The 57,255-nt window shown below is 51.6% G+C and carries 56 protein-coding genes (1 of these 56 only partly in view); 27 read left to right on the forward strand and 29 right to left on the reverse strand.

The annotated features are described in order from the left end of the window. The 4 genes from ACK5LI_RS03130 to rpsL all read right to left on the reverse strand — a co-directional run. A partial coding sequence (locus tag ACK5LI_RS03130; RefSeq protein ID WP_416946413.1) for a transposase occupies window positions 1–125 on the reverse strand: 125 nt, incomplete at its 3' end. 184 nt (window positions 126–309) lie between these two features. After that, window positions 310–2,388, reverse strand: a complete 2,079-nt coding sequence (gene fusA / locus ACK5LI_RS03135; protein WP_416946178.1) for an elongation factor G — start codon at window positions 2,386–2,388, stop codon at window positions 310–312. A gap of 18 nt (window positions 2,389–2,406) precedes the next feature. Further along, window positions 2,407–2,877 (reverse strand): 30S ribosomal protein S7, encoded by a 471-nt coding sequence (rpsG, locus tag ACK5LI_RS03140; protein ID WP_416946179.1) that lies wholly within the window; start codon window positions 2,875–2,877, stop codon window positions 2,407–2,409. A 15-nt stretch (window positions 2,878–2,892) separates the two neighbouring features. Continuing rightward, window positions 2,893–3,264 (reverse strand): 30S ribosomal protein S12, encoded by a 372-nt coding sequence (rpsL, locus tag ACK5LI_RS03145; RefSeq protein ID WP_416946181.1) that lies wholly within the window; start codon window positions 3,262–3,264, stop codon window positions 2,893–2,895. Window positions 3,265–3,907: 643 nt separating this feature from the next. Between rpsL and sat the strand changes: the two genes are divergently transcribed. Next, window positions 3,908–5,191, forward strand: a complete 1,284-nt coding sequence (gene sat, locus ACK5LI_RS03150; RefSeq protein ID WP_416946182.1) for a sulfate adenylyltransferase — start codon at window positions 3,908–3,910, stop codon at window positions 5,189–5,191. Between the two features lie 109 nt (window positions 5,192–5,300). Here the strand turns inward: sat and ACK5LI_RS03155 are convergent, their stop codons facing one another. After that, the gene (locus tag ACK5LI_RS03155; protein ID WP_416946183.1) at window positions 5,301–5,948 is read right to left on the reverse strand and encodes a M48 family metallopeptidase; all 648 of its coding nucleotides are present in this window, start codon (window positions 5,946–5,948) and stop codon (window positions 5,301–5,303) included. A 183-nt stretch (window positions 5,949–6,131) separates the two neighbouring features. Between ACK5LI_RS03155 and ACK5LI_RS03160 the strand changes: the two genes are divergently transcribed. From ACK5LI_RS03160 to dsrP, 7 genes are all read left to right on the forward strand, one after another. Beyond that, window positions 6,132–7,118: a hypothetical protein gene (locus ACK5LI_RS03160; RefSeq protein WP_416946184.1), complete on the forward strand. Its 987-nt coding sequence runs from the start codon at window positions 6,132–6,134 to the stop codon at window positions 7,116–7,118. Between the two features lie 215 nt (window positions 7,119–7,333). After that, on the forward strand, window positions 7,334–7,864 hold the full coding sequence (locus ACK5LI_RS03165) for an RsbRD N-terminal domain-containing protein (protein ID WP_416946185.1): 531 nt from the start codon (window positions 7,334–7,336) through the stop codon (window positions 7,862–7,864). 30 nt (window positions 7,865–7,894) lie between these two features. Beyond that, window positions 7,895–8,899: a sulfate reduction electron transfer complex DsrMKJOP subunit DsrM gene (gene dsrM, locus ACK5LI_RS03170; RefSeq protein ID WP_416946186.1), complete on the forward strand. Its 1,005-nt coding sequence runs from the start codon at window positions 7,895–7,897 to the stop codon at window positions 8,897–8,899. A 9-nt stretch (window positions 8,900–8,908) separates the two neighbouring features. Beyond that, entirely contained in the window at window positions 8,909–10,519 is a 1,611-nt protein-coding gene (gene dsrK, locus ACK5LI_RS03175; RefSeq protein WP_416946187.1) for a sulfate reduction electron transfer complex DsrMKJOP subunit DsrK, read from the forward strand. A 2-nt stretch (window positions 10,520–10,521) separates the two neighbouring features. Beyond that, complete coding sequence (gene dsrJ, locus ACK5LI_RS03180) at window positions 10,522–10,902, forward strand: sulfate reduction electron transfer complex DsrMKJOP subunit DsrJ (protein WP_416946188.1); 381 nt, start codon at window positions 10,522–10,524, stop codon at window positions 10,900–10,902. After that, window positions 10,902–11,678: a sulfate reduction electron transfer complex DsrMKJOP subunit DsrO gene (dsrO, locus tag ACK5LI_RS03185; RefSeq protein ID WP_416946189.1), complete on the forward strand. Its 777-nt coding sequence runs from the start codon at window positions 10,902–10,904 to the stop codon at window positions 11,676–11,678. The genes dsrJ and dsrO overlap by 1 nt, the downstream gene beginning before the upstream one ends. A gap of 11 nt (window positions 11,679–11,689) precedes the next feature. Further along, on the forward strand, window positions 11,690–12,853 hold the full coding sequence (dsrP, locus tag ACK5LI_RS03190) for a sulfate reduction electron transfer complex DsrMKJOP subunit DsrP (protein ID WP_416946190.1): 1,164 nt from the start codon (window positions 11,690–11,692) through the stop codon (window positions 12,851–12,853). 297 nt (window positions 12,854–13,150) lie between these two features. Here dsrP and hydF read toward each other — a convergent pair whose 3' ends face one another. The 13 genes from hydF to ACK5LI_RS03255 form a co-directional block, all read right to left on the reverse strand. After that, window positions 13,151–14,353: a [FeFe] hydrogenase H-cluster maturation GTPase HydF gene (hydF, locus tag ACK5LI_RS03195; protein ID WP_416946191.1), complete on the reverse strand. Its 1,203-nt coding sequence runs from the start codon at window positions 14,351–14,353 to the stop codon at window positions 13,151–13,153. A 25-nt stretch (window positions 14,354–14,378) separates the two neighbouring features. After that, window positions 14,379–15,377, reverse strand: coding sequence for a [FeFe] hydrogenase H-cluster radical SAM maturase HydE (gene hydE, locus ACK5LI_RS03200; RefSeq protein WP_416946192.1), 999 nt, complete (start codon window positions 15,375–15,377; stop codon window positions 14,379–14,381). Window positions 15,378–15,499: 122 nt separating this feature from the next. Continuing rightward, on the reverse strand, window positions 15,500–16,909 hold the full coding sequence (gene hydG, locus ACK5LI_RS03205; protein WP_416946193.1) for a [FeFe] hydrogenase H-cluster radical SAM maturase HydG: 1,410 nt from the start codon (window positions 16,907–16,909) through the stop codon (window positions 15,500–15,502). Between the two features lie 14 nt (window positions 16,910–16,923). Beyond that, on the reverse strand, window positions 16,924–17,181 hold the full coding sequence (locus tag ACK5LI_RS03210; RefSeq protein ID WP_416946194.1) for a TM1266 family iron-only hydrogenase system putative regulator: 258 nt from the start codon (window positions 17,179–17,181) through the stop codon (window positions 16,924–16,926). 108 nt (window positions 17,182–17,289) lie between these two features. After that, a complete protein-coding gene (locus tag ACK5LI_RS03215) occupies window positions 17,290–17,631 on the reverse strand; it encodes an iron hydrogenase small subunit (RefSeq protein ID WP_416946195.1) in 342 nt (113 codons plus the stop codon). Between the two features lie 9 nt (window positions 17,632–17,640). Beyond that, window positions 17,641–18,960, reverse strand: a complete 1,320-nt coding sequence (locus ACK5LI_RS03220) for a [FeFe] hydrogenase, group A (protein WP_416946196.1) — start codon at window positions 18,958–18,960, stop codon at window positions 17,641–17,643. Window positions 18,961–19,476: 516 nt separating this feature from the next. Beyond that, a complete protein-coding gene (locus ACK5LI_RS03225; protein WP_416946197.1) occupies window positions 19,477–21,129 on the reverse strand; it encodes a hydantoinase/oxoprolinase family protein in 1,653 nt (550 codons plus the stop codon). After that, a complete protein-coding gene (gene pdxA, locus ACK5LI_RS03230) occupies window positions 21,113–22,207 on the reverse strand; it encodes a 4-hydroxythreonine-4-phosphate dehydrogenase PdxA (protein WP_416946198.1) in 1,095 nt (364 codons plus the stop codon). The genes ACK5LI_RS03225 and pdxA overlap by 17 nt, the downstream gene beginning before the upstream one ends. A gap of 96 nt (window positions 22,208–22,303) precedes the next feature. Beyond that, on the reverse strand, window positions 22,304–23,209 hold the full coding sequence (locus tag ACK5LI_RS03235; RefSeq protein WP_416946199.1) for an isoaspartyl peptidase/L-asparaginase family protein: 906 nt from the start codon (window positions 23,207–23,209) through the stop codon (window positions 22,304–22,306). Between the two features lie 212 nt (window positions 23,210–23,421). Then, on the reverse strand, window positions 23,422–25,341 hold the full coding sequence (gene glgB / locus ACK5LI_RS03240; RefSeq protein WP_416946200.1) for a 1,4-alpha-glucan branching protein GlgB: 1,920 nt from the start codon (window positions 25,339–25,341) through the stop codon (window positions 23,422–23,424). 1 nt (window position 25,342) lies between these two features. Beyond that, window positions 25,343–26,806 carry a glycogen synthase GlgA gene (gene glgA, locus ACK5LI_RS03245; RefSeq protein ID WP_416946201.1) on the reverse strand — a complete coding sequence of 488 codons (1,464 nt, stop codon included), beginning with the start codon at window positions 26,804–26,806 and terminating at the stop codon, window positions 25,343–25,345. Between the two features lie 36 nt (window positions 26,807–26,842). Beyond that, window positions 26,843–27,298, reverse strand: a complete 456-nt coding sequence (locus tag ACK5LI_RS03250; protein WP_416946202.1) for an NUDIX domain-containing protein — start codon at window positions 27,296–27,298, stop codon at window positions 26,843–26,845. A 397-nt stretch (window positions 27,299–27,695) separates the two neighbouring features. Next, a complete protein-coding gene (locus ACK5LI_RS03255) occupies window positions 27,696–28,325 on the reverse strand; it encodes an L-threonylcarbamoyladenylate synthase (RefSeq protein WP_416946203.1) in 630 nt (209 codons plus the stop codon). A 153-nt stretch (window positions 28,326–28,478) separates the two neighbouring features. On the opposite strand from ACK5LI_RS03255, the gene ACK5LI_RS03260 reads away from it, so the two are divergent. After that, the gene (locus ACK5LI_RS03260; RefSeq protein WP_416946204.1) at window positions 28,479–28,946 is read left to right on the forward strand and encodes a 23S rRNA (pseudouridine(1915)-N(3))-methyltransferase RlmH; all 468 of its coding nucleotides are present in this window, start codon (window positions 28,479–28,481) and stop codon (window positions 28,944–28,946) included. A gap of 79 nt (window positions 28,947–29,025) precedes the next feature. Next, window positions 29,026–29,244, forward strand: a complete 219-nt coding sequence (locus tag ACK5LI_RS03265; protein WP_416946205.1) for a hypothetical protein — start codon at window positions 29,026–29,028, stop codon at window positions 29,242–29,244. Here the strand turns inward: ACK5LI_RS03265 and ACK5LI_RS03270 are convergent. Next, window positions 29,205–29,915 (reverse strand): 16S rRNA (guanine(527)-N(7))-methyltransferase RsmG, encoded by a 711-nt coding sequence (locus ACK5LI_RS03270; RefSeq protein WP_416946206.1) that lies wholly within the window; start codon window positions 29,913–29,915, stop codon window positions 29,205–29,207. The two genes, ACK5LI_RS03265 and ACK5LI_RS03270, sit on opposite strands and share 40 nt — an antisense overlap. A 213-nt stretch (window positions 29,916–30,128) precedes the next feature. Here ACK5LI_RS03270 and ACK5LI_RS03275 point away from each other — a divergent pair, with 213 nt between their 5' ends. From ACK5LI_RS03275 to ACK5LI_RS03315, 9 genes are all read left to right on the forward strand, one after another. Next, a complete protein-coding gene (locus tag ACK5LI_RS03275) occupies window positions 30,129–31,073 on the forward strand; it encodes an ACP S-malonyltransferase (protein ID WP_416946207.1) in 945 nt (314 codons plus the stop codon). Window positions 31,074–31,246: 173 nt separating this feature from the next. Next, on the forward strand, window positions 31,247–32,899 hold the full coding sequence (gene argS, locus ACK5LI_RS03280) for an arginine--tRNA ligase (RefSeq protein WP_416946208.1): 1,653 nt from the start codon (window positions 31,247–31,249) through the stop codon (window positions 32,897–32,899). Between the two features lie 39 nt (window positions 32,900–32,938). Next, window positions 32,939–33,616 (forward strand): SPOR domain-containing protein, encoded by a 678-nt coding sequence (locus ACK5LI_RS03285; protein ID WP_416946209.1) that lies wholly within the window; start codon window positions 32,939–32,941, stop codon window positions 33,614–33,616. Between the two features lie 88 nt (window positions 33,617–33,704). After that, complete coding sequence (locus tag ACK5LI_RS03290; protein ID WP_416946210.1) at window positions 33,705–34,517, forward strand: MlaE family ABC transporter permease; 813 nt, start codon at window positions 33,705–33,707, stop codon at window positions 34,515–34,517. 12 nt (window positions 34,518–34,529) lie between these two features. Then, a complete protein-coding gene (locus ACK5LI_RS03295) occupies window positions 34,530–35,357 on the forward strand; it encodes an ABC transporter ATP-binding protein (RefSeq protein WP_416946211.1) in 828 nt (275 codons plus the stop codon). A gap of 31 nt (window positions 35,358–35,388) precedes the next feature. Continuing rightward, a complete protein-coding gene (gene mlaD, locus ACK5LI_RS03300; protein WP_416946212.1) occupies window positions 35,389–35,835 on the forward strand; it encodes an outer membrane lipid asymmetry maintenance protein MlaD in 447 nt (148 codons plus the stop codon). Between the two features lies 1 nt (window position 35,836). After that, entirely contained in the window at window positions 35,837–36,487 is a 651-nt protein-coding gene (locus tag ACK5LI_RS03305; protein WP_416946213.1) for an ABC transporter substrate-binding protein, read from the forward strand. A gap of 33 nt (window positions 36,488–36,520) precedes the next feature. Beyond that, on the forward strand, window positions 36,521–37,369 hold the full coding sequence (locus ACK5LI_RS03310; protein ID WP_416946214.1) for a VacJ family lipoprotein: 849 nt from the start codon (window positions 36,521–36,523) through the stop codon (window positions 37,367–37,369). A gap of 84 nt (window positions 37,370–37,453) precedes the next feature. Next, complete coding sequence (locus ACK5LI_RS03315; protein WP_416946215.1) at window positions 37,454–38,578, forward strand: aminotransferase class I/II-fold pyridoxal phosphate-dependent enzyme; 1,125 nt, start codon at window positions 37,454–37,456, stop codon at window positions 38,576–38,578. Between the two features lie 115 nt (window positions 38,579–38,693). Here the strand turns inward: ACK5LI_RS03315 and ACK5LI_RS03320 are convergent, their stop codons facing one another. After that, the gene (locus tag ACK5LI_RS03320) at window positions 38,694–39,011 is read right to left on the reverse strand and encodes a cupin (protein ID WP_416946216.1); all 318 of its coding nucleotides are present in this window, start codon (window positions 39,009–39,011) and stop codon (window positions 38,694–38,696) included. A gap of 262 nt (window positions 39,012–39,273) precedes the next feature. Here ACK5LI_RS03320 and ACK5LI_RS03325 point away from each other — a divergent pair, with 262 nt between their 5' ends. From ACK5LI_RS03325 to ACK5LI_RS03345, 5 genes are all read left to right on the forward strand, one after another. Then, window positions 39,274–39,558: a LysO family transporter gene (locus ACK5LI_RS03325; RefSeq protein WP_416946217.1), complete on the forward strand. Its 285-nt coding sequence runs from the start codon at window positions 39,274–39,276 to the stop codon at window positions 39,556–39,558. Next, entirely contained in the window at window positions 39,548–40,150 is a 603-nt protein-coding gene (locus tag ACK5LI_RS03330) for a lysine exporter LysO family protein (protein ID WP_416946218.1), read from the forward strand. The genes ACK5LI_RS03325 and ACK5LI_RS03330 overlap by 11 nt, the downstream gene beginning before the upstream one ends. 137 nt (window positions 40,151–40,287) lie before the next feature. After that, entirely contained in the window at window positions 40,288–41,028 is a 741-nt protein-coding gene (locus ACK5LI_RS03335; protein WP_416946219.1) for a basic amino acid ABC transporter substrate-binding protein, read from the forward strand. 81 nt (window positions 41,029–41,109) lie between these two features. Further along, entirely contained in the window at window positions 41,110–41,895 is a 786-nt protein-coding gene (locus tag ACK5LI_RS03340) for an amino acid ABC transporter permease (protein WP_416946220.1), read from the forward strand. After that, the gene (locus tag ACK5LI_RS03345; RefSeq protein WP_416946221.1) at window positions 41,882–42,622 is read left to right on the forward strand and encodes an amino acid ABC transporter ATP-binding protein; all 741 of its coding nucleotides are present in this window, start codon (window positions 41,882–41,884) and stop codon (window positions 42,620–42,622) included. Before ACK5LI_RS03340 ends, ACK5LI_RS03345 begins: the two co-directional genes overlap by 14 nt. Window positions 42,623–42,773: 151 nt before the next feature. Here ACK5LI_RS03345 and ACK5LI_RS03350 read toward each other — a convergent pair whose 3' ends face one another. From ACK5LI_RS03350 to ACK5LI_RS03360, 3 genes are read right to left on the reverse strand one after another with little or no spacing between them, the layout of a single operon-like run. Then, window positions 42,774–45,386, reverse strand: coding sequence for an HD domain-containing protein (locus ACK5LI_RS03350; protein WP_416946222.1), 2,613 nt, complete (start codon window positions 45,384–45,386; stop codon window positions 42,774–42,776). Between the two features lie 32 nt (window positions 45,387–45,418). Further along, entirely contained in the window at window positions 45,419–45,757 is a 339-nt protein-coding gene (locus ACK5LI_RS03355) for a P-II family nitrogen regulator (RefSeq protein ID WP_416946223.1), read from the reverse strand. Window positions 45,758–45,772: 15 nt separating this feature from the next. Beyond that, the gene (locus ACK5LI_RS03360; protein WP_416946224.1) at window positions 45,773–46,978 is read right to left on the reverse strand and encodes an ammonium transporter; all 1,206 of its coding nucleotides are present in this window, start codon (window positions 46,976–46,978) and stop codon (window positions 45,773–45,775) included. 311 nt (window positions 46,979–47,289) lie between these two features. On the opposite strand from ACK5LI_RS03360, the gene tpx reads away from it, so the two are divergent. Both tpx and ACK5LI_RS03370 read left to right on the forward strand, forming a co-directional pair. Further along, window positions 47,290–47,805: a thiol peroxidase gene (tpx, locus tag ACK5LI_RS03365; protein WP_416946225.1), complete on the forward strand. Its 516-nt coding sequence runs from the start codon at window positions 47,290–47,292 to the stop codon at window positions 47,803–47,805. Between the two features lie 174 nt (window positions 47,806–47,979). Continuing rightward, on the forward strand, window positions 47,980–48,432 hold the full coding sequence (locus ACK5LI_RS03370) for a hypothetical protein (protein ID WP_416946226.1): 453 nt from the start codon (window positions 47,980–47,982) through the stop codon (window positions 48,430–48,432). 190 nt (window positions 48,433–48,622) lie between these two features. Here ACK5LI_RS03370 and ACK5LI_RS03375 read toward each other — a convergent pair whose 3' ends face one another. After that, window positions 48,623–48,859, reverse strand: coding sequence for a hypothetical protein (locus ACK5LI_RS03375; protein WP_416946227.1), 237 nt, complete (start codon window positions 48,857–48,859; stop codon window positions 48,623–48,625). 157 nt (window positions 48,860–49,016) lie between these two features. Between ACK5LI_RS03375 and ACK5LI_RS03380 the strand changes: the two genes are divergently transcribed. Then, window positions 49,017–51,200, forward strand: a complete 2,184-nt coding sequence (locus tag ACK5LI_RS03380) for a Tex family protein (RefSeq protein WP_416946228.1) — start codon at window positions 49,017–49,019, stop codon at window positions 51,198–51,200. Window positions 51,201–51,538: 338 nt separating this feature from the next. Here the strand turns inward: ACK5LI_RS03380 and ACK5LI_RS03385 are convergent, their stop codons facing one another. From ACK5LI_RS03385 to ruvB, 5 genes are all read right to left on the reverse strand, one after another. Next, window positions 51,539–53,188, reverse strand: coding sequence for an AMP-binding protein (locus ACK5LI_RS03385; RefSeq protein ID WP_416946230.1), 1,650 nt, complete (start codon window positions 53,186–53,188; stop codon window positions 51,539–51,541). Between the two features lie 153 nt (window positions 53,189–53,341). Then, window positions 53,342–53,908 (reverse strand): helix-turn-helix domain-containing protein, encoded by a 567-nt coding sequence (locus ACK5LI_RS03390; RefSeq protein WP_416946232.1) that lies wholly within the window; start codon window positions 53,906–53,908, stop codon window positions 53,342–53,344. Between the two features lie 251 nt (window positions 53,909–54,159). Beyond that, a complete protein-coding gene (gene dnaA, locus ACK5LI_RS03395; protein ID WP_416946235.1) occupies window positions 54,160–55,545 on the reverse strand; it encodes a chromosomal replication initiator protein DnaA in 1,386 nt (461 codons plus the stop codon). Window positions 55,546–55,877: 332 nt separating this feature from the next. Beyond that, window positions 55,878–56,621: an FAD-dependent thymidylate synthase gene (gene thyX / locus ACK5LI_RS03400; protein ID WP_416946237.1), complete on the reverse strand. Its 744-nt coding sequence runs from the start codon at window positions 56,619–56,621 to the stop codon at window positions 55,878–55,880. 67 nt (window positions 56,622–56,688) lie between these two features. Further along, on the reverse strand, window positions 56,689–57,255 hold the 3' portion of the coding sequence (gene ruvB / locus ACK5LI_RS03405) for a Holliday junction branch migration DNA helicase RuvB (RefSeq protein WP_416946239.1). 396 nt of this gene lie beyond the right edge of the window; only the last 567 of its 963 coding nucleotides appear in the window; the start codon falls outside the window, past its right edge; its stop codon occupies window positions 56,689–56,691.

A 57,255-nucleotide genomic window follows, 5' to 3' on the forward strand; every position in this document is an offset into this window, starting at 1 on the left:
CGCAATATCTCACCCACTGCGCGCTTCTTCTCTCCGTAAAAAACTTGCCGCCGATACTTTGGCGCAAACACTACGTGGTATTTGCAGTTCCATTTTGTGTGGGCTAAACTCTTAGTGTCACCCATTGTGGCCTCCTTTTGATTTGCCACCTGCAGTTGCCAGACCGCAGGGATTAGTTAGCAAATCAAAAGGAGTTTTACTAATATCTCTATAGCTTTAAGCTTTACGGAACCCCCCGCCTAGCGGGGGGGGTTCTGCATACAAAAAAAGCGCCCCGAAAAACGGGGCGCTTTATTATCTAGCTACAAGCTATTCGCTTTTGCTCTTGGTGAGCTCTTCTGCAATGTTTGCAGGAACGCGCTCATAGTGGTCGAACTGCATGGTGAAGTTTGCACGACCCTGAGTACGCGAACGCAGGTCGGTTGCATAACCGAACATTTCGCTCAGGGGCACGTGACAACGGACAACCTGTGCGCCTGCGCGGGAGTCCATGCTCTGGATCTTACCGCGGCGGCCATTAAGGTCACCCATTACGTCACCGAGGTATTCCTCGGGAGTAACAACTTCAACGTCCATGACAGGCTCAAGCAACACAGCAGCAGCCTTACGGGCAGCTTCTTTGATTGCCATAGACCCAGCAACGTAGAATGCCTGTTCGGAGGAGTCAACGTCGTGGTAGGAACCGAACACCAGGGCGACTTTTACATCTACCATGGGGAATCCGGCCAGAACACCGCTCTTCAGAGCGTCCTGAATACCTTTGTCGACTGCGGGGATGTATTCCTTGGGAATAACACCGCCGGTGATCTTGTTTTCGAACTCGTAGCCCTTCTCGGGGTTAGGCTGAACTTCGATAACAACATGACCGTACTGACCGCGACCACCAGACTGCTTGGCGTACTTATGGTCAACCTTAGCGTCTTTGCTGATGGTTTCACGGTAAGCAACCTGAGGCTTACCAACGTTAGCATTAACGCTGAACTCACGGGTAAGGCGGTCAACGATAATGTCGAGGTGAAGTTCACCCATACCAGCAATCAGAGTCTGGTTGGTTTCGTCATCACCCTTAACGCGGAAAGACGGGTCTTCTTTCGCCAGTTTGGCAAGAGCTGCGGACAGAGCGTCACGGTCAGCCTTGGTCTTGGGCTCAATGGCAACCTCGATAACAGGCTCGGGGATGTCAAGGGACTCAAGAACAACAGGGCGCCCCATGTCGCAGATGGTATCGCCGGTGGCAACCATCTTCATACCAACAGCAGCAACGATGTCGCCAGCGCCAGCCCACTTGATTTCTTCACGCTTGTTAGCGTGCATCTTCAAGAGACGGCCGATACGTTCTTTCTTGCCGGTGGTTGCGTTATAAATGGTCATACCTGCTTCAATGAAACCGGAATACACGCGGATGAAGCTGAGGTGACCAATGTAGGGGTCGGATGCAAGCTTGAATACCAGCGCTGCCAAAGGCTCTTCGTCTTTGCAGGGGCAGACAATCTTCTCTTCTTCGTTATCAGGGTTGCTACCAACCATCTGCTCGATATCAACCGGAGAAGGCAGGTAATCAACTACTGCGTCAAGAAGGGGCTGAACACCCATGTTACGGAAAGCGGAACCACAAAGAACCGGCACAGCAGTTCTGCTGATGGTGGCCTTACGGATTGCGCTCTTGATTTCGTCATTGGTCAGCTCTTCGCCGCCAAGGTACTTTTCCATCAAGACTTCGTCTTCTTCCGCAATGGCTTCAATCAGTTCGAGACGCATGGTTTCAAACTGATCCTGAAGGTGAGCAGGAACATCGGTAACGTTGAACTCAGCGCCCTTGGAAGCCTTGTCAAAAACAACGGCTTTGCCGGTTACCAGGTCAACAATACCTTCGAACTCATCTTCGGCACCAATGGGAATCTGGAGAGCAAGGGGCTTTGCCTTCAGACGGTCGCGGATCATATCCACGCAACGGGAGAAGTTGGCTCCCATGCGGTCCATCTTGTTAACGAAGCAGATACGCGGAACCTTGTACCGGTCAGCCTGACGCCAAACGGTTTCAGACTGAGGCTCAACACCGGCAACCGCGTCAAAAACAGCTACAGCACCGTCGAGAACGCGCAAAGAGCGTTCTACTTCGATGGTAAAGTCCACGTGACCGGGAGTGTCGATGATGTTGATACGACAATCCTGCCAGAAGCAGGTGGTAGCAGCAGAGGTAATGGTAATACCACGCTCCTGCTCCTGCTCCATCCAGTCCATGGTGGCTTGACCTTCGTGAGTCTCACCAATTTTGTGAGAAACACCGGTATAAAAAAGAATACGTTCGGTAGTCGTGGTTTTACCCGCATCAATGTGGGCCATGATACCAATGTTACGCTGATTCGGAATGGCTACTTTTCTGGACACGTGAGTAATCTCCAGACGTTACCAACGGAAATGAGCAAAAGCCTTGTTAGCTTCAGCCATACGATGGGTGTCGTCCTTCTTCTTCACGGCACCGCCGCGGTTGTTGAAAGCATCAAGCAGTTCGCCGGAAAGACGACCTACCATACCCTTCTCTCCACGAGAGCGGGCATAGTTGATGAGCCAGCGGATAGCCAGAGAAACCTGACGGTCAGAACGCACTTCAATGGGCACCTGATAGGTAGCACCACCAACACGGCGAGACTTAACCTCAACGAAGGGCTTTACGTTATCAACAGCCTTCTCAAAAGCCTTGATCGCATCTTCGCCGGTTTTCTCTTTCAGCACTTCAAGAGATTTATAAAAAATCTTTTCTGCAGCGCCCTTTTTACCGTCAACCATCATACGGTTGATGAAACGGGCAGCGAGCCGGCTGTTGTAAACCGGATCGGGCAGAACTTCACGTCTGGGGATAGGTCCTTTACGAGGCATGAAAAACTCCCTTCGCTACTTCGGACGCTTAGCGCCGTACTTGGAACGACCCTGGCGGCGATCCTGCACACCAGCAGTATCCAGAGTACCACGAACAATATGGTAACGTACACCGGGCAAGTCTTTTACACGACCGCCGCGGATCATAACAACAGAGTGCTCCTGCAGGTTGTGACCTTCACCAGGAATGTAGGCGGTCACTTCAATAGCATTGGTCAGGCGCACACGGGCGACTTTACGCAAAGCCGAGTTAGGCTTCTTAGGCGTAGTGGTATACACGCGGGTGCAAACCCCACGGCGCTGCGGGCAAGCCTGAAGCGCGGGAGTTTTCTTCCGCTTCACAACCTTCTTACGCTCTTTTCTGATGAGCTGGTTGATAGTGGGCATCAGTTTCCTCCGTGGAAATGGATCGATGTCATTCGCTAAAGACGCACGGCAATACGCCACTGCTGACGCTATGTCAACAGCGGACTTCCAATTCAATGCAGCTTCGATCACCCAATGAAGCTTACATATAAATGTATTGCCTGCGCTTTCGCTTGGGGACTTCGACTGAAAAGCCCAGCAGCCTTGCTTTCTCAATCGTTATTCACCCTGCAAGCAAACTTGAACATGAGCACATACGCCAAAAAGAATCGGGGCACAACCTTTTTTGCAACTATGCCCCAAAATAATCAACCACTGGCACTTTGTTACAATTATCACATCTTGTGCAATAGGCATCCTCGCCGCGCAACGTGTTGTATATTTTTCGTCAACTTTTACCATACCTATATAAAACGAAGAATAAAAACATCAAGAGCAGTCATAGCTCTCACCTTTTATCCGCCTTTTTTCCCATCATTTTTTTATTCTCACTTTTGTCGCTTGACATTTTGCTAAAAATTTCACAAGACGTTGTCACGTGCTCACGATAGTGACTCAGCAAACAAGATAGTCACTCTTACGCATGGAAATTTCTGGCACGTACCCGCCTACCGGATACGTACCACTTTTTGAAAAAAACTATAATTTTCGGAGGATGGAAGCTATGTCCAAACTGGTCCCCCCTCATGGCGGTAAAGGCCTTGTCTGCTGCCTGCTCGAAGGAGCTGAAAAGGAAGCTGAACTGAAAAAGGCCGCTGGCCTCAAGCAGATTGAAATCAGCTCCCGCGCAAAGGGCGACCTGATCATGATGGGCACCGGCGGTTTCTCCCCGCTGAGCGGCTTCATGACCAAGGCTGACTGGAAGAGCGTTTGCGAAAAGATGACCCTCGCTGACGGCACCTTCTGGCCCGTTCCCGTTACCCTGGACGTTTCCAAAGAAGAAGCTGCTTCCATGAAGGAAGGCGAAGAAATCGCTCTCGTTCGCGGTGGCGAAGTTTTCGCTACCATGAAAGTAGAAGAGCTCTACGAAATGACCGCTGCTGACAAGAAATGGGAATGCGAACTGGTGTTCAAGGGTGAAGGCCCTGACTCCGAAAAGTTCTGGGACATCGCAGAAGAAGATCACCCCGGCGTGAAGATGGTAATGGCTCAGAAAGAGTTCAACATTGCCGGTCCCGTTAAGGTTCTTTCCGAAGGCGACTTCCCCACTAAGTTTGCCGGCGTTTACAAGCGTCCTGCAGACCTGCGTGCAGAACTTGAAGAGCGCGGCTGGGCTAACGTTGCTGCACTGCAGCTGCGTAACCCCATGCACCGTTCGCACGAATTCCTCGCAAAGATCGCTGTTGAAGTATGTGACGGCGTGGTTATCCACTCCCTCGTAGGCTCCCTGAAGCCCGGCGACATTCCTGCCGAAGTTCGCGTAAAGTGCATCGACACTCTGGTTGAAAAGTACTTCGTGAAGGAAAACGTAATTCAGGCTGGCTACCCTCTTGACATGCGTTACGCCGGTCCCCGTGAAGGTCTGCTGCACGCTACCTTCCGTCAGAACTACGGCATCAGCCGCATGATCATCGGTCGTGACCACGCTGGTGTAGGCGACTTCTACGGTATGTTTGAAGCCCAGACCATCTTCGACAAGATTCCTTACGCTCAGGAAGCTTGCCCCGAGCCCGGCAAGGCTCTGGTTTGCACTCCCTTGAAGATTGACTGGACCTTCTACTGCTTCAAGTGCGACGGCATGGCATCTCTGCGTACCTGCCCCCACGCCAAAGAAGATCGCGTACTGCTTTCCGGCACCAAGCTGCGTAAGGCTCTGTCCGAAGGCGCTGAAGTACCTGATCACTTCGGTCGTGACGAAGTTCTTGAAATCCTGCGCGCCTACTACGAAGGCCTTACCGAAAAGGTTGAAGTTAAAATGCAGCGCGCTGCTTCCGGTTCCCAGATGTAATCTGGCTCCAGGCAGCAATACTGAGATTCGAAGGGGAGACGCTGTGCGTCTCCCCTTTTTTTATCGTTAATATAACAGATCTGAAAGGCGCCCTGCTTACGGCACAGGCTCAGGACATACAGGCCCAGCCAGGCAGGTATCTGTAGGCATCTTTCAATTCGCCCTCTCTGATCAAAGCGTCTGGACAAAGCCCTTGCAGATGCCCCCAGAATTTCGGGGAATGATTCAAGTGGGTAATATGCGCAAGCTCGTGATACATCACGGTTTCACACAGGCGGGATGGTAAAAGCAAAAGACGGGCATTAAGCATAATTGTGCCCTGCACATTGCAACTTCCCCACCTTTTTTGGGGAGTAGCGATACGGACAGCCTGAAGAGGTACATGGTTTGCTTCCGCCAGATTCCGGCACCACGGAGCCAGATATTTGTGCCCAAGCTTGCGTAACCACGAAAGTAAAAGACCCGTAAGCGCCTCTGGCCGACTGGAATTTCCGGCAAGCAACAGAAGGGAGCCATTCACTGCCAGCGAAGGACTTTTCTCTGTTTCCTGAAACTCAAGATTATATGTTAGGCCGACGCCTTGGAGCTGGATAACAGAAGGAAAAAGAGGCTGGGTGCTACAGTGGGCTATTTGCTCACCCACTCTGGAAACCGCTTTGGCTATCCAGCTTAAATTCTGCTGCACAAAGACCGCAGCATACTCTTCCGGAACACCAGACGGCAGAACAACTTCCAGCCCGCTCCCTCTCAACTTCATTGAAACCCGTTTTGCCCTCGGGCTGCGCCTGACAGAGTATGACTGCAAGACAGATGCAAGAATTTTTTCATCAAAGTTGTTCATAACGGGTCTTTACCCTTCACCGAACGCGAAGTACAGTGCCAACGGCATTGCCATGAACAATATGGAGGATTCATGTTCGAAACCAGACGCAGAGCCCACTTGAGCGGCACACTGATCGCGCTCTTAGGACTTGGTCTTTCCCTGTATGGCGGGTTATTTCAGGCAGAGGCGCTATGCATAACAAGCGGCTGCGACTTGTTCCGTGACATCACCATAGCAGGTATCTCGCCATGGTGGATCGGAGCCGCCGCCTTTGCGAGCACAGCTGCTCTTTGCATTATCGGACGCGTTGCCTTAGCGCGCCTGTTATCGTTAATGATGTTGCTTGGCGACCTGTTGCTTTTAGGCATAATGACTTTCACGGTACCATGCCTGCCCTGCCTGATCGTAGCAGCTGTCATTCTCTGGCAATACTGGAATCTCTCAGCATCCACCTCTTGTCCATTATGGGGCCGCACATCACTCGCCCTATTGTGGCTTACTTTATTTTCCCCGAATTTGTTTTCCGCCATCAGCGAAATGAATGGGGGCTGGTCTATCAGTGGTCAACCTGAAGCCAGCCTGCAGGTGTATTTTTCTCCCAGCTGTCCTGCCTGCAAAGAAACTATGTTTGCTATCAGCCAGCACAATCCGCAAGATGTCGCTTTTTACCCCATAGCAGAAGCCGACTCCGACCTTATCCGACTACATACGATGCAGAAAGAACTTGCATCTGGAAGTACAGTCTATGGCGCTTTTCGCACCAGCATCAACACGGCGGTAAACCTCGATACCAAATTGAGCCTCACAGAGCAGGCTCTCCTGAAATGGAAAACGTTGCAAAACAAAGCACGACTTGCCCGCATGGGAGTTACAAAAATTCCTGCACTAATTACGTCCGGTAAGCCACAAAACCTTACATCCGGCAGTTCCAACATAACAGATACGATTATCCAAGGCGGACAATTTGCAGGCTGCAGCGACGAATCTGTAACAGATTGCAACGAAGAACAACAAACACCAACCATCCCAACTTACAACAACTATCCTGAAGAGCCCCTGCTGGAGCAACTTTTCGATGCCCAACCTCTAAAGGACGGCAACTGATCAAGCGCTCAAAACTGTCTTGTTTCATTGACCTTTAGACCAATTCCTACTATGTGAAAAAAATCATTATCTCTATGTGCCGTTTCAGACTCGTCCGCAATACAGAAGTATCACTCTCATACTTTTGAAATTGCTTGGACAAGCGCGGCAAAACCCTTTATAGGGTTTGCGCCGTTAAACCCAAGAGCCAAACGGAACATATCGGGCACAAGCAAATGACATTAAATGATATTCTCATAGAACACAGAGAGTTACTGATCGACAAGTGGACAGCTCAAATACACCAGACCTATCCAATAGATACGGTCGGTTTTTTGCGCAGTCAAAAAGACCAGTTCCATAATCCTGTCGGCGATAGAACGGAAAAAGCAACTGCAGCCCTGTTCGACATGCTTACCGCTGACGGAATAGACCCTGAAGCTGCCGCCCCGTATCTGGATGACATCATCCGTGTTCGGGCCATTCAGAAGTTCACTCCTGAACAGGCAGTAGCCGTAATCTACTTTTTGAAATCCATCGTGCGCGAATCTTTAAAAAAGCAGGTTGAAGAGAACAATCTCTACCCCCAGCTTCTTGCTTTTGAAAGTCAGATCGACACTATGGTTCTCATCTCTTTCGGTATTTTTGCTCATTGCCGCGAAAAACTGCACATGATGCGTGCCGAAGAGTATAAGCGTCGCTACGCACAGCTCATTCGCAGAGCTGAACGTATATTGGATACGCCGGCAGGGGAACCGGACATATAACAACCGATAGCCTAGCAGCGAGGTAACGGAATGATTATTTCACTCTTGGCGGTCATTGCGCTCGGGTGTATCGCCTGGTTGGGGGCCACTTCCGGTCTTCAACAATTATTCGGGGTGATTATCCCACTTGCCGCAGTGCTCGTGTTCATGGCGGGATTCGTCTACAGAATTATGGATTGGGCTAAGTCGCCTGTTCCGTTCCGCATCCCGACAACGAGTGGACAGCAGAAATCTTTACCCTGGATCAAACCCAGCCCCCTGGATAACCCCTCCAGCAACGCAGGAGTGTGGGGCCGTATGATCCTTGAAGTGTTGACGTTCAGATCTCTGTTCAGAAACACTTCGGTCTCTCTGGAGAAAGGCCCCCGTGTGGTCTACAACTCCTCCAAGTGGTTGTGGCTGTTTGCCATTCTTTTCCACTACTGTTTCCTGACCATTTTCATCCGCCACTTCCGTTTCTTCCTTGAGCCGGTGCCCTTTGTCATCGGTGCTCTGGAAATGGTTGACGGAATGATGCAGGTTGGCGTTCCGCGTCTTTTCATGACTGACGTCATAGTAATGGCTGCGCTGCTGTTCCTGCTTGGTCGTCGACTGTTTAACGACAAAGTCCGCTACATTTCGCTTCCCAGCGACTTTTTTGCTCTGTTCCTCCTCCTCGGTCTGGTAGGCACTGGCATCTGCATGCGGTACTTCACAAAGGTCGACATCGCTTCTGTTAAGGTACTCACCATGGGTCTTGTAACATTGAACCCCGTTGTCCCCGAAGGCATCGGCGCAATGTTCTACGTACACATCTTCCTGCTCAGCGTGCTGCTTATGTACTTCCCCTTCAGCAAACTGATGCACATGGGTGGCGTATTCCTGAGTCCCACCAGGAACTTGCCCAACAACAGCCGTGAAGTACGTCATGTCAACCCTTGGAACCCGCCCAAAAAGTACCGCACTTATGAAGAGTACGAGGACGAGTTCAGGGAACCCATGTTCGAAGCGGGCCTCCGTCTCGAGAAGAACCCTGAAGAAGCTTCCAAGGAGTAAGGAGTAGCCATGCCTAAGGTGCCAACCCCTGAAGAATTAGTCAAAATTGACTACAGCATGCCTGCAGGTTCATGGATGGACAGCAAGCCGGAGTTTGTCGACGGCAGCTTCTGTTACCCTGCAAAGCAAGAGATTATGGCAGGGCTGGGAATGCCCAACCCTCACACCTGGAGCCCCGCCGATGAGGACTGGGGCCTGCCGGAAAACTGGGAAGAGATCATCTACAATGCCATGCAGGAGCGCCTTGATAAGTACCGCTCTTTCAAGGTGTTCATGGATATCTGTGTGCGTTGCGGCGCTTGCGCCGATAAGTGTCACTTCTTTATCGGTTCCGGCGATCCAAAAAACATGCCTGTGCTTCGTGCAGAGCTGCTCCGCTCTGTTTACCGTAAGGACTTTACCACTGCCGGTAAAATCCTCGGCAAACTGGCCGGTGCACGCAAGCTCGACAAAGACGTGATCAAGGAGTGGTTCTACTACTTCTACCAGTGCACTGAATGCCGCCGCTGCTCGGTATACTGCCCCTACGGCATTGATACCGCAGAAATCACCATGATGGCGCGTGAGCTTCTGCACGAACTCGGTCTTGGTATCAACTGGATCATGGAGCCGGTTTCCAACTGTAACCGTACCGGTAACCACCTTGGTATCCAGCCCCATGCATTCAAGGAAATCGTTGAATTCCTTTGCGACGATATCGAAGATATCACCGGTATCCGCATTGATCCCCCCTTCAACGAACCCGGCCACGAAGTGCTGTTCATTACCCCTTCCGGCGATGCGTTCGCCGATCCGGGTATCTACACCTTCATGGGCTACCTGATGCTGTTCCATGAAATCGGTCTGGACTACACCTTGTCCACCTACGCATCTGAAGGCGGCAACTTTGGTCTGTTTACTTCTTCTGACATGATGAAGAAGATCAACGCCAAGATGTACGCAGAAGCAGAGCGTCTCGGTTCCAAGTGGATTCTGGGTGGTGAGTGCGGTCACATGTGGCGTGTAGTCAACCAGTACATGGGTACAATGAACGGCCCGACTCCCTCCTGCATGGAGACTCCGGTCAGCCCCATCACCGGTACAGTGTTCAACAACGCAGCAGACACCAAAATGGTGCACATTGCCGAATTCACGGCCGACCTGATCAAACACAACAAACTGCGCCTTGACCCCAGCCGTAACGATCATCTGCGCGTGACCTTCCACGACTCGTGCAACCCTGCACGTGCCATGGGCCTCTTTGAAGAGCCCAGAGAAGTTCTCAAGGCAGTATGTAATAACTACTTCGAGATGCCCGAAGGCACCACCCGCGAGCAGACTTTCTGCTGCGGTGCCGGCTCCGGTCTGAACACTGACGAAATCATGGAACTGCGTATGCGCGGCGCCCTGCCCCGTGGCAACGCCCTGCGCTACGTGCAGGACAAGCATGACGTTAACACGATGGCCTGCATTTGCGCCATTGACCGCGCAACCCTTATTCCTCTTGCCGATTACTGGGCACCTGGCGTTTCCATTTACGGTACGCACGAACTGGTAGCTAACGCACTGGTAATGAAGGGTGAAAAAGAGCGTACCGTTGACCTCAGGCAGGAAGATCTGCCGGGCATGGAGGATGAATAATCATGTATAACAGCAAGTACATCATCCCCGGACTGCTCATCTTTGTAGGTCTGGTAACCTTTCCCTTTTGGGTAAATCTGGTTTCCGCCGACTACTCGCGCCCCGAACTGGCTCTGCCCACAGACCAGAAAGAGTGCATCGAGCCTGTTGATTACATGCGCACTGAGCACATGAACCTGCTCGATACATGGCGCGATAAGGCGCTTCGTGAAGGTAAGCGCACTTACACCGCATCTAACGGCAAAGTATGGGAAGCAAGCCTGCAGAAGACCTGTATGGAATGCCACACCAACAAAGCCGAATTCTGCGATAAGTGCCACGTTACCAACAGTGTTGATCCCTACTGCTGGGATTGTCACGTAGCCCCCAGGGGGAACCAGTAATGTTCGATAGAAGAAGATTCCTCAAGATTGCAGGCCTTTCGGCCATCGGTCTTGGCGCTGGTTCCGCGATTGGTGTTGCAGAGGCTTTGGCCGCTCCTAAAAAAGAGCCCTACAGCCCCACCGAGCACGGTCTCCACGCCGGACACTGGGCCATGGTTATTGATACCCGCAAGTTTGAGACCCCTGAAGACTTTCAGAAGCTGATCAGTGTCTGCCACAAGCAGCACAACGTACCCAGCATTCCGAACAATCAGGAAATCAAATGGCTGTGGACTGAAAAGTTCGAGTACTCCTTCCCTGAGCAAGGTAACCATCACCTTGCCGAGGAAGTGAAAGAACGCGACTTCCTGCTGCTGTGCAACCACTGCGAAAATCCGCCCTGCGTGCGTGTATGCCCCACTGCGGCTACATACAGACGCGCGGACGGTATTGTAGCAATGGATTACCACCGCTGCATCGGCTGTCGTTTCTGCATGGCAGGCTGCCCCTACGGTGCCCGTAGCTTTAACTACGGTAACCCCAGAGAATTCCTGAACGGCGTACCGAACCCTGACTTCCCCACCCGCATGCGCGGTGTAGTGGAAAAGTGCAACTTCTGCGTTGAGCGTCTTGCAGAAGGGCTGATGCCTGCCTGCGTAGAAGCAGCTGAAGGAGCACTCTACTTTGGCGATCTGAATGATCCTGAGTCTGAAGTTCGTCAGGTACTGGCTGAGAACTTCACCATCCGCCGTAAACCCTCTCTGGGCACACAGCCCAGTGTATACTACATCGTGTAAGGGGAGATGCCATGATCGAAAAAGCGCTCAAGGGCTCTCCGGGTTATTACATCTGGCTGGCCTTCCTCGGTTCACTCATCGGCCTTGGTCTGTTTACGTACACTTTCCAGATGAAGCACGGTCTTGCCATTACCGGCATGAGCCGTGACGTGTCCTGGGGCTTCTACATTGCCCAGTTCACGTATCTGGTCGGCGTTGCCGCATCAGCTGTTATGCTGGTGCTGCCCGCGTACTTCCATCACTACAAAAAATTCAAGAAGATGATCATCTTCGGTGAATTTATGGCTATCGGCGCAGTGCTGATGTGCATGCTGTTCATTATGGCGGACCTTGGTCAGCCGCAGCGGGCACTTAACGTACTGCTGCACCCCACTCCTAACTCTGTCATGTTCTACGACATGATCGTTCTGGTGGGTTACCTCATCCTGAACGCTGTTATCGGTTGGGTGACTCTGGAAGCTGAACGTCACGACGTTGACCCTCCGTCCTGGGTGAAGCCGCTGATCTACCTGTCCATCATCTGGGCATTCAGCATTCACACTGTTACCGCGTTCCTGTACGCCGGTATCCCCGGTCGCCACTACTGGCTGACCGCTATCATGGGGGCGCGCTTCCTTGCATCCGCGTTCTGCTCAGGCCCTGCCATTCTGCTGTTGCTTCTGTTCACCGTACAGAAGTTTACCAAGCTGACTCTGGCAAAAGAAGCCGTGCAGACCCTGACGAAGATCATCACGTACGCTATGTGCATCAACGTGTTCTTCTTCCTGCTGGAAGTGTTCACCGCGTTCTACAGTGGCATTCCCGGCCATGCTCACCCCATCGCGTACATGTTTGCAGGTCATAACGGCCATGTAGACTGGATTACGCCCTGGATGTGGGCCGGTGCCATCATGGCTATCATGTCTCTGGCTCTGCTGATTCCGCCGCATATCCGCGACAACCAGAACGTACTTCCCTACGCCCTGATGCTGCTGGTGGCTGCAAGCTGGATCGACAAGGGTCTTGGCCTGATTATCGCCGGTTTCACTCCCAACGTGTTCGAGAAGGTAACCGTGTACGCACCTACCGTTCCCGAACTGCTTATCTCGCTGGGTATCTTTGCAGTGGGCGCCCTAGTGGTGTCCATCCTGTGGAAAGTTGCTCTTAGCGTAAAGGAAGAAAGAGGCACTCTGTAGCCTTTATTTCCAGCTTGATTACAAAAGGCCTGCTCAAATGAGCAGGCCTTTTTTTGTATCATCTGAAGCCGCTGGCTTCTGGCAGGTATGAAACAAAATAGGGCAACATCCATCAGAGTTCCCCTTCCCTTATCGATATAACAACCTGATCATGCGTCAATTGAACAGCCAAGGTAACAACACGTCATCCAGCAATCAGGACCACTCCTTGAGAAAATGGTCTGATTTTATGAACGAAAAAGCCCGACATTGTCGGGCTGGCAAACTTTTAACGGGAGGTAGAAGAAACGAGATAGCTTATAGACCAAATGGGGCCACTACCCTGTCCAGCACACCCTGAACTTTGGAAATTGCGATGCCGTAGTTAGTAACAGGAACCCCGCGCCGCATGCATTCTCTGATACGCCGCATCATTTCTGCCCGGTTTGTCATGCAGGCACCGCAGTGCACTGCCAACGCGTAGCCTTCCAGATCATCAGGAAAGTCATGCCCTGCGTACATCTCGAACTTCAGTTCCTTACCTGTGTATTGGGTGATCCAGCGCGGAATTTTAACCCGCCCGATGTCATCTGCCACCGCATGATGCGAGCATGCTTCACACATCAGCACCTTGTCCCCGTCTTTCAACGAGTCAATAGCCCGCGCCCCTTCAACCAGCAAAGGCAAGTCGCCTTTATACCGTGCAAAAAGCGTAGAGAAGGTTGTCAGGGGAATTCCATCAGGAACATCACCGGCTACTTTCAACACGACCTGCGAATCGGTAACAACCAACGCAGGAGGATTTTTCAGCTTATCGAGAGCTTCTTCAATCTCTCTTTCCTTTACAATCATCCCGATTGCATCAGAGTCCAGAATATCGCGAAGCACCTGAACCTGAGGCAGGATCAATCGTCCTTTGGGCGCAGCTAAATCAATGGGAACTACGCACAGCACTGTATCACCTTCACTGATGAGGTCAGAAACCAGAACAGGTTCTGCCTTTAACTCATCAGGCACCATGTCGATTACAGTGTTTTTCAACTCGGTAATGCCACTCTCAGCAACGGAAGAGACTTTTACATAGCGCAGCCCGTTTTTCTCACAAAAAGCTATGTCATCAGCTGTTGCATCTGCAACGTCCTGCTTGTTGAACACCACAAGCGCAGGAATGGACATACTCTGCAAATCTTGCAGCATGGCGTATTCCGCATCCTGAAAACCATGTTCGCTTACAACAAGCAAAGCGACATCGGTCCTGCCCAGCACTTTACGCGTAGACTTAATTCGAAGCTCACCCAACTCACCTTCATCATCAAGACCGGCTGTGTCATAAAATGTAACGGGACCCAGGGGAAGCAGTTCATAATGCTTGACCACAGGGTCAGTCGTTGTTCCTGCATGTTCAGAAACTATTGCAATCTGCTGATCGGCAAGCGCATTTATTAAAGAGGACTTACCGGCATTGCGCCTACCCACCAGTGTAATAACCAGCCGTTCACCCCGGGGTGCTTTATCTGACATCTGAGTCTCCTTCAGACGGATGAATTCATGAAGCTGTTTCAGAAAGCTTGCTGAAACCTTTTTCCGCAACAGGTCGATACCCAGCGGTTCTCAGCCTCTCCATCAGGCTGAGAACCGCATCCTGCACGTCTTTCCCTGCTGTGTTTTTGCCGGGATAAATGGAATACCCGCCGCGCACGTCATCAGGCGTAACGGAAGGCATCACAACATTCGCACCGGCAGCAAGTCCGCGTATCCGACCGTCCGCAACAAGCGCATCAAGCGCACTTGTTGCCGGAATATTAGAGCCCTTATTGAGCAGTCGCAACATGGCTGTCACACGCAGACTTTTTTCAATATCCGTATCAACGGGAGCGGCTAACGGCGTTTGTGGATGAGGAATGAACGGCCCCGCCGCGATCATGCCAAGACCGAGTGACGAAAGCAGCTTAAGGTCTTTTGCTATAATCTCGTCCGTCATGCCCGGCAGCCCCACAATGATACCTGAGCCGGTTTCGTACCCGAGCTCCTGCAACGTTTGTACGCGGGCCAATCTGTCTTCCACGGTGGAACCGGGACGCAGGCGTTCATGCAGATCAATGTCTGTAGTTTCAATTTTCAGCAGATACCTGTCTGCCCCGCAGTCACGCCAGAATGCGTAGGTATCACGATCATGATCACCTACAGATAGCGTGATGGCTACGTCATGCGTATCCTTAATCCGGCGGACCAATGAACCGATAAAGGCCACATCGCACGCCAGATCTTCACCGGACTGAAGAACAATCGTACCGGCTCCGAGTTCTACAGCAAGCGCAGCCGCCGCATAGATATCCTCTGCGTGCAGCCGAAAACGCTCAAGATTGACATTCGCCGCTCTGAGGCCGCAATAGTGGCAATTTTTTTTGCAGTAATTAGAAAACTCCACCACTCCACGCACATAAACGGACTTACCGAAAATTGCATCTGTCACAGAACGCGCATCTGCATACAGGGCTTCCGCATCCGGAGCAGCCAACATCTGCATAATTTCATTAATATTCATTTTTACCCCATAAGCTGCACCTTGCCCGGACAACCCGACAGGCCGCCCGATACGCCAGACCTGTAATGCAAAAGGCCGGAAGTCAAAGCTTCCGGCCAAATCATGCATATTGTCAACAACAGCTAAATGTACAGATCGCGCTCACCGGCGTCGATCCGTTTCAGTCGCTCGGCAACCATGCCGCGTCTGCCTTCAGCACATTCTTGCAACTCGTGTTCGACCAGCACCTTGCCGCTTTCACGGGTCACATCCGATGCGTAGTCATGCAGATATTCGTTGAAAGTCAGCAACGCATTGGGATGGCAGAATTCCTGAATGAACCCCTTTTTAGCCAGCTCCATGAAATGCTCACCGGTTCTGCCGAGCCTGTAGCAGGCTGTACACCATGAAGGAAGATAGCCAAGCGAGACAAGCTCTGCAATGACTTCATCCAGACTACGGTTGTCGCCTACACAGAACTGCTGCACGTCAGGGCGGTCATAACTGGGATCGCTGTATGCACCGGGGTAGGTTCTGGAACCTGCACTGATCTGAGAAACGCCAAGCTCAAGTAACTCTCGGCGCATTTGTGCATTTTCACGCGTGCTAAGAATAAGACCGGTATAAGGCACAGCCAGACGCAACACAGCCACCATGCGCTTAAATTCATGGTCAGTGATGGGGTACGGCGGGTTAAATGCCATTTCTGCATTCAGGGCAGGCTCAAGACGGGGGAAAGAGATAGTATGCGGTCCGACACCGAAATGCTTTTCCAGATCAGCAGCATGCTGCATCATAGCCAGAATTTCGAACTTATGGTCATACAGCCCCAGCAAAGGTCCCATACCCACGTCATCTATACCGGCCTCCATGGCCCGATGCATGGCATACAGACGCCACAGGTAGTCTTTCTTGGGGCCGCCAAGATGGGCTTTCTGATATGTCGCCTGATGGTATGTTTCCTGAAAACACTGATAGGTCCCGATGCTTACGTCGTGCAGCTTCTTAAAGCCTTCGACACTCTGCGGGGCACAGTTGATATTTACGCGGCGGATTTCTCCGCTCTTTTCAGAAACAGTGTCGTATACCACCTGAATGGTCTTTGCCATCCAGTCGGCATCCAGACGCGGATGCTCACCATACACCAGAAGCAAACGTTTGTGCCCGAGACGCTCCAGCACTTCCACTTCCGCGCGGATTTCGTCTTCACTCAGTGTTCTACGCTGCAAGTCGCCATTTTCAGCATTAAAACCGCAGTAGGCACACCGGTTATAGCATTCGTTCGTAATATACAGCGGAGCAAACAGAACCATACGGCTGCCGTAAATTTTCTGTTTTACAGCTTTAGCAGTCGTAAAAAGCTCATGGTCAAGCTCGTCATTTTTCAATTGCAGCAGGGTTGCGGTTTCGTCAGCATCAAGGCCCTTTGCCTCACGTGCTTTTGCGAGAATCTCGCGCACACGCACAGCGTCAGGTTTGGCCGTTGCAGCTATTACAGACTCGATTTTCTCTTCGTCAATAAAGCTGGGTAGAGAGCGGGAATCAAAAGTCATTGGGTACTCCGGCATCAGACAAGAGACGCTTTTACCGTAACGCTTTCCAGTCGTCCCAGCCTGCCAGTCAGAGAACCAATCTCATCCGTCGAGGCCTCAACAATCAAAGCTATTACCGCAAGCCCCCGTTCCGGACACGGCAATCCCATGCGAGCCAGAACCAGCTCGCCATGATCAGTAAGGATGTCGTTGACAGCAGAGGCATCGCGCTTTCTATCGCCGATGATAATGCTCACAACCCCCATGCGTTTGCGGGTCGTAGCGTTGTTCATGAATATCTTCCCCTGTCCGGCGCATAGCCTATGCGCACAGACAACATAGTGGGCAGGCCTATAGGTCAGTAAAAACCTTCCCGCAGACTGCCCGTTATTCCTGAGTAATTACATATTCAGGTTTACGCCCTTGTCACGCAGGGCCTGCAAGGCTGCGCTTCTGTCCACATAGTGGGTATGCAGCAGCTCATGCGACTTGTGTCCGCAGGGGCCTTCGTGCAGGAAGCCGTCTTTTGCATACAGCTTCTGAACAGTGGGGTTATCCTGCGACTTGCGGATGGGGTAAACAGTACGGTCAGCTTCGTACACGGATTTCTGACGGATACCGACGAATTCCATGGTGGCTGCAACCGCTTCGCGTGCCATGTTAAAGCCGAATACGGCATAACCGGCAGCAAAGCCGGCAAGCTTGATAAATCCACGACGGGATACAACTCCTAACTTGCTCATGCCGTCCTCCTAGGCCACTGTCCGTCGGGTAAAGCGACGGTTGATCTTGGTGATGGTGCTCTTAAAGAGCGAAGACTGCAGCATACCGGGTTCAAGAGGCTGGCCGCCGCCGTTCACACAGCCACCGGGGCAGGTCATGATCTCGATGAAGTGGTACGGAGACTTGCCGGCGCGCACTTCCTCGCACAGCTTTGCAGCATTGTCCAGACCGCTGGCCACGGCAACTTTTACAGTGCCGAAGTTGGGTACGGGAACTTCTGCAGTCCTGATGCCCTCATGTGTGCGAACAACCTTGATATCAGGGTTGGTCAACTTGTCACCGGAAAGGGCTTCGTATGCCAGGCGCAGGGCTGCTTCCATAACACCGCCGCTGGTACCGAAGATGGTAGCAGCACCGGTGGACATACCAAGAGCCGGATCAGGATCTTCGGAAGGCAGAGAAGTGAAGTCGATCCCGGCCATTTTGATCATGTATGCCAGTTCACGGGTAGTGATGGTGGCATCAATGTCACGGTAGCCGCTTGCTTCCATTTCAGGCCGCATGCCTTCAAACTTTTTGGCGATGCAGGGCATGATGGACACGGTGTACATTTTCTTGGCGGGTACGCCCGAAACTTCAGCACCGTAGGTTTTAGCAAGGGGGCCGATCATTGCGATGGGCGACTTGCAGGTAGAAAGGTTATTTTCCAGATCAGGGTAGAACGTTTCTGCAAACTTAATCCAGCCGGGGCAGCAGGACGTGAACTGAGGCAGAGGCATGTTGCCGTGTTTAACACGCTCAAGCAACTCGGTGCCTTCTTCCATAATGGTCACGTCTGCGGTCCATTCCGTGTCCCAGATCAGGTTGAAGCCAAGCTTGCGCAGCGCAGCATGCATCTGACCGCCGACATAGGTGCCGGTAGGCAGACCGAAGCACTCGCCCAGTGCGTAACGCACGGCGGGAGCAGGCATGGAGACAACAACCGTTTCAGGATCCTTGAGTTTTTCGAAAAGTTCGCCTACAAACGACACCTCTTCGTGGATGGCGCCGAAGGGACAGTTAGCGAGGCACTGACCACAGTTAACACACGCAACGGGGTCAACCACACCGCGGTAACCGTCTTCAGTCACTTCCTGAATGACACCGGTGGGGCAGTACGCTTCGCACTCGCCGCAGGCCATGCACTTGTCGTGGTCAACTTCCACAAACTTGATGGTTGCGGGGTCAATACCCTTGGGAGCGTTCATCTTGTAGCGAACGCCTTCCATGGTTACCTCGGAACCCGCGGCAGGTACTTCTAGCCCTGCCAGATAAGCTGCCGGGGGCTGCTGGGCTTTGCATCCAGCCATTACCTTTCTCCTTGCTTCAGTGTTGCCTGCCCTCCTCGTATAGACAAGGGCAATAGAAAAAGTGCTACTAAATTAAATTTAGTAATACTTACACAATTTCAGTGTGATTATTTCTATTCGCGATATCACAGCAGCAAGGCTCGCCGCAACCATTGAATTAGTTATCAACAGGCAAAACATGCTGTTAGCACAGGAATAATGCCAGTGCATCAAGCATTGCATTGAAATGCAGTCAGAGAACTCTGCATTAAAAGAGTCAGGAGGTCAGCGGCAATCGTGTTACGTATAGTACTGCAAGGCACACGTATTGAGCCACATACCGGAAAGACTCCCCCACCCGAAAACGTGATGACCTGTTAAGCCCCTCATGGAAGAGCCTGCATATAGCCCCGCAAAGACAGGCTGTCACCCCTGATGACATGTTGAAACAAGCTGAACCATTCTTTGTTCTGCTGAGACATAAAAAAACGCACATCAGAGTGATGTGCGTTTTGCGTAAACAGAAAAAAGACCATTTTACATAGATATACCAGGCCGGACCTGACATTTCACCCTGATGTTACGCCCTCTTCCACCGTAATCATCAACCATATTGAACGAACCTGATTCGATCACGTCCACATCTGCCTCACATGCCGTAACGCCCAAAAACTCCAGATGTTCCACAAGGAATTTTCTGGCATCAGCAATAGCCTCGTTAAGCGTATAACGGCTCGAAACATCTCTACGCAGTCCCAATGTAGGAACAAACATCCGCCCTTTTTCCGTATCCGCAAAAAGTTCCAGTTCGGCGGTCGTCCTTGTCAGGGCTGCGCCTATGGCATTGGCAACAGCATGTTCCTGCGGCACGTCCACCCGTTTGTTCATAACGGTGCGCAACAGCGGCGCAAAGGCTGCAGCCGGTCCCCCCATGACAAACACTCTTCCGGGGTTCAGCACTGCGCCTTCCAGCAACTCGATAATTGTATACACTGGCTGGGAGTTCACTTCGTCCAACAGGCGCTGCACTGCAGAAGCAATTGCGGCCAGTGCTGTATCAAGAGCATCTTGCGCCAGTTTATCAGGATACATATCCCAAAGAGATGCAAGTTGGCCTATGGCCGCTTTGGAGGCTTCCACATCGCCCGCCTGAGCCACGCCCAGATAATTCATTGCATCCATAAGCGCCGGCTGCTTTCCGCCATTGGCTACAGCAGGGCCGGACCTGTCAGGCCCTACCCGCACGGCTCCGGCTGCAACTCGAAGCCGCGAGTCGCCCCCGATACCGATGGAAAGCGTTCTTAGCGCCCGCACCAAGGTAGGATAACTGCCGACCGCGATGCCATCGTTTTCAATGACAGGTGAGCCGGAAGCAAAAATAGCGATGTCCGTGGTAGTTCCGCCGATATCCAGAATAATGGCATCTTCACGGATATCATAAAGAGCGACAATTCCCATCACACTGGCAGCAGGGCCGGAAAGGATGGATTCGACCGGCACCTGACGGGAAACGGAAAGCGGCATGGTGCCACCATCAGCTTTTAAAATATGTACAGGCGCAGTTATGCCCTTTTCCCGTGCAGATCGTTCGATGGCATCGGCAAAGCGGTTATACAGCCGCCAGACAGCAGAGTTGTAATAGGCCGTGGCCACACGTCGCGGAAAGCTGAGCTGCCCCGAAAGACGATGCCCCATAGATACAAAATCTCCGCACCCGAGCACTTCATCGGCAATGCGCTGCTCATGCTCCGGATTACGGGTAGAAAACTTCCCCACAGCAGCATACACTTTTATGCCGGAGTCACAGCAATTCTGCGCTACAGCGGCAAGCTCTGAAGGATCAATTGCCGCAATTTCCTTCCCCCTGTGATCAATGGAGCCGGAAAGCGTGTAATAAAAACCGCCCTGCCTGAAATTCTCCGCATCAATCCCGGGGCCGGCAGAAACCAGCACGCCAACGTCTTCTGTCTTACCTTCTACAATGGCGTTGGTGGAAAGGGTGGTGCTCAGGTTAAGACGCTTTATATCAGCGGCAGGTACGTGCTGCAGGACAGCCTCAAGCGCACCCGTAACTGAAGCAAGCAGGTCGTGATGAAGCGTGGGTACCTTTGCAGAAGTGATAATATTCTTTTCGGCATCCAGCACAACGGCATCGGTATGCGTTCCGCCCACATCAATTCCCAGATACATGCAAACACCTCCGTTCACACATGGTGGCTGCAAGGCGCAAAGCCTCTTCAAAACTGCCCGTGTCGGCCCTGCCGGTGCCTGTCAGGTCAAAGCCGGTACCGTGGTCAACCGAGGTCCGCACATAGGGCAGGCCCAGCGTCACATTAACTGCCCGCGAAAAATGCATCAGCTTAAGCGGACCGAGTCCCTGATCATGGTACATGGCAAGAACCGCAGCAAACTCACCCTGAGCAGCGCGATAAAAAACAGTATCAGCGGGGAACGGGCCTTCAACATTAAGCCCGAACCGTTTGGCTTCTTTCACAGCGGGGGCGATGATTGTTTCGTCTTCTGTACCGATTTTGCCGGACTCTCCTGCATGCGGGTTCAACCCGCATACAGCCACGGGCTTGTGTCCCACGCCCAGAGATTTGGCAAAATCGACAGTAAGCGCAAGGCATCTTGCGACACGGTCACGTGTGATCATGTCTGCGACATTGCGCAATGGCGGATGCGTAGTGACAAGGCTGACCCGCAACACATCGCCACATAAATGCATACACACATCTTCGTCACGCACCCCCGCATGACGTGCCAGAAATTCTGTATGCCCCGGAAAATCAAAACCGGCATTCTGCAGCATGGCCTTGTGCAGGGGCAAAGTCACCACCCCCAATGCCCCGCCTGCATTCAGTATCTCTACAGCAAGACTGAGGGCCAGCCCTGCGGCTTTGCCTCCATCCGCAGTCTGCTGCCCTGGAGTGACGGAAACCTCGGCCATGCCTTCAGGCTCAAGCAGAAAAACATCTCCTGCAGCTGCATGTTCAAGCGCAGCGGCAAGCCGTGCAGTGCCTTCCATAAGTTTCCAGAAAGGTTTGACGCCTGCGCCTTCAACGTGAGCCAGCAAAGCTTTTTCGCTGCCGATAAGCACAAGAGGAACTTTTACGCCGTAGCGTAGCCCTCCTTTACCGTCATCTGTTCCCAGCACCCGACAGGCAAGTTCCGGCCCAAGACCATTCACGTCACCCATTGTCACCAATAACGGACAAAATGAGTTCGCAATGCCCTTGAGCGGATTCTGTTTTTTTATTCCAAGCATCCGCCGAAACTAAGCGGTTTCCGTAACGCTGTCTACACCGCCTGCTGTGTGGTATAATAAAAAAAGCCCCGCTTACTGGCAGGGCTAACAGGTCGTTTACTCATTCATATGCACCGATGCGTGTACGGTGCCGTCAGCATGCGCATAAGCGTAGGCCATATGGTCGGTATTATGAAAAATACCGTACTCCCCCTTATTATTGAGCATAATAAGCCCCGCATGGCCGTTCACCCGCCTGTGCAACAGTTCAATAGCCAGCCGTGCAGCATCATTTGCACCATTATCCCGCAGATAATCGCAGGCGCTCCGTGTCATCAGGGTACGGATAATTCCTTCACCAAAGCCGGTTGCAGAGGCTCCGCCGGTTTCGTTGTCTGCATATGTACCCGCACCGCAAAGAGGGGAATCACCGACTCTGCCCGGCTTTTTGCAGGGAGTGCCCCCCGTGGAAGTGGCAGCAACAATATTGCCGTTTACATCCATTGCCACAGCGCCAACTGTACCTTGAGGTACCGGCTTAAAGGCATCATGCGTACAATATCCCTTACGGCTGATAAGCTCTTTGTACAGTTCCAGCTCTCTTTCGGTCAGCAGTTCCCGCGGGTCAACTTCAGGCAGCCCGCACTCACGCGCAAAGCGTTCGGCGCCTTCCGCTATCAACAGGCAAAACTCTGTCTCCAGAACCTTTCGGGCGATATCCACCGGTGTCATAAAATGACGGACACCTGCCACGCCGCCGTAGTTCAATGTCCTGCCGTCCATGATGGCTGCATCAAGCTCTATCTGACCATCTGCATTAAGCACCGCACCACGACCCGCATCAAAAGTGGGATCAATTTCCATTAGATTTATTGCCGCCTGAACCGCATCCAGTGCATCTGCACCTTCTGCAAGCATGGGCCATGCGGTCTTAACAGCGGCCCGTACGCCGTCGATATGAGCCTGCTGCCTTTCTGCCGGTATTGTCCATGCACCACCGTGCACAATTATTCTGGGTTGCATACCTTCTATTACCCCTGATGCTGACTTCATTTGTCATCCCGCCTGATTGCGGCCTGTGTTCTGTGCGTGCTACACCCGCTGCAAAACTACTGCAACCTTGCGTGACCTCCGCAAGCAATTTTCATCATGCCAACAGCCGTTTTTTTTACACAACGCATAAAAAGCGCCGTCTTGGCGGCGCTTTTTATTCCAATACAAAACGGTGAATCCCATCAGCGTGCAGGTTTTAATGCTATGGCCCCAAGCGGAGGCAAAGTCAGTTCCATAAAGTGCCCGCCATTCCAGTTGTCGGTGCAGGTCAGCGCACTCCCCCCGTTACCGACATTGCTTCCGCCATAATAGCTGCTGTCGGTATTCAGCACTTCCAGCCATTCTCCGGCCTTCGGGCAGGGAACCCGATACCAGTGGCGGACAACCGGAGTAAAATTGAACACCCACACCACAGGATCGTTGTCTTCTGCAAGGCGTGCAAAGCTGAGCACAGAGCACCCATAATCGCTGAAATCAAGCCACTTGAAGCCTGACCAGTCATGGTCGTGCAGATGCATGGCAGGATCATTCACGTAAATACGGTTCAGATCGCGGACAAGATTACGTATCCCTTCATGTGCGGGGAATTGCCGCAAGCACCAGTCAGGCTCTCTGCTCTCGCTCCATTCGTTCCACTGGCCGATTTCTCCACCCATGAACAACAGCTTTTTACCGGGATGCGCCCACATATAAGCATACATCAAACGCATATTTGCCTGCTGCTGCCACATGTCGCCCGGCATTTTAGAAAGCAGAGCTCCTTTACCGTGGACAACTTCATCATGCGACAAAGGCAGAACAAAATTTTCCGAAAAGGCGTACAACATGGAAAATGTCAGGCTGCCATGATGATATGAGCGATACACAGGTTCGTGACGCATATAGTCAAGCGTATCGTGCATCCAGCCCATATTCCATTTAAAGGTAAAGCCTAACCCGCCCGTATACAGAGGACGCGAAACACCCGGCCATGCTGTGGATTCTTCCGCAATCATCATGACTCCGGGAAACTGCTCATGCACCACCCGATTCAATTCGCGCAGAAAGTCAATGGCTTCCAGATTTTCATTACCGCCATGCGCATTAGGGATCCATTCGCCTTCTTTACGCGAGTAGTCCAGATACAGCATCGACGCCACTGCATCTATGCGCAAGCCGTCTATATGAAATTCCTTCAGCCAGTAAAGCGCGTTGGCAAACAAAAAGTTCCGCACTTCATGTCTGCCGTAGTTGAACACATAAGTACCCCAGTCAGGATGCTCTCCAAGCCGCGGGTCCAGATGCTCATACAGCGCCGTTCCGTCAAAACGGCCAAGGCTCCAGTCATCTTTAGGAAAATGCGCAGGTACCCAGTCCAGAATCACGCCGATTCCGGCCTGATGGCAACGGTCCACAAAACGCCTGAAGTCATCCGGAGCACCGAAGCGGGAAGTCGGCGCGTAGTAGCTGCTGGTCTGATACCCCCATGAAAGATCAAGAGGATGCTCTGCAACGGGCATCAGTTCGATGTGCGTGAAACCGGTATCTGTGACATACGGAATCAAAGCATCCCCAAGTTCATCCCAGCTGACAAAAGGATGTCCGTCTCCATGACGCCGCATCCACGATCCGGCATGCACTTCATAAATACTGACAGGCTTGGCAAGTGGCGGTCCGGTCTCACGCCGTCGCTGCATCCACTCCACATCGTCCCATACATAGCCGTCCAGATTCCAAGCAAATGAAGCTGTCCCGGGACGCATCTCGCCATATAAAGCATATGGGTCAGTTTTATGCTTAACGCTGCCGTCAGCGCCATGAACACAAAATTTATACAGCGTACCGTGCTCTATTCCCGCTGCAAATCCCGCCCATATTCCGGAATCTCCTACAGGATATAAAGGGTACTGGCCTTCCTGCCAGTCATTAAACGGCCCGACAACACTGACGCTGCAAGCATTGGGCGCCCATACGGCAAACCTGTACCCCTGTTTGCCATCCTGCTCTATGCGGTGTGCCCCCAGCACGCGGTAAATATCCCAGTGCTCACCCCGCCCGAAAAAATACACGTCAAACGGTTCAAGGTGACAAGGAACAGTTCTGCCCCCGTTTGTAGCTTTCACATCAGACTCCTACGGGGCCAAGACCCAATTGCTGGTAAATATCTATGTACTGTTTTCCGGCTTTTTCCCAAGTGAACTCCTGAGCCATGGCACGCTTCATAATCGCCGTCCACAGCCTGGGATCATTTTCCCATACGGATACGGCCTGCATGATGGCATTGTAAAAGCCGTCAGGGGTAACATCGGAAAAAGTAAAACCAGTGGCATCCGTTGAAGGCCACGGCACGATGGTATCACGCAAACCACCAAGAGCAGAGGCCACAGGCGGCGTGCCGAAGCGGAGCGCATAAATCTGGGTCAGCCCACACGGTTCATAACGTGAAGGCATCAGAAAAATATCAGTACCTGCCTGAATGCGGTGCGCCAGATCTTCGGTATACTCCACACGGGCACAAAGCAGCCCCTGATAGTCTTCCATCAGCTCCAGCACTCTGGCTTCATACTCCAGACTGCCTTCACCCAGAATCACAATGCCTATGTTCTGCTTTATCAGGCGGTGAACATTATCAATAAGCAGATCAATGCCTTTCTGGTCACGCAGCCTGCCTATAAACCCGAGAACAGGACGTTTAATAAGCTCCGGCTTAAGTCCCAGCTCAGTAATCAACGCCTTTTTGCATCGCAACTTTCCGCTACGCCTGTCTTTGCTGTATGTGCAGGGTAAAAAACGGTCATCTTCGGGTTGCCAAATGTCATAGTCGGCACCGTTTAAAATGCCGTGCAACGCATGCCCCCGTTTTTTCAGTATCCCTTCAAGCCCGCACCCGAACTCTGGCGTTGTTATTTCCTTTGCATAGCTGGGGCTTACTGTTGTCACTTTATCGGCATAGGCAATACCTGCCTTGAGCAGATTCAGGTCGCCGTGGAATTCTGCCCCGTCCATGGCCCATGCCTGTGGCGGCAGGCCGCAGTTTTCAAACAGACGCGAGGAAAAACGCCCCTGAAACGCCAGATTATGAATGGTCATTACACTACGGGTATTCTGCCAGAAGGCATCACTCTGCCGCCAGTAATACAAAAAAGCAGGTAAAAGAGCTGTCTGCCAGTCGTGAGCATGGACTATAGCGGGAGCCTCTCCCAAACGCTGGCACATGGAAGCGATGGCACGGCAGAAAAAGACAAAGCGCTCGCAGTTATCAAAATAGTCGCCTTTGTAGTCGTTATAATAGTAACGACGGTCAAAATATTCGCCACGACTGATAAAGTAGACAGGCATGCCGTGAAAATCGGCTTCGTAGACATCTGCAGTGATCGGGCCCCACGGGTACCCTACCGGAATATCGCTCATGGTCAGGCGAATGCCATATTCCGCTGTAAGGATGCGACCATAAAAAGGCGTCACCACAGCAGTGCGCACACCTGCCTGATGCAATGCATAAGGAAGTGCGCCCAAAACATCACCCAGACCACCGCTTTTGGAAAACGGATACATTTCAGAGGTGGCAAAAAGAACCAAAGGTTTCATCTGCCGATCCCCTCCTCCGGAGATAACTCCGTACAATCAGTCTTCAGCCCGCAGGCGTGCAACAAAGTCGGCAATGATGCCGGCATGGTCAAAAGCTATGGGTGCAGGCAAATTATCCAGCGCGAAAAAAGCGGCGGCAGATGCATCATCACCCGCACTCAACATATCTGCATCCGATGCAGTACCCGTAAAAACAACACTCATGGTGTGATGTCTGGGGTCACGGGCAGGGTCGGAGTACACACCAAGCAAGCCTGTAAGCACGACAGAAAGCCCTGTTTCTTCCAAAACCTCGCGCACGGCTGCACTTTCAACGGTTTCGCCGTAATCAACAAAGCCACCGGGCAAGGCCCAACCGTATGGAGGGTTCGCCCTGCGGATAAGCACTATGCCTCTGGCAGGATCATGCACGACAACATCTACAGTAGGAACCGGATTTCTATACATCTGAACCGGTGTCCCGCAGACAGGGCACGGTTTATGATAACTCATATACACCCCGAAAGATGGCAACTTGCCGACAGGAGACAAAAAACACACTGTCCCTATCGTAAAACACACATGCCGATAATTATATTTCCACAATATTGGGGATAAATTTCTAGTATGAACAAAAAAATACGCCATTGCCAGCGCAGACGCAATTAAAATGGATAAAAGATAACAGAAATAACGCGCTGAAACGAAAAACGGCCTGCTGAACATCAGCAGACCGCTTGTCGCAAAAGAAGGAAGGTAAAAAGTATAAAGCAGCATTCATGCCAAAAATGCAACATACTAAAATACATGAATACACACAAATTCAACAGGCCTTTTTTACCTGCTTCCGGTTCAAACAGTTTAACGCATGATCCCATGCTGCCGATAAAGTAAAAATTATTAAACGGGCCTACAAAACAACTTCGAAACCAGCTTGCAAAAGTTCCGTCTCTGTAACAGCGCCGGGGCGGATAATGCGCACATGTTCCGGTCCGGCAACTTCCACCAACGTAGAAGGTCTGCCTCCGGCAGGCGCAGGGGGCAACTCCACTATGCCAGCCACAAGTTCAAGCAATTCGGGGTCAAGCTGGTCTGCAGCCGTAACAGCAGCTCTGCCACTTACATTGGCGCTGGTAGAAACCAAAGCACCTCCGCTTGCCCGACACAGTCCGGCCGCCACAGGATGCGGTGTCAGGCGGACAGCCACCCTTCCTGTTTCTCCGGTCAGCACAGCTGGAATGGCTTCTGCCGCAGTTACCAGCACAGAAAGCGGCCCGGGCCAGAAGGTTTCTCCTAACCTCGCCACAAGAGGGGACTGTATCGCCGTAACCAATTCTAACTGCTCACGACTGCCGATAATTACAGGTAAAGGCATGCCTGAAGGTCTGCGCTTTGCCTGATACACAAGATCGATTGCACGCACATCCGTAACAATACAGCCTACAGCAAAAAACGTTTCTGTGGGGTACACGACCACTTTCCCTTCTTTCAAAAGGGCTGCCGCTTCCTTAATATCAACACGGGGGACAGCATTCTTCATTATGTTGTAATCTCATACCGTTATGCTGTTACAATAAAAAAACAAGCCGGTCATTATATCGTCACTTGCTTTAGGTTGAGCCTTTTTGCAGGTCAGTATACAACGCGCCATGCACATTGAATACTCCAAGCCAAACTGCCGCCGGAGAAGCGTATGAAAGCCATTCGCATCATCGCCGTGGGCAAGCTGAAAACAGCCCACTGGAAGGCTGCGGCAGATCATTATCTTACCCGCCTGAACAGGGCGTTCAAGATTGATGAAACCATTATCAAAGACGGAAATGCCGCGCTGCCTGCCGCCGAGCGTAATGCGCAGGAAGGCGAACGCATTCTGGCAGCGCTTGCCCCTCAGGACTTACCCATATGTATGGATGAGCTGGGCAAGCAGTTTACATCGCAAAACTTTTCCGCTTTTCTCGCCCCGATGTGGGAAGATGCCAACCGCAGGCCCTGCTTTATCATAGGCGGCGCTTACGGGCTTTCCGATGCAGTGCGCGATGTGGCACGCCACACAATCGCACTGTCAGGCATGACCTTTCCGCACGAAATGGCACGGGTCATTCTGTACGAACAACTTTACAGAGCCGATGCCATTATAAAGGGTACACCGTATCATCACTAATAACCTGTCATGGCCACAACACAAAAGCCATCCCCGACCATGACGGAATGTAACATCCGGACGAAACAAGGACTGTACAATGCTAGACTTCAGCTATCTGGACAAACTGGAAGAATACATGACCAGCGGCCGCATGGCCGAAGACTTTGAGTATTCCCCCGAAGAACGCCGTCATGAAATACTCGAGTTTCTCGAGCGCTTCATGGACGTGGCGGAACTGGCAGATGAAAACGCTACCAAGCTGATCTTTAAAAATTCTCAGTTAGGTGCCTTTTTCGAAGAAAGTGCCCAGAAGTAGCGCGGCGAACCTTCCACGGAATATTCGTATTGTGCGGTCAGGCTCCAGTCTTCCGGCAGGAGCCTGCCGTGCGAAGCATCAGGAACATCATGCGCAGGAGCTGGCTCGTTAGCCAGCACGACAACAAAACCGCCTCGGCGAATTTTGCCTGTCAGCAGTTCAAGCAGTTCCGGCCACGGCATAAATGCCCTGCTTACCATCATTGCAGCGGGGGCTCTGCCTTCCATAAAGTCTTCCACCCGCGCCCTGTGCACATTGGTCGCAGGCAACGGATACTTTGCCAGTACCATCTGCATAAACATCGTACGCTTTTCCCGTACGTCCACCATGTGGTATTCACCCTCTTGCCACACCATCCGCAAAGGGATACCCGGCAGCCCGGCGCCGGCGCCGAAATCCCATATCTGCATCGGAATATCCGCCGAGTCCGCTACGACCGAAAAATCAAGCGTCTCCAGAAAGCGCTTCAAATGCAGGCTATCTACTATAAGCGTGCGCAGCATGGGCTCCCATGAACGTGGTCCGACCAGGTTCATGACAACACTCCACTTCTGCAACATATTAAGATAGCCGGTAATATTTTTCAGAGCCTCGCCCTGCAGGGTAAACCCCAGTTCAGAACAAAGCATCGCAACCTGCTGTTCGCCAGCAGGACTCATTTTTTTAGCCATAGCATCCTCGTAACATGATATGTCGAAGTCTCGTCGTGGGCACCACCTACCCCAGCCTGCCATTGCAGGCAAGCCTGTACTTGCAAGCTGTGCCAACTTGCACTATGCAGCGGGACACATACTGTTCCACCCTGCGTCGCCAGTTACGGAACATGGCGGCAGAGGAACCGCCGTTGCAGTTGCAGGTTATTGAACATTCAGGAGTGAAGCGACATGAGTACTGACAATACAGCAATTCTTTTTCCCGGTCAGGGTTCCCAGCAAGTCAATATGGGGCGCGACCTTGCAGAGACAGACAAAGAAATAATGGAGCTTTGGAAAAAAGCAGAATCCATCAGCAGTCTGCCCCTGCGCGAAATATACTGGGACGGTGATGCAGCCGCAATGGCCGACACCCGCAACCTGCAGCCTGCACTTACCGTGGTCAACATCTCTTTGTGGATGAAAATGGCAGGCAAAATTTCACCTGTTGCCGCAGCCGGTCACAGCCTTGGCGAATATGCCGCCATTGCAGCATCCGGTGCGCTGTCCGCAGCAGACACTATCGAGCTTGTTTCTCTACGCGGCCGCCTTATGGCAGAGGCTGACCCCGAAGGCAAAGGCGCAATGGCGGCAGTACTCAAACTGCAGCTTGGTGATGTGGAAGATGTTGTACGCGAAACCGCAGATGCTACCGGTGAAATGATTCTGGTAGCCAATTACAATACTCCCGGCCAGTTTGTGCTCAGCGGCACGAAAGCCGCCATTGACGATGCTGCCGCCCGCGTAAAAGAACGCAAGGGTCGCGCAATGCCGCTGGCTGTAAGCGGTGCCTTCCACAGCCCCATGATGAAAGAAGCCGCGGCAGAGCTTGCATCCATCATGCAGAAACGCCAGTGGAACAAAATGAAATTCCCTGTTTACTGTAACGTGACAGGTCAGGCTGTTTCCGAAGGCGAGGCGCTGAAAAACATCATGCAGGGGCAGATGGCCGGCTCCGTACGTTGGATAGATACCATTTCCAATCAGTGGAATGCAGGCGTCCGCCAGTGGATCGAACTGGGTCCCAAAAATATTCTGGGCAAAATGCTTACTCCTATTCTGGCGGAAGCAGGTGCAGCGTCTGATGAATGGACAACACAAACCATCTCTACACTTGAACAAACCGAGGCACTGTAGCGGTACTGTCAGGCAGTGCAGGTGCCGCCAGCCTCTTTTCAGATGAACTGAAAAAAGGTATACATACAGATTCGTACGTCGGAGGCGACCCAGAGAGGTCGCCTTCGCACGTCCGGCAGACCGTATAAAAACAGCCGTAAGGCAGAATCATACTTAACAATACTGGTGGTACAATGCGCGCTAAAAACCATCTTGAGGCGGCTCTTAAAGTCGCAATCGCCGACCTTGGACTCCCGTGGCCCGAAAAATTCACCATCGAGCCCCCTAAGGATAAAAAGTTCGGTGATCTTGCAGTCAACATAGCCATGGTGCTGGCAAAACCTGCCAAAATGCCCCCCCGTGAAATCGCGGGCCGCATCGCAGAGCACCTGTCCGGAAACCCCGATATTTCAGGCGTTGAAATTGCAGGCCCCGGCTTCATCAACGTAACCTACGCACCTGAATTCTGGCACAAGACCGTCCCCGCCGTGGAAGAAGCCAAAGACAGCTTCGGCGGTGTGAATGTCGGCAACGGTCGCAAGGTGCAGGTGGAATACGTATCAGCTAACCCCACCGGGCCCCTGCACATCGGTCACGGCCGCGGTGCGGCTGTGGGCGACAGCCTTGCCCGCATGCTCCGCTTCACCGGTTTTGAAGTAAGCACGGAGTACTACATAAACGATGCAGGTCGTCAGATGCTGCTGCTGGGCGACTCGGTATATTACCGTGCAAAGCAGATTAAAGGCATGGACGTTGCCGAGCCGGAAGACTACTACCGCGGCGACTACATCCACGACATCGCGCAGGAAGTTCTGGATATGACTCCTGACCTGCTCGAAAAGCCTGAAGAAGAAGGCCGCGCCATCTGCCAGAAGTACGCTGTCGATACAATTATGGCAGGTATCAAGCAGGACCTTGAAAACTTTTCCGTTGAGCATCAGGTATGGTTCTCTGAAAAGTCGCTTGTGGAAACCGGTGCAGTGGACAAAACCTTCGACCGCCTCCGCAAGGCCGGTCTTGCTTACGAAGAAGACGGCGCACTGTGGTTCCGCACGACAGACTTTGGTGATGACAAGAACCGTGTACTGAAAAAGTCCAACGGCTACCTTACCTATTTTGCGTCTGACATTGCCTACCACGATAACAAATACGACCGCGGCTTTGACCTGTGTGTAGATATCTGGGGTGCTGACCACCACGGATATGTGCCCCGTATGCGTGCCGCAGTTGCAGCATTGGGCAAACCTGCAGACAGCTTTGACGTCATTCTGGTTCAGCTGGTTAACCTGCTCCGCAACGGTGAGCAGATTGCCATGTCCACAAGAGCCGGTGAATTTGAAACTCTGGCAGACGTAGTGAAAGAAGTCGGTGCCGATGCAGCCCGCTTCATGTTCCTTTCGCGCAAGAGTGACAGCTCGCTGGATTTTGACCTTGAGCTGGTCAAGCAGCGCAGCATGGACAACCCCGTGTACTACGTGCAGTACGCCCATGCGCGTATCTGCTCTGTAATGCGCAAAGCGGCAGAGCGCGGCATCACTCTGCCCGACGCCACAGACATTCCAGTACTGGCTCCGCTGGCAAATGCAGACGAAATCGACATGTTGCGCCTGCTGGACCGTTTTGAAGACACCATGGAAACTGCTGCCGGTTCGCTGAGTGTTCATCACATCAGCTACTACCTGCAGGATCTGGCAAGTGCGCTGCATCGTTTCTACGCTAACAATCCCGTGCTGAATGCACCGGACGAAAGCGTACTTGTGGCACGTCTGGCCTTGCTGCGTGCGGTTGCACAGGTGCTGCGCAACGGCTTGAAGCTGCTTGGCGTAAGCGCGCCTGACGCGATGTAACACCCTATAGCTACCGCAGTTAATCAGACAGGCATCCAGATGAGTTTCAGTATTCGTAACGAGGCAGGTTCAAACGGTAAACGCCGGTTCATTATTGAAATGACCGCAGGCAAGTTCTTCTTTACCTGCTTTCTGCTGCTGTTTGGCTTTGCCTGGATGTTCACCTTCGGAATCATGATCGGGCGCGGATTCAATCCGGATGAATCCGTGCCCGCTTTAGCCCGTTTAATGCCCGACACAGGTACACCGGTCGAGGTGCCGAAGCATATTGCCGATGATACAAAAGGCAGCACACCTCCCGGCGTAATAAAAACTGAAGAACTGGGATTGCTCACTTCACTTCGAGCAAAAGATACTGACCCGAAGCAGCAGAAGCCTGCAGTCGCACCGCCAAAAGAAACCCCAAAAGCCCCGGAGCGTCCTGCTGTACCTGCAACACAGCAAAAGCAGCAAAACAGCGGTGCAACAACATATCGCTACGTATATCAAGTGGCATCTTTGAAGGATGTCGGTGCAGCAAAACGCTTTGCATCTCATCTGGAAGAAGCCGGTCTGAATGCCTCTGTTGAGCGTGTGGATACTTCAAAAGGGGTCTGGCACAGGGTAAATGTTGCCTTCAGAGGCACAACTGCAGATGCAGAGAACTTGAAACGCAAACTTTCTGCTTTGGGCATCCGGAAACCTTTACTGAAAGAACAGGAAGCTCTTTCAAAATAACAGTGATTTGAATTTTGTTATCATATTGACGTAAGAGCATACTTACATGTAGGAATACAACGTTTGAGATAACCCCAGCGAGCAGGCAATGAAAACAAGCGCATCTCACTATTCTTTTACAGCACCATTTCAAAAGCTTGGAGCAGCCACCATAAGCTTTATCGCAGAGCTTGGCGCGGTTTTGCTCTTCCTGCTCGACGCTGTCCGCCATATTTTCATAGCTTCACGGCTTTTCTCAAAAGTAGTTCAGCAAATCTATTTTATCGGCTCCAAGTCGCTGTTTGTCATTGCGTTGATAGGCATATTCACCGGTATGGTTCTGGGGCTGCAAGGGTATTACACTCTGGTCAAGTTCGGCTCCGAAGGTCTGCTTGGTGCCGCTGTCGCCCTTACCCTTATCCGCGAACTGGGCCCCGTGCTGACAGCCATAATGGTAACAGGGCGCGCAGGTTCCGCCATGGCGGCAGAAATCGGTGTCATGCGTATTTCCGACCAGATTGATGCTCTGGAAGTGATGGACGTGCCCCCCATGGGCTACCTTGTCACTCCCCGCCTGATTGCTTCGCTGATTGTATTTCCTATGCTTACGGCACTTTTCAACACAATCGGCATAATCGGCGGTTACCTGACAGGTGTTGTACTGCTGGGTATTAACTCCGGTGTATACTTTTACCGCATAGAAAGCAGCGTGGGATGGTCTGACGTTAGCGGAGGCTTTTTGAAGGCCATCGTATTTGCCGTAATTGTATCCATCATCAGCTGCTACCAAGGGTACTTTACCCATATGCGTAAAGACGGCATGGGCCCTGAAGGCGTCAGCAACTCGACCACATCTGCCGTTGTCATGTCATGTGTGCTGGTTCTGATATTTGACTACGTGCTCACATCTTTTCTGCTGTAGGACGACCACACCATGCAAGACACACGCTCAGCAAGATGGGACATTCAGCTTAATAACCTGACAATAGGGTACGGCAGCACTGTTGTGCTGGACGGCCTGAAAGCTTGTCTGCCTGCCGGTAAAATTTCAGTCATTCTTGGCGGATCTGGTTGCGGCAAATCCACTTTGCTTCGACATATCCTTGGCCTCAATAAGCCGATGAAAGGGCAGATACTTCTTGGCGGTAAAGATCTTTTCGGCCTTTCCGGCAAAGATTTCAGAAGGCTGCGCCGCCGCATGGGCGTTCTTTTTCAGGATGGTGCGCTACTCGGCTCTCTGACTCTGGGCGACAACGCTGCCCTGCCGCTTGTTGAGCATACCAAGCTTGATAAAGAGACCGTGCAAGCCATTGTGCAGCATAAGCTATCTCTGGTGGGTCTGGCGGATTTTGCGCATTACTACCCCAGCCAGCTATCAGGCGGCATGCGCAAACGAGCGGGGCTTGCCCGTGCAATAGTCATGGACCCGCCGATTCTGTTGTGCGATGAGCCTACCTCGGGGCTTGACCCCATCAACGCAGCACAGATGGATGCACTGCTGGTAGACATGAAAAAACGTTTTCCGGACATGACCATCGTGGTGGTAAGCCATGACCTGCAAAGCCTTGACACTATAGCAGACTATGTACTGGTGCTGAATGAACAACGCGCCGTCTATGCAGGCGGACTTGATGAATTAAAAGCTTCCACTGATCCGTTTTTGCGGCAGTTCCTTGACCGCAAAGCCGGAGCGCCACAATCAGTTGACGCGCCTCTGGGTGAAAAAGTACGACAGGCTCTGTCCGAGTGGCTGGACAGCTAGCTTGTGAGAACAGCAACAACGCGAGTAAAGCATGAACAAGTACACAAGAGAAACATCTGTCGGCATTTTTGTGCTGATCGGTCTTCTGTGCCTTGGGTACGTCACACTGAAACTGGGCAAGATGGAAGTATTCTCAAGCGAAGGATATACTGTCCAGGCACGCTTCACCTCTGTCGCTGGTTTGCGCGTAGGGGCTGATGTCGAAATTTCCGGTGTTCCCGTGGGTAAAGTAAAGGGCATCAAGCTGGACCAGATGGACGGCGTGGCTGTTGTAGACATATTTTTACGTCCTGATATCCAGCTTTCGGAAGACACTATCGCTTCAGTAAAAACAAGCGGGCTTATCGGCGATAAATACCTAAAACTATCTCCCGGCGGGGCAATGGACCTGCTCAAAGACGGGGACGAAATCACCGAAACAGAATCCGCATTGGACATCGAAGAATTAATCAGCAAATACGTTTTCGGAAAGGTGTAGTATGAAAGCAATGTGGTCATACGTAAGACAGGCTCTTGGAGTAACGTTGTTGTGCTTTGGGCTGGTGGTCTGTATGCACGGGGGAGCTTTTGCGGATGCAGGAACTGAAGCAAAAGAGGCACTTGAAAGCAGTCTTAACGGCATCATAAGCAAGCTGGGCTCTGACGAATTCAAAAATGATGAGACCCGCGAAGCTGTTCGTGCTGAAATTGAAAAACTTATCCGCCGCAGTTTTGATTTTGAAGAATTTTCCATGCGTACTGTCGGTCCCCGCTGGCGTACATTTACCGATGAGCAACGCAAAAAGTTTGCAGAAGCATTTGAAGCGCTTCTGCGTTCATCCTACACGGACAAGCTTGAAAGTTATAACGGTGAAAACGTGGAATATGCAGGTGAACGTGCATCCAAGGACGGAAGCCGCGTTGAAGTAGCCACGAACATTATTCAGGGTGACAAAAAAATTCCTGTTGCTTACCGCATGTTGCATAAAGGTGAGTGGGTAGTATACGATGTACTTGTTGAAGGCATCAGCCTTGTGAAAAACTATCGCACACAGTTTCAGGAATTACTGAGAAGCGAGACACCGGACGAACTGATCCACAGGATTCACCTGAAAGCAGAAGAAATGAAGCAGGCAAACGGCAAAAATTAACGTTTGCAGCCTGCATAGGCAAAAGAGGCTGTTATGAAGAGGGGATTATTTATAAGCTTGGCAGCACTGGTGCTGTGTCTGTCTGTAGCTACGGCACATGCTGCGCCTGTATCTAAAGGCGAGCTTAATAAACCTGCACGTCTTGCCAAAGCGCAAATGGCACCCGATGTACGGGATGCAGAGCTGGCTAAGACAGAAGAAGAGTTTCTTCTGACCATGCGGCAGGACAATCTGAGTCCTGATTTTGAAGACTATGGTTACGCAGATGCCACCACACAGGTTGCAGATCCCATAGAGGGCTGGAACAGAATGTGGTTCGGCTTCAACGACTGGTTTTATACCAATCTTGCTGACCCCGTATGGCGTGGCTACGCTTATATCACTCCTAGTGAACTCCGGACAGGTGCGGACAACTTCTTCCGTAACCTTGCTTACCCTGTCCGTTTTATTAACTGCATCCTGCAGGGCAAATTCAAGGCGGCAGGTGTAGAGACTTCCCGCTTCATCATTGACACCACCTTCGGTGTTGGCGGTCTGATGCAGCCTTCTCGTGAAAAAACACCTGTTGTTGAACCTGACAGAGAAGACTTCGGCCAGACTCTTGGTGTATGGGGTGTTGGCGAAGGCTTCTATATTGTATGGCCCTTCCTTGGCCCTTCAACCCTCAGGGATACAGGCGGTCTGGTAGGCGACATGGTAACTCATCCCCTCTACTACCTGACTCCGCTATGGCACGGATTTGCTTTGGCAGGCTACGACCAGGTAAACAAGTTCGGACCGGTATATGACAACTACATGGCTATCAAAGCCCCGGCTCTCGAACCTTACACCGCTATTCGTGACGCCTACATCCAGACCAGGCGTAGCCGGATAGACTTGTAACCGCATTTCGACACTATCAGGGGCGCTCCGGCGCCCCTTTTTATTTACTGCTGGCCACACATGCACACACCAAGGAGCCGACACATGCGTTTTTCGCCCTTCCGCCTTGAACGTTATTTCGCACAGCATGAATTTTCTGCCCGCCACCTTTTGTGCGTTTCAGACTGCGAGAGCATTACTGTACAGGAGTTGCTTGACTTTTGCGGTGCTGATCCGCAAAAGCTGCTAAGCTTGCGTCTCGGATATACAGAAGCGTGGGGAGCTCCCTCGCTTCGCCGTGCCATTGCCGAAAACTGCTACACTCAGATGGAAAAAGAAACCATTCTGGTTCATGCGGGGGCAGAAGAGGCGATATTCACCTTTGCTCAGGCTACTCTGGAAGCTGGTGATCATGTCATTGTACAAACGCCATGTTACCAGTCTCTGTTTGAACTTCCTGCATCCTTGGGGTGCACTATCGACGCATGGCATTGCAATCCGGATCACGGCTGGGCGCCGGACACATCAGCGCTTAGAGGCCTGATAAAATCAAATACCAAAGCCATCATCATTAATACACCCCACAACCCCACAGGCTATAACCTGCCTCGCTCGAGCTTTAACGAGGTCATCAAACTGGCGGACCAGTTCGGATTATATCTCTTCTGTGATGAAGTGTACCGAGGGCTGGAGTATAACCAGACTGCAAAATTGCCTGCAGCTTGCGACGTATATCCCAATGCGGTTTCACTGGGCGTAACCAGCAAAAACATGGGACTTGCAGGGCTTCGTATAGGGTGGGCAGCCAGTCAGAACAGAGAATTGCTGCAACGGATGTCATCAGTCAAAGATTACACAAGTATCTGCAGTTCCGGCCCCGGAGAAGTTCTGGCTGAGATTGCAATGGGCAACGCCGCAAAACTGAATGACCGCTGCCGGAGAATTATCAGTGATAACCTGTTATCTCTGGACAGATTCATGGATGAACATTCTGATATTCTTGAATGGACCCGCCCCACAGCAGGCCCGATAGGTGTAGTAGAACTGAAGCATGATTTAACTGCAGGAGAGCTTTGCGATAAAGCGCTACGGACATGCGGAGTACTACTGGCTCCGGGAAGCATGTTTTCGATTTCGGAGCCATGTTTTCGCATCGGCTTCGGGCGAAGCAATTTTACCCGCGGGCTCAAAATATTCAGCAGCTTTCTTGATACCTGCTACGGCAAATAACCTGCGCGCAGTAAAAAAGTGTCCGGGACCTTTTCGGCTACCGGACACTTCCATATTACGGCAGGCGCCTCCCCAGACGTTCCGCAATCCTGCCGTCCCCCAGTTATGCAGGGTTTTAGATAGGCGGTGCTATCGTCACCAGCACCTTCATATCAGTAATGGCTCTTATTCCATGTGGCTCTCTGATTTCTGCAATCAGTACAGCTCCCCGTGGTGCAGCAAGAACGGCCCCTTCCGCCCCCAAGAATTCACCTTCGCCTTCCAGAACAACAATGCTTAATTCACCTTCAATATTATGCTGATGAATAGGCAATTCCTGTCCAGCCCTGAAGGTAAATGTCACTACCTTAAAATTTTCTGACTCATGCACAAGGTCCATCACAAAGCGGTTTTCGTCATAGCGCATGTTTTCCAGTAAATTTTTACTTTGCATATTACACCTCCGATGACTCATAGGTCATTGGTAAAATTTCTGTACCTGACTGTTCTTGCGGCCAGTTGCAAACTAACCAGCCTCTGCCGTTACCTTTTATCTACTACCGTCTATAGTTATGTGGTGTGATGCAGGTCAAAAAATGACTCATTATTTTTCTGCAGCTCACATCGCCACATTTTGCATCAAATATTACAGAATTGACAAACACATGGCGCAACGCTACCGATGCATTTTAACGTTGAAACCAGTTGGAAGAGACATGCTGACAGCAGTTGCGTTTATCGCACTGGGCATCCCCATAGGGTTTGCCCTTCGTAAAAATAGGGCAGTGGTGCATGCCGTGGACAAGCTCACCATGTGGGCAATTTACCTTTTATTATTTTTGCTTGGCATATCTCTGGGTACGGACGATAACATCGTGTCTCAGGCGGGCAACATAGGTATCAAGGCCTTTTTAATCAGCGCTGCCTGTGTGGCGGGAAGTGCTTTGGCGGCATGGCTGCTGGGCAAAGTGATCCTGAAGGGAGGCTTTGATGAAAGGTAGCCTCATCATCCTGACATTTTTTATATGTGGCACACTGCTAGGCGCATCCGGATTTGTACCGGAATTTCTTGCAGATGAACGCCTTTCAACCTATGCCCTGTACTTTCTGCTGTTCATCGTAGGCATCGGCATAGGTTTTGATACCAGATGCCTGGCTATTCTGCGTGAAATGCACATAAAGGTGCTCCTTGTACCCATTTTTGTCATGCTGGGTACTTTCGGCGGTGCGCTTGCTATATCTCCTTTTATAGAAGGTCACAGCACCCGCGACGTGCTCGCAGTGGGGGCAGGGTTCGGCTACTATAGTTTATCCAGCATAATGATTTCACAGATGGGGGATTCTGTTCTCGGTTCCATCGCACTGCTTTCAAACATCATCAGAGAGTTGATCACCCTGCTGGCAGCTCCGGTCCTTATTAAATACTTCGGCAAGCTTGCGCCTGTCGCCAGTGGCGGTGCAACAGCAATGGATACAACCCTGCCCATCATCACCCGTTACGCAGGAGAGCGATACGGAATCATCGCCGTGTTCAGTGGTATGTTCCTTACTGTCTCTGTGCCATTTTTGGTATCAGCAATTATGAGCTGGTAACCGGCGGGGGAAAAAGGGAGCCGGAAAACCCTCTGTTTTCGGGACCCTGCCCGCGCTCATCATTGACAACCATGCGCAAAGTGAGGCATTGTACATTTTTGTCTACACAGACAAAACACACACGAAGGAGAACGAGGATGCTAAAAAAAATTTGTTTTGCCATGCTTGCAGTTCTGATGACTGCAAACATCGCTCTTGCTGAAAAGGCCATTGTTTTTGCACACGATGCCACCTGGCCTCCCATGGAATACATGAGTGCCGACAAGCAGATTGTCGGTTACGCTGTTGATTACATGGACGCCGTAGCCAAGGAAGCCGGATTTAAGGCTGTTCACCGCAACGTGGCATGGGACGGCATTTTTGCCGGTCTCGCAAACGGCGAATATGATGCAATTGCTTCTTCTGTTTCCATTACCGAAGAACGCAAGCGCGCAATGGACTTCAGCACGCCTTACTTTGAGGTAAAACAGGCTGTGGTGCTTAACAAGTCAAACGAAGCCAAATCGTTCGACGACCTCAAAGGTAAAACCCTTGGCGCCCAGATCGGCACCACCGGTTACTTCTCCATCAAAAAGGCTGAGGGCGTAACCCCCCGTTCTTTTGACGAAATCGGCCTTGCCATGGAAGCTCTTTACAACGGCAACATTGATGGCGTTGTATGCGATGATCCTGTGGCCGCCAACTATGCGCTGCAGCAGGCAGAATACGCGAAGCGTATGAAGATTGCTTTCATCGTAGAAGCCAAAGATAAAGAATTCTATGGCGTTGCTGTCAACAAGGGTAACAGCGAAGTGCTTGAACTGATCAATAAAGGTATCAAGGCTGTTAAGGAAAAAGGCATCGAAGAGACCCTTCGCAAGAAGTGGATCGGCCAGTAGCAGCTACCTTACTGCGTAATGCCCGGGACTGGCGATACTCTCGCCAGTCCCTTCATTTTGACTTAACACGGACATAACATTATGGCTGACAAAAAAGTCCGCATAGAAATTACGGACGGCATGCTGATTCCGGACCACAAAGACCGCAATTTTTTTAACGCGTGGACCATCAGCTTCATCGGCGCGATAGGCATGATCATCTATCTGTGCGCCACCAAGCCCGATGTATACTGGAGACTGCTCCAGTATCTGCCGGACGGCATTGCCGTTACGTTCAAAGTAACCGTTCTTTCCATTCTCTGCTCTATACCGCTGGGGCTGCTTACCGGCTTAGGGCGCCTTTCCAGAAACAAAGTCATTAACACCATCGCTTCTACCTACGTGGAAGTTGTTCGCGGTATCCCGCTTCTGGTTCAGCTCTTTTACATTTACTATGCGCTTGGCCGCTTTTTGCAGGTTCCCAGCATGGTTGCTGCCGTCATCGCTATGAGCGTATGTTACGGCGCATACATGGGCGAGGTCTTCAGGGCCGGCATAGACTCCATCGATAAAGGCCAGACAGAAGCTTCACGTTCTCTTGGATTCAACCGCGCTCAGACGATGTTTCTGGTTATTCTGCCGCAGGCGTGGCGCACTATTCTGCCTCCTGTAGGCAACGAATTCATCGCCATGCTGAAAGACACCTCACTGGTTTCCATTCTTGCGGTGGCTGATGTGCTACGTCGCGGACGCGAATTCGCGGCAGAGTCGTTTTTGTACTTCGAAACCTACACCATGGTGGCACTGATATATCTGGTCATCACCCTGCTGCTCTCAAAAGGCGTCAGCATCATGGAAGCGAGGCTGAATTACTATGACCGCGACTAAGCCAATTATAAGCATAAAAAATATCTACAAGTTCTTCGGGCAGCTTACTGCGCTGAATGATGTGTCTCTGGAGATTGCTCCCGGCGAAAAGGTCGTCGTCATCGGCCCTTCCGGTTCGGGCAAATCCACCATGTTGCGTTCCATCAACAAGCTGGAAACCATAGACAAGGGCACCATTCATGTAGACGGTCTTGATGTTAACGCACCCGAAAACGACATCAACGCCATCCGCCAGGAACTGGGTATGGTGTTCCAGAGCTTCAACCTGTTCCCCCACAAAACGGTCATGGGCAACCTGATTATGGCTCCCATGCGACTGAAAAAAGTACCGAAGGAAGAAGCCGAAGCCCGTGCCCTTATGCTGCTTAAAAAGGTGGGCATCAGCGACAAAGCCAACGTTTACCCGTCCAACCTTTCCGGCGGACAGCAGCAACGCGTGGCTATTGCCCGCGCCCTTGCCATGAACCCTAAAATCATGCTTTTTGATGAACCGACTTCAGCGCTTGATCCCGAGATGATCGGCGAAGTGCTTGAAGTTATGGTTAATCTTGCAAAAGAAGGCATGACCATGGTTGTGGTAACTCACGAGATGGGATTTGCACGTGAAGTTGCAGACAGGGTTGTCTTTATGGACCACGGTCAGGTGCTCGAAGTGGGCACTCCGGACGAATTGTTCGACAGTCCTCAGCATCCGCGCCTGCAAAAATTCCTTAAGCAGATTTTGTAGCCTGCTAAAAGCAATGCATAAGTAAGCGGCCCGTTTTATCCAAACGGGCCGCTTTTTTTGTTGAGTAAAAAACAACTAAAGGAGTGAGAAAAAGTTACCGGAAGCATCCGAATGCAGCAGATGCACCGTTTAGCTATCAGTGCATATACCGTTAAACAGCCAAAACGTGTTCCAACGCCCTTATTATTTCCTTGCGCTGTTCTTCATCCAATAATTTATTCCCGAACGTATCGCGAACAGAAAAAGAATCGTTCGTCTGCATTCCATGCGTAGCTATGCGTGCAAACTGGATATCAATATGCATGTTCTGCAGAGTACGGGCGATGTCGTAAAGCAGTACAGGCCTGTCCGGTGCCGCTACATCAATTACAGAGTAAAAGTCTGACAGCGAATTATCAATGCCCACCTGCACCGTGCCGCCCCCTGCGCGCTGTACAGGAGATAACGACCGGCTGCGCATTTCTTCCAGCCTGAAATCAAGGGACAACTTACCGGTAAGCGCAAAATGCACGGAACCCCGAACTTTCACCCAGAAGTCTTTTGCATACAGCGGATCAGGAGGCGGAGATACCCGAAACACGTCCAGCACCACACCGCCATTCCAGACAAAGGCATCTGCAGAGAATACATCAAGCCCGTGCAACGCTAATACACCGGTCAGCACAGAAAACAAACCGGGCTGGTCCTTCGCTGCAATGGCAAGCTCCCACACATCCCCCAAGTTTCTGGCTTCAAGCAGCACTACGCCGTTTGCACCGCGTTTTTCACCCAGACGTTGCCGTGCAGCTTCAATATCATGCTCAAGGCGTTGCATTAATGCGAAGTGCTCCAACACCTCCGCAGGATCGGTAGAAAGTATATAGCGTGAAGGCACCCGTTCAAGCCACTCCGCCCCTTGCTCATCAGTAAAAGGCAACGTACCGGCCTTTTCTGTCAGCAGCTTCTGAACAGCATCATACCGTTGCGCTATTCCAAAGACAGCTTCAGGCGACCCGAGCACACTATCCTGCAGCATATTAAGAATTTTATGATACAGTTCTTCCAGCAAACCGCTGACCCAGCCGTTCCATGCTCTGGGACCTGTCGCGCGGGCATCGGCAACAGCAAGCAGATACAGCAGGTCAAGGCGCTGAGTATCACCTATAATGCTGGCACTCCGCGCGATCACAGACTCATCCGCCAAATCGCGACGCAACGCGGTACGTGAAAGAAGCAGATGGTTGCGCACCAAAAATACAACATCATCAGCCTGCTTACCGGCAATCTCCCAACGGGATAAAATACCTTCCGCAAGCTTTGCTCCGGCCTCAGCATGGTCTGGCTTGCCAGTCTTGCCAAGATCATGCAGTAAAGCTGCCAGCATGACTGTGCAGCGCAACGACACATCCAGCTGACGCCATAACACTGAAGCCATGCCACCGGACGTTTCAGTCTGCTCAAGGCAACGCAAAGTAACAAGTGTATGCAGCCCGACAGGATAAGTATGAAAACCGTCAAACTGCACCCTGTCCCGCACTGTTGCATATTCCGGCAACATGGCACAAAGCAGCCCTGTATCGTCCAGACGTTCAAAAATATCCCACGCGTTACCGCAGACAAGCAGCTCGCAAAACGGCTTTCCCAGTTGCGGCAAAGCAGCCAGTTCGTCTGCCCGTTCCGTGGCAAGCTGCGCCAGCGAACGCCGCAACCGCCATGCACCCAGGGCCTTTTCAGGATGAATGGCTGTCTGTTTCATGAGGTTGAGCAGCGTCTGCGGCGATGCTTCCTGACAGGTCTGCCCGCTCTGCAGAACAACCGCTCCTTCCAGAGTAAGAGCCTCACGGCAGCAGACTGCAAGAGCCTTAATCTCACCCATACAGCGATGTAGATCGCCAAGAAACCGCTCTACAGCCAGCAAACCTCCCCCGTCGACATACCCCATGCTACGCGCAACATCCGGTTGCATTTCCAGAGGCAACAGATCACTGCGCCTGCCTGTCAAAACATGCAGCCTGCTGCGCACATCATGCAGATAATCCACATTTGCCCGTAATAGCGCGATATCTTCTTCAACAAAGCCCACTGCACGCAAAGAAGCTTCAAAAGGCTGCTGCAAGCCGAACTGCCTGCTCAACAACCAGCGTACCAGATGGTAATCACGCAGGCCCCCGAGCCCTTCCTTCAGGTTAGGCGCCAGCAGTAAAGCTCCGTCACCGTGAGCGGCAAGGCGGCGCTCATGCTCACTGTCCAGCCAGCTGACAAAATTTTTGCCACGCTTAGCCAGTACTTTTTCCTGCAGTTTATCCAGCAGATCAGTAAAAATTGCTTCTGAACCTGCAATAAAACGAGCGTCCAGCAATGAGGCCAGCACCTTATAATCTTTGGCTGCCAGTTTCAGACAGTCAGAAACAGTGCGAAACCCGTGGCCGAGCGTGTAGCCCGCATCCCATAACGGCAAAAAAAGCGGCTGCGCCAGATCAATGACCTGCGGAGGAATGGAGCGCTTGCAAAGAATCAGGATATCAATGTCAGAGCCGGGGCAAAGCTCCGAACGCCCGTAGCCACCTGTGGCGACAAGGGCAATTTTTCCGGAAGCCCCGCCCAGAGTATCCAGCATAGACGCAAAATACCGGTCCAGCAGACGGCTCAGTTCGCGCTCGTAGCGGGTTGCCCCAGCCACAGGAGCAACCTGCAGCAAAGGCTCAAGAGAAGCCCGTCCTGCCAGCAAAGATGCAGAAATTATTGCAGCTTCACTGGCAGTTCCGGCGTTTTTTTTAGAAGGCATCAAGGCTCCAGTTCCAGAGATGGCAAAAGGTATCAGACGGCACTATTACCTGTTTCTCCGGTTCGGATGCGGACCACGTCTTCCACAGGTATAATGAAAATTTTACCGTCACCGACCTTGCCGGTTCGGGCAGCCTTTGTCACAGCTTCGATGACAGTCTGTACCTGATCATCTTCCACCACGACTTCAATTTTGGCTTTAGGCATAAAGTCCACCTGATATTCCGCCCCGCGGTATACCTCTTTGTGCCCGCGCTGGCGGCCGAAGCCTTTTACCTCAGACACCGTCATGCCCTTGATATCCAAATCAGTAAGGCTTTCTTTCACCTCATCCAGCTTAAACGGCCTGACGATAATTTCGAGTTTTTTCATCGGATCAACCTGCCCTTAAATCTGATACGCGGTTTCGTTATGTTCGCTAACATCAAGTCCGGCAATTTCAGCTTCACCGGAAACGCGCAGTACCATAACCTTATCTATCGCCTTGAAAAGCAACCAGCTGGCAACATAACAAAACAGCCAGGTAGCCACAACAGACACAAATTGCACCCAAAGCTGATACACATTGCCATTCAGCAACCCGTCGACACCGCCTATGGCACTGTTTGCAAAGATACCGGTCGCCAGAGCCCCCCATGTGCCGCCCACGCCATGAATGCCAACAACATCAAGCGCATCATCATATCGCAGCTTATGCTTCAGAAACACACCGCCATAGCACAACATGCCTCCGATCAAGCCTATAACAACCGCGGAGCCCGGCGTAACAAAACCGGCGGCAGGTGTAATAGCCACAAGCCCTGCCACAGCACCGGATGCTGCACCAAGCGTGGTCGCTTTTCCGCCGTGCAGTCGTTCTACCAAAAGCCACCCGATTATACCGGCAGCTGCCGCCATATGCGTGGTGACAAAAGCATTGGCAGCTGCCCCGTCTGCAGCAAGAGCGCTACCGGCATTAAAGCCGAACCAGCCGAACCACAGAATACCGGCACCAAGTACTGTCGTAGGCAGATTATGAGGAATGAATGCTTCACGGCCATACCCCCGCCTGAAGCCGAGCACATTGGCGGCAGCAAGCGCAGCCGCAGCAGAACTCATATGCACGACAGCTCCGCCGGCGAAATCAAGCGCGCCGATTTCATCCATCCAGCCGCCGCCCCAAACCCAGTGGGCCATTGGCGCGTATACAACAATAAGCCACAGGGCAGAAAACACCGCCATCGCACTAAAGCGGATACGTTCCGCATATGCTCCTGAAATAAGAGCCGGTGTAATTACGGCAAACATGCATTGGAATGCCATGAAAAGCAGATGCGGCAAATTCTCAGCCGGACCGGCCTCCATACCCACATTATTAAGAAACAAGTAATCAAACCCGCCAATCAGTCCGCCATGATCGGTACCGAATGCCAGCGAGTATCCTGCGGCCCACCATACCAATGAAGCAATCCCCAGCATCACAACACTGTGCATCGTCGTGCTCAGCACGTTGCGTGAACGTACAAGCCCCCCGTAAAAAAGTGCCAGTCCGGGAGTCATAAACATGACTAAGGCCGAACAGATCAAAATGAATGCGGTATCCGCCGCGCTCATATTCTCCTCCTGCGGTTACAAATGGAAAACTGCGATCAGACGTTCCCGCAAGAAAAGCAAACCCTGAGCCAGAAGGTTTTTTCTTTGCTATTTTAATCAATTAAACTATCTCACAAATATTGTGCGTGTATCAAAATGAACTATTTTAACTTTTTTGTTATTTTATATTTCATATTTTTAACTTTTTTGTAATAATACAAATTATCATTTTCGAACCATTTTTTTATCGCTACGCCATTCACATAAGGCACATGCTGTGTTATCTAAATAATTCCTATTAATTGAATACTATCTCATTAAGGAGAATTCTTATGAACGAACGTACCGGAATCATCACCTTCAAGGGCAATGCTCTTACTCTGCAAGGCTCTGCTGTAGCCACAGGCGACAAAGCTCCCGATTTTACCGTGCTGACCAACGCCCTTTCGCCCAGAACTCTTGCCGATTACAGAGGCAAGGTACTGATCATCAGCTCAGTTCCCTCCCTTGATACTCCTGTCTGCGATGTAGAAACCCGTCGCTTTAATCAGGAAGCTGCCAATCTGGGTGACGACATCAAGGTTCTGACCATCAGCGCCGACTTGCCCTTTGCCCAAGCCCGCTGGTGCGGTTCTGCAGGCATTGAAGCGGTTGACACCTTGTCTGACCATAAAGACCTTTCCTTCGGCAGTGCTTACGGCGTTATCATCAAAGAACTGCGCCTGCTCAGCCGTGCCGTTTTCGTAGTAAACCGTGACGGCGTCATCACTTACGATCAGATTGTACCGGAAGTAACCAACGAGCCTGATTACGATGCGGCCATCGCCGCAGCCAAGGCTGCGCTGTAACAACACCTTACGGCACCTACCAACCTTTCGGGCGGCTAACAGGCCGCCCTTTTTTATTTAAAAGAAATATGACAAGCACAATATCTCCGCAAAAGACCGGTAGCCACACTTGCTCCGCGTAATGGACTACGCTACGTTGCAAAGCACATTGCATCAGCAAGCAAAGGAGTTCCTGTGACCACTGACGAGATAAAAAAGCATATTATTGATACGGTGCTGCACCGTTTAGACCGTGATAACTCATCCCGCCACGAGGCCCTTGAAGAATTCATGACCGTAGTTTTGCCCACTGTTGATGAACGTGCTGCAAAACAGGTATCCGGCCTTGTTCCCACGTTGCCGGACACAATTTATGAAAAATGGGCTACGATGTTTGCAGAAAGATTGCTTGAAACCGTCGAGCGGAGACAACTGGAGCTGCTCTGCGATGGTAGTGAAGACAACAACGCTACAGTGTGCCTTGTGTACCTGATGTTTATGGAATCAGAACGCATGGAAAAGCAGATTGCAGAAGACCTGCACGCTCTGGGGGTGCAGGAAGCAGCCACAGATGCAGTCGGGAACGTGCTTGGTGCTTACTTCAAAAACAAACTGGACCAACGGAAAGAAGATACAACTCTTCATTAGCAGGGCGAGCTTGTGCGCGCCTGTCATCTGCGCAGTCGTACCGCAGCGTAACAAGGGGACAGGTCAAACGCGCCGGCTTTTTTTAGCTCTGCTCAATTATCGCTTATTCGCTCCAGCTGCATCTAGAAATAAAAAAAGCGGGCCGCATTGCGCAGTCCGCTTTACTTTTATTTCTTCCATTTTTAGTTAACTACCGTTTTTCAACATGCAATCCATCTTCTTTTGCCGTTAAGTTATAACAGCATCCGGCACAGTCCAGTTGCCAGTCCATCCCATCGAACAGGCTTGTTCTGGCTGCCCATTCATCGTTTATGAATACGTCTTTTGCCCCGCCGTTTTCCTCGTACCGTACTTGCGTTTCTTCGCTTAATTGTACAAGTTCCGACTCTTTCAGGATTAACGGCAAATCTTTTTCTGTGTATAACATAGTTCGCCTCCTGCTTTAACGGTTTCGCGTGCGGCTATACAGCCTGCGCCAAATCAAATTATTTGATGCATCGACACACGTAAGCATACACTTACTTATTGAATAAACCGCCTCCGAATACAACAAAATTATGTTGAACTGACTGACAGGAAACACAATGCAACTTCACTCTACCGCACTGGCCAAAGAACTTGGCATTTCCCAAGCGCAGGCAAATGCCACCATCACTCTGCTGGATGAGGGGGCAACAGTCCCTTTTATCAGCCGTTACCGTAAAGAAGCCACAGGCGGACTGGATGAAACGGCCATTACGGCCATTCGCGAAGGGCTGACAAGGCTGCGTGCACTCGACAAACGTCGCGAAGCAATCGTCGCTTCACTTGAAGAGCGCGACCTTATGACGCCGGAGCTTGCCACGGCAATCAATGCCGCTGCCAATATGGTCGCGCTAGAAGATATTTACCTGCCGTATCGCCCCAAACGCCGCACCCGCGCTCAAATGGCCAGAGAGAAAGGTCTTGAACCACTGGCTGAACGTATAATGCAGCAAAGCGGGAATGACATCTCCGCAGAAGCGCAGACTTTTGTAAGCGACGGAGGCGCAGATAAAGACAAAGCGGTGGAAAACATCGAAGCGGCCCTTGCCGGAGCCCGTGACATCATTGCGGAGCGCATCAGCGAAGATGCTCCCACGCGCCAGACTTTACGGCTTTTTTTCCGCGATAAAAGCATCCTTCAAGCCAAAGTCTGCAAAGGTAAAGAGGAAGAAGGAGCAAAATTCCGGGACTGGTTCGAATGGTCAGAACCTGCTGTCAAAGCAGCCGGGCACCGCATTCTTGCTATCCTTCGCGGCGAGCGGGAAGGAGTACTGTCAGTAAAATTGCGCCCAGACGATGAACAAGGCGTAAGCATACTGAAAAAACGCTTTTTAAAACGAAACGTACCGCTGCACATCACAGGCACACCACAAACAGACAGTGGCAACGTAGTACTTGCAATCGAAGATGCCTGGAAGAGACTGCTGGTACCCAGTTTAGAAACAGAAGCTACAAATACCTATCGGGAACAGGCAGAGAAACAGGCCATAGGCGTTTTTGCATCCAACCTGCGCGACCTGCTGCTGGCCTCTCCTCTGGGGCAGCAACGCGTAATGGCAATGGACCCGGGCTTTCGCACAGGCGTAAAAACAGTCTGCCTGAGCGCTCAAGGCTCTTTGCTGCACAACGAGACAATCTACCCGCATACTGGCAGCGGCAAAGCGCAGGAGGCCGCCCGCATTGTGCGCGAGCTGGCTGAAAAATTTGATATTCAGGCCATTGCTATCGGCAACGGTACAGCCGGACGAGAAACAGAAACGTTCGTCAAAGGGCTGGGGCTCAGCAGCGATATAACCACTGTGATGGTGGATGAAGCCGGAGCATCCGTCTATTCCGCGTCAGACACTGCACGAAAAGAGTTTCCGGACTATGATATCACTGTCCGCGGAGCAGTTTCTATCGGGCGCAGACTTATGGACCCGCTCGCCGAACTGGTAAAAATCGATCCCAAGGCCATCGGCGTCGGGCAGTATCAGCATGACGTAAATCAGACGGAGTTGAAGCAGGCACTTGATGATACTGTTATGTCGTGCGTTAACCATGTTGGCGTGGAACTGAACACCGCAAGCGCAGAACTGCTTTCGTATGTATCCGGCCTCGGGCCTTCTCTTGCAGCCAATATTATAGCGTACAGGACACAGAATGGCCCCTTTGCAAGCAGAAAAGCGCTGCTGAAGGTTCCCAGACTAGGCCCGAAGGTTTTTGAGCAGGCAGCAGGCTTTTTGCGCATCGGCACCGCGCTGAAGGAAGGTAACCCTCTGGATGCAACGGCCGTACACCCTGAAAGTTACGTTGTGGTTGAAAAAATGGCTAAAGACGCAGGCTGTACAGTTGCCCAGCTGATAAACGACGCCTGTCTGCGCCAAAAAATATCGCTGGAAAAATACGTTTCAGATTCAATTGGCCTACCTACCCTGAAAGACATTATGGCAGAACTTGCCAAGCCCGGACGTGACCCGCGCCCAGCTTTTCAGCTTTTCCGCTATGCAGATGTCCACACGCTGGATGACCTATACGAAGGCATGGTGCTGCCCGGTATTGTTACCAACGTTACTGCCTTTGGAGCTTTTGTCGATCTGGGAGTCCATCAGGACGGTCTGGTACACATCAGCCAGCTGGCTGACAAGTTTATTAAAGACCCCGCAGAGGTGGTAAAGGTACGGCAGCAAGTACAGGTGTGGGTTCTGGAAGTTGACCATAAGCGCAAACGGATCAGCCTGAGCATGAAAGGAATGGGACAGTAGTGCAAAGGGCGGCACGGCAGCGTTGCCTGTTGTTGCCTTCCCTCTGATTCTGAACTGGCAGGATACCTATCAACGGGCTTCATCTCATCCGGCGCAGAGGCTGCCTCTTGTACAGAGCCCCGTAGTGCAGGGAGGTACTACAGAAACGTTGCCACCTGTATCGGCTGCCTTACTGGCGGAACAAGACCCGGTTCGTCACATAGAAACCAGCTGAAAGCATGAACGTTGCAAAACAACGCCACAGTCCCTTCACGCCTTTCACACATACCGCCTGAACAACATAAAACAGCCCCGCAAGCCAAACTTGCGGGGCTGTCTACTATCGATGCAAAATCAGACTATTCGCCTTTTTCGTCACGCTGACGAATTTCTGCACGTTTAATCTTACCACTGATTGTTTTGGGCAACTCTTCCACAAAATCAATGATACGAGGGTACTTATAGGGTGCCGTAACCTTCTTCACATAGTTTTGCAGTTCTTTCGCCAGTTCGTCGCTTGCCTCGTATCCGGGAGCAAGCACGATGGTAGCTTTTACAGCCTGGCCACGAAGCGGGTCTGGCACGCCGGTAACAGCGGCCTCTACCACCGCGGCATGAGCAACCAGAGCAGATTCAACTTCAAAGGGTCCGATGCGGTAGCCGGAGCTTTTGATCAGATCATCCACTCTGCCGAGGAACCACAGATAGCCGTCTTCGTCCATCCACGCCTTATCACCGGTATGGTAATAACCATCGAACATGACGGATGCGGTTTTCTCAGGCTCTTCAAGGTATCCCTTGAAAAGACCGACAGGAGCACCATCTGCAACACGAACACAAATTTCGCCTTCTTCACCGGCGGGACAGACCCTGCCGTGCTGGTCCATCAGCACTACATCCCACCCCGGAACGGGCTTGCCAATGGAGCCGGGCTTCGGCTGCATATTAGGTAACGTGGCAACCTGCAATGTGGTTTCAGTCTGACCGTAGCCTTCATAGATAGGCATACCGGTAGCAGCCTTCCAATCAGCATAGACGCTTTCATTCAGCAGTTCACCTGCGGTTGTGCAATGGCGCAGTGCCGACAGGTCATATTTGCCAAGATCTTCGCGAATCAGAAAACGATACACGGTGGGCGGGGCGCAGAAGGTTGTTATTTTATGATCGGCAATAACCTTGAGCAGTTCCGCAGGCTCAAACTTGCCCCGGAAGTCGTATACAAACACGGTAGCTCCGGCCATCCACTGCCCGTAAAACTTGCCCCACAACGCTTTGCCCCAGCCGGTATCGGCCAGAGTCAAATGCAGATCGCCGGGCTCAAGGTCGTGCCAGTAGGCACCGGTCATAAAGTGGCCCAGCGGGTAGGTGTGGTTATGCTCAACCATCTTGGGCATGCCGGTAGTGCCGGACGAAAAGAAAATCAGCAGCGGATCATCGCCACCCGCATACTCTGCTTCCGCAGGGCGGGGAAACGAAGAAGAAGCCTCTTCAACGATGCTATGAAAGTCTACCCAGCCTTCCGGCAGAGAATCCCCGCCGGACTGCACCAGCAGTTTAAGAGACTCAGTCTGGGGGCGGGCTTCTTCCACACGTGCTGTCAGCGAAGATTCCACAATCATACCGCGGATGTTTGCACGATTCACGCGAAAAACAATATCCTTAGGCATCAACTGGGCAGGCGAAGGTACGGGAACAGCACCAAGGCGATGCAAAGCCAACATGCTCACCCAGAATTCGATGCTGCGGTACAGCACCAGCATGACACGGTCGCCTTTTTCCAGCCCGCGCGCTTTCAAAGCGTTAGCCAGCTTATTGGACTCATCGCGTAGCCATGCAAAGGTAAAGTCGCGCCGAACTCCATGGTCATCTACATGCACCACGGCAACCTTGTCAGGATCTGCATCTGCCAGTGCATCCAAAACGTCGTAGGCAAAGTTGAACTTTTCAGGAACTTCCAGCGAAAAATCCCTGCAAAAATCTTCATAGCTGGCACAGACTATCTTCTTCATCACGTTATTTCCTTGTCTCGTAAAAGTTCTGGTTGTGACGGCCTGCAGTTGCAGGCAACCTAACAGCTACATGAGCCATCCGGCCTGTTTCCATTCGCAGCGGCATGTCCCGCACCGGACTTCATGACATTGTCTGTCCGGCTCGAATGGAAACTAGCTAATCACGTCCAGAAATACGGCGTCGTTACCGTCGAGAGCTCGTAATGCGTGCGGAATACGTGATTCAAAGTAAATGGAGTCACCAGGTTCCAACACGTTGCGCTTGGACTCAAGCCAGATTTCCAGCCTGCCCTCAAGCATATAAATAAATTCCTGCCCGCTGTGCTCGTTAAAGGACAGCTGGTGTTCTTCCTTCGGAGGAACGCGAACCATAAAAGGTTCCATACGGCGGCCCGTCATACGCGAAGCAAGGTTGCGATAATCGTAATCCTTGCGACGTTCGACAGACAGTCCCTCACCTTTGCGCACCAGAGTGAAGGCATGAAGGTGGGCATCTCCGCCAGACACAAGTGCAGTCAGGTCCACACCGCACACTCTGGCAACATCAGTCAGATAACTGACCGGAATTTCAACTTCTCCGCTTTCATAGCGCGCCACAGTCTCAGCTGAAACGCCTACTTTCTGCGCAAGTTCTTCCACCGAAAAACCAACAGCATCGCGAAGTCCGTGCAGCCGAGGAGCAATCTCCTTGTAAGGCTGCGAAGAAACATCACTACTCATTATTCCTCCACATTCAATCGATAGCGACAATTGCGCCAAGAGTGTCGCATCATTTACCAGAACGATTGCTCTAACTCAGTTCCATATTCAGGCGCAAGCCATTTGCCCTGTGAAATACCTGTATTTCTACAAAGAGTCATCTCCAAGCTCTTTGCTTAAATAAAAAGGCACGAATCGGTGCGATTCGTGCCTTATTGGTGCATGTTGCAAACAATCGGCGCCGCCATAAGCGGCATCGCCCCCGACAGGTGTCAGGGGGTAATAATTCGCCCGTTACGCTCCACAAGATTGACGGTGTTAATCACCTGACGACCAAGCGGGGTCTCTTTGCTCATCTCGCGTTCAATGTTGGCAATACCTTTGATGACCGTAGAATGCTTACGGTTAAAGCTCTTGCCGATTTCCTCCAGCGAAAGATCAGTATGCTTACGCGCAAGGAAAAATGCTGTATTACGGGCTATTACCAGTTCGCGACGGCGGCTTTTAGATTTAAGCTGTTCATTGGAAATATCAAAACCATGGCAGATCTGGCGAATAATGGAATCAAGATCAAGCACAGCCTCACGCGAAGCATAGTGACCGATGATTTCCCATGCCATATCCATGGTGATCTGCTGGTTCAGCAAACGAGCTTTGAGCAGCAGGTTGCGCAGGCAGCTTTCGATCTGGCGCACATCAGCACGGATGTTGTTTGCAAGCATATCAGCCACTTCTTCAGGCAGCTGGACATGGTGCATGCGCGCTTTTTCACGGAAAATCTGCTTGCGGGTTTCAAAGGTCGGCTTTTCAATTACCGCCAGAAGACCGGAGCAGAAGCGCGAAGCAAGCTGCGAATCCAGATCATTCAGATCTCTGGGAGCAAACGAACTGGAAAAAAGCACCTTGGCGCCACGGGATTGAAGAGCTTTTACGGTGGAAAGCACTTCATCCTGCATACGCTGTTTGCCCTGCAGGAAGTGAACGTCTTCCAGAAGGAGCACATCGACATCGCGGTAACGCGCTTTAAAGCGATCCACTTCTTTAGCTTTCAGCGCGCAGATAAGGCGCGTAGCAAACTCTTCTGCAGTCAAATATTCCACACGCGGCTGCGTGCGGTTACTGATGCCGCAAAGTTGCTGCCCCACGGCATGCAGAAGGTGCGTTTTACCAAGCCCGGGATCAGAGCTGAGAAACAACGTATCACTGCGGAAAGATTGCTGGCAGATATCCTGAGAAGCAGCAAAGGCCATATGGTTGCTGGGGCCCACAACAAAATCGTCGAAGCTGTGCTGCCAATTAATGGACTCTGCGGGACGTGCCGCATAAGCGAACGGAAGCCCCATCTGCTCAGACCCGCTAGCTTTAGCAACCGGCGTTCTGCGCTCGACAGGAACCTGAACAGGTTTGGGTGCGGTTTTAGGCTCTTCTGCAGAAACCACGGAAATAGAAGGCGCACTGCCCAAAACGGAAACAGCTGCCTTTTCGATCTCATTCATTAGCCTGTCGCGAACCCAGCTGGCAACGAAGGCGTTGGGCGCGACAAGTCGAAGAGAGTCACCAGCCTGCTCAACAGCAAGCGGCTTAATCCAGACCTTATACAGGCCCGGATTGAGATTGTCGCGGAGAGTATTTTGAATTTGCGCCCAAGCGTTTATCATGACGGGTTGTTTACGTTCTATCTAAAGTTGCTGCAACAATCGAAAACCGGATATCACCTGAACTCCGGCTCCGACTTTTCCCAAGACCGGAACTATCACAACGGGCTGTGATACAAAGTAAAAAGCGTAACGTGGCGAATACCGCAATTCCGGGCGAGCCATTGTCCCGCAAGCGTTTCCACGACTAAAACACAAAATATTCACAACCTGTGAAAAAAGTTTTCCACAGGATACAATTGTATTTTTTACGATTTGCTTACGATTACTTCTTTTTTTAGCGTTTTTTACCAAAACGCCGACTTGAAGCCGAGCTGAAAACTCTGAAACGAGAGCTAGCCTTCATTCATGGAAGACCTGAGCGGATATCGTCCGCAGGAGAACTTCTCTCCTTCAGGGCAGTACCCCAATCGTTCACACTTAGGCCCGGCAGTGGCAAAAATGACAGGAAGCACCTCACGGCAGCATTCCAGCATCATATTGGCCATACGGCGGATTTCCCACTGAGCACGCATGCAGCAACGCTCTTCAAAAAAATGCAGCAGCGTACGACAGTTCATCGTCAGCACAATTTTAGACTCTGCAGCCTGCGGCAAAACAAAGCGCGCGTCCTCGTTTGCCTTGGTGCCTTTTCGTCCGCTTTCTTCCAGAATAGCCTTCAGATCACGGTAGGCGCTGCCGATTTCTTCCATGAATGATTCAAAACGTTCCCGTGCTGCGGGATTACGGGCGATTGCGGGGGGAAGTATATAATCAAAATTGCTTCCGTCCACATAGCGCTGGCTCTGCTGCGAGTAAGATGCAAGGCGATGACGAACCAGCTGGTGCGTCAAAGCGCGGGAAACCCCCTCTACAGCGAAGGTAAAGCTGACATGCTCTACAGGGCTTGCGTGACCGGATTCAAGCACCTGAGCCACAAATCCTGCCTGTTTCTGCTGCTCTATTTCGCCCGCAAGCAGACGGGGCCACATATCGGCGACAAACCCGGCATGGTAACACTGCCTGAAGGCAGCATAAATCAATGAGAGCGGGTCCGGCGTATGTGAGAGCAACTCGACGCGACATTCTTTGCTGGGCATAATCTATCCATCCGGTTCATTAGTCTGCAAAGACAAATAACTGCAATGCCGGCAAAACCGGCAGAAACTAAGCAAGCAGGTTCATATGGCGATACGCTTTGGCCGTAGCCATGCGTCCGCGCGAAGTCCGCTTTAAAAAGCCGCACTGAATAAGATACGGCTCATAAATATCTTCAATGGTGCGCACTTCTTCGGAACAAGCCACAGCAAGAGTTTTCACCCCTACAGGGCCGCCCGAGAAATGTTCGATAAGAACGCTCAGCAGTTTGCGGTCCATCTGGTCCAGCCCCTGCTCGTCCACATCCATTCTGGCAAGTGCACCAGACGCAAGCTCGGACGTGATAGTGCCGGTGCTTTGCACCGCAGCAAAATCACGTACACGACGTAACAGCCTGTTTGCAATCCGAGGAGTACCGCGCGACCTGCGTCCGATCTCAAAAGCACCGTCCTCAGTAAGAGGCACTCCGAGAATTCCTGCCGTTCTCTTGACGATTGTGGCCAGCTCTGCAGGAGAATAAAATTCCAGCCTGCTGATAATACCGAACCTGTCGCGTAGCGGTGAAGACAAAAGCCCGATGCGGGTTGTGGCTCCTACCAGAGTGAAGGGCTCAAGGTCAATCTTTACTGTGCGGGC

It is taken from the genome of Oleidesulfovibrio sp. (assembly GCF_047973035.1).
Classification (GTDB): Bacteria; Desulfobacterota; Desulfovibrionia; order Desulfovibrionales; family Desulfovibrionaceae; genus Oleidesulfovibrio.

Excerpts from the sequence above, each read along its gene's own strand:
- rpsL (WP_416946181.1), bottom strand. The coding sequence starts at position 3,264 with ATGCCCACTATCAACCAGCTCATCAGAAAAGAGCGTAAGAAGGTTGTG.
- ACK5LI_RS03330 (WP_416946218.1), top strand. The coding sequence starts at position 39,548 with ATGAAAGGTAGCCTCATCATCCTGACATTTTTTATATGTGGCACACTG.
- dsrM (WP_416946186.1), top strand. The coding sequence starts at position 7,895 with ATGATTATTTCACTCTTGGCGGTCATTGCGCTCGGGTGTATCGCCTGG.
- ACK5LI_RS03360 (WP_416946224.1), bottom strand. The coding sequence starts at position 46,978 with ATGAGCGCGGCGGATACCGCATTCATTTTGATCTGTTCGGCCTTAGTC.
- ACK5LI_RS03235 (WP_416946199.1), bottom strand. The coding sequence starts at position 23,209 with ATGCAACCCAGAATAATTGTGCACGGTGGTGCATGGACAATACCGGCA.
- ACK5LI_RS03260 (WP_416946204.1), top strand. The coding sequence starts at position 28,479 with ATGAAAGCCATTCGCATCATCGCCGTGGGCAAGCTGAAAACAGCCCAC.
- hydG (WP_416946193.1), bottom strand. The coding sequence starts at position 16,909 with ATGACTTTTGATTCCCGCTCTCTACCCAGCTTTATTGACGAAGAGAAA.
- thyX (WP_416946237.1), bottom strand. The coding sequence starts at position 56,621 with ATGCCCAGCAAAGAATGTCGCGTCGAGTTGCTCTCACATACGCCGGAC.
- ACK5LI_RS03325 (WP_416946217.1), top strand. The coding sequence starts at position 39,274 with ATGCTGACAGCAGTTGCGTTTATCGCACTGGGCATCCCCATAGGGTTT.
- glgA (WP_416946201.1), bottom strand. The coding sequence starts at position 26,806 with ATGAAACCTTTGGTTCTTTTTGCCACCTCTGAAATGTATCCGTTTTCC.
- ACK5LI_RS03385 (WP_416946230.1), bottom strand. The coding sequence starts at position 53,188 with ATGAAGAAGATAGTCTGTGCCAGCTATGAAGATTTTTGCAGGGATTTT.
- ACK5LI_RS03380 (WP_416946228.1), top strand. The coding sequence starts at position 49,017 with ATGCAACTTCACTCTACCGCACTGGCCAAAGAACTTGGCATTTCCCAA.
- ACK5LI_RS03250 (WP_416946202.1), bottom strand. The coding sequence starts at position 27,298 with ATGAGTTATCATAAACCGTGCCCTGTCTGCGGGACACCGGTTCAGATG.
- ACK5LI_RS03375 (WP_416946227.1), bottom strand. The coding sequence starts at position 48,859 with ATGTTATACACAGAAAAAGATTTGCCGTTAATCCTGAAAGAGTCGGAA.
- ACK5LI_RS03155 (WP_416946183.1), bottom strand. The coding sequence starts at position 5,948 with ATGAAGTTGAGAGGGAGCGGGCTGGAAGTTGTTCTGCCGTCTGGTGTT.
- ACK5LI_RS03390 (WP_416946232.1), bottom strand. The coding sequence starts at position 53,908 with ATGAGTAGTGATGTTTCTTCGCAGCCTTACAAGGAGATTGCTCCTCGG.
- ACK5LI_RS03350 (WP_416946222.1), bottom strand. The coding sequence starts at position 45,386 with ATGCCTTCTAAAAAAAACGCCGGAACTGCCAGTGAAGCTGCAATAATT.
- mlaD (WP_416946212.1), top strand. The coding sequence starts at position 35,389 with ATGAACAAGTACACAAGAGAAACATCTGTCGGCATTTTTGTGCTGATC.
- sat (WP_416946182.1), top strand. The coding sequence starts at position 3,908 with ATGTCCAAACTGGTCCCCCCTCATGGCGGTAAAGGCCTTGTCTGCTGC.
- ACK5LI_RS03255 (WP_416946203.1), bottom strand. The coding sequence starts at position 28,325 with ATGAAGAATGCTGTCCCCCGTGTTGATATTAAGGAAGCGGCAGCCCTT.
- ACK5LI_RS03165 (WP_416946185.1), top strand. The coding sequence starts at position 7,334 with ATGACATTAAATGATATTCTCATAGAACACAGAGAGTTACTGATCGAC.
- dsrO (WP_416946189.1), top strand. The coding sequence starts at position 10,902 with ATGTTCGATAGAAGAAGATTCCTCAAGATTGCAGGCCTTTCGGCCATC.
- dsrK (WP_416946187.1), top strand. The coding sequence starts at position 8,909 with ATGCCTAAGGTGCCAACCCCTGAAGAATTAGTCAAAATTGACTACAGC.
- dnaA (WP_416946235.1), bottom strand. The coding sequence starts at position 55,545 with ATGATAAACGCTTGGGCGCAAATTCAAAATACTCTCCGCGACAATCTC.
- ACK5LI_RS03275 (WP_416946207.1), top strand. The coding sequence starts at position 30,129 with ATGAGTACTGACAATACAGCAATTCTTTTTCCCGGTCAGGGTTCCCAG.
- ACK5LI_RS03285 (WP_416946209.1), top strand. The coding sequence starts at position 32,939 with ATGAGTTTCAGTATTCGTAACGAGGCAGGTTCAAACGGTAAACGCCGG.
- hydE (WP_416946192.1), bottom strand. The coding sequence starts at position 15,377 with ATGAATATTAATGAAATTATGCAGATGTTGGCTGCTCCGGATGCGGAA.
- dsrP (WP_416946190.1), top strand. The coding sequence starts at position 11,690 with ATGATCGAAAAAGCGCTCAAGGGCTCTCCGGGTTATTACATCTGGCTG.
- tpx (WP_416946225.1), top strand. The coding sequence starts at position 47,290 with ATGAACGAACGTACCGGAATCATCACCTTCAAGGGCAATGCTCTTACT.
- ACK5LI_RS03320 (WP_416946216.1), bottom strand. The coding sequence starts at position 39,011 with ATGCAAAGTAAAAATTTACTGGAAAACATGCGCTATGACGAAAACCGC.
- ACK5LI_RS03270 (WP_416946206.1), bottom strand. The coding sequence starts at position 29,915 with ATGGCTAAAAAAATGAGTCCTGCTGGCGAACAGCAGGTTGCGATGCTT.
- ACK5LI_RS03340 (WP_416946220.1), top strand. The coding sequence starts at position 41,110 with ATGGCTGACAAAAAAGTCCGCATAGAAATTACGGACGGCATGCTGATT.
- pdxA (WP_416946198.1), bottom strand. The coding sequence starts at position 22,207 with ATGCTTGGAATAAAAAAACAGAATCCGCTCAAGGGCATTGCGAACTCA.
- ACK5LI_RS03225 (WP_416946197.1), bottom strand. The coding sequence starts at position 21,129 with ATGTATCTGGGAATTGATGTGGGCGGAACGCATACCGATGCCGTTGTG.
- ACK5LI_RS03215 (WP_416946195.1), bottom strand. The coding sequence starts at position 17,631 with ATGAGCAAGTTAGGAGTTGTATCCCGTCGTGGATTTATCAAGCTTGCC.
- ACK5LI_RS03310 (WP_416946214.1), top strand. The coding sequence starts at position 36,521 with ATGAAGAGGGGATTATTTATAAGCTTGGCAGCACTGGTGCTGTGTCTG.
- ACK5LI_RS03220 (WP_416946196.1), bottom strand. The coding sequence starts at position 18,960 with ATGGCTGGATGCAAAGCCCAGCAGCCCCCGGCAGCTTATCTGGCAGGG.
- ACK5LI_RS03355 (WP_416946223.1), bottom strand. The coding sequence starts at position 45,757 with ATGAAAAAACTCGAAATTATCGTCAGGCCGTTTAAGCTGGATGAGGTG.
- ACK5LI_RS03315 (WP_416946215.1), top strand. The coding sequence starts at position 37,454 with ATGCGTTTTTCGCCCTTCCGCCTTGAACGTTATTTCGCACAGCATGAA.
- ACK5LI_RS03295 (WP_416946211.1), top strand. The coding sequence starts at position 34,530 with ATGCAAGACACACGCTCAGCAAGATGGGACATTCAGCTTAATAACCTG.
- ACK5LI_RS03345 (WP_416946221.1), top strand. The coding sequence starts at position 41,882 with ATGACCGCGACTAAGCCAATTATAAGCATAAAAAATATCTACAAGTTC.
- ACK5LI_RS03290 (WP_416946210.1), top strand. The coding sequence starts at position 33,705 with ATGAAAACAAGCGCATCTCACTATTCTTTTACAGCACCATTTCAAAAG.
- ACK5LI_RS03335 (WP_416946219.1), top strand. The coding sequence starts at position 40,288 with ATGCTAAAAAAAATTTGTTTTGCCATGCTTGCAGTTCTGATGACTGCA.
- hydF (WP_416946191.1), bottom strand. The coding sequence starts at position 14,353 with ATGTCAGATAAAGCACCCCGGGGTGAACGGCTGGTTATTACACTGGTG.
- dsrJ (WP_416946188.1), top strand. The coding sequence starts at position 10,522 with ATGTATAACAGCAAGTACATCATCCCCGGACTGCTCATCTTTGTAGGT.
- ACK5LI_RS03210 (WP_416946194.1), bottom strand. The coding sequence starts at position 17,181 with ATGAACAACGCTACGACCCGCAAACGCATGGGGGTTGTGAGCATTATC.
- argS (WP_416946208.1), top strand. The coding sequence starts at position 31,247 with ATGCGCGCTAAAAACCATCTTGAGGCGGCTCTTAAAGTCGCAATCGCC.
- ACK5LI_RS03265 (WP_416946205.1), top strand. The coding sequence starts at position 29,026 with ATGCTAGACTTCAGCTATCTGGACAAACTGGAAGAATACATGACCAGC.
- ACK5LI_RS03305 (WP_416946213.1), top strand. The coding sequence starts at position 35,837 with ATGAAAGCAATGTGGTCATACGTAAGACAGGCTCTTGGAGTAACGTTG.
- rpsG (WP_416946179.1), bottom strand. The coding sequence starts at position 2,877 with ATGCCTCGTAAAGGACCTATCCCCAGACGTGAAGTTCTGCCCGATCCG.